This window comes from Paraburkholderia fungorum, assembly GCF_046026025.1.
Taxonomy (GTDB): domain Bacteria; phylum Pseudomonadota; class Gammaproteobacteria; order Burkholderiales; family Burkholderiaceae; genus Paraburkholderia; species Paraburkholderia fungorum_E.
The window spans coordinates 1-57,671 of sequence record NZ_JAQQFL010000006.1 but is presented as its reverse complement, the minus strand read 5'-3'; the positions used below and the strand labels follow the sequence as shown (position 1 = coordinate 57,671).

Genomic DNA, 57,671 nt, shown 5'->3' with positions numbered 1-57,671 from the left:
GGTCGCGTACTTCGACCAGATGCGCGCACAACTGGATCTGGAAAAGAGTCTCGCCGATACCATCAGCCCGGGCAGCGAGTGGGTCGAAGTCAACGGCCAGAAAAAGCACGTGATGAGCTATCTGGGCGACTTCCTGTTCGCGCCGGAACGCGCGCGTTCGCCGGTCAAGTCGCTGTCGGGCGGCGAGCGCAACCGCCTGCTGCTGGCGCGTCTGTTCGCGCGGCCGGCCAACGTGCTGGTGCTCGACGAACCGACCAACGACCTCGACATTCCAACGCTAGAACTGCTCGAAGAACTGCTGACCGAGTATGACGGCACCGTGCTGCTGGTCAGCCACGATCGCGCGTTCCTGGATAACGTCGCGACCTCGGTGATCGCTTCGGAAGGCGCAGGCAAGTGGCGCGAGTATGTCGGCGGCTTTACCGACTGGCAGATTCAGCGCGACCGCTCGCAGCAGATGGCGCAGGAAGCGCAGAAAGAAGCGGCCAAAGAAGTGGCGGCGAAAGACACCGGCGCGGCCCGCAATACGCAGCGCGCCGCCAAGCTGTCGTTCAAGGATCAGCGCGAACTCGAGGCCTTGCCGGCGAAAATTGCCGCGCTCGAAGCCGAGCAGAAGACCATCGGTGCTCAACTCGAAGACGGTTCGGTCTTCGCGAAAGACGCTCAGGAAGGCACGCGTCTGACCGAGCGTTACGCCGCGATCGACGAGGAACTGCTGATCGCGCTGGAGCGCTGGGACGAGCTGGAAAACAAGCGCAAGTGACGCGCGGGGGCGGCGCGCTTCACAGTTGCGAGGATCTCATGCAGAGATCGGGGCCGCGGCTGCGCAGTGGTGCCGCCGCAGTTTTTCACGGTCGCGGAGCGGTCTTATCGCGGTCGCATAATTGGCCGAAGCAGTGGGCTGCTCCTTATCCAGACGGCCAATCCCGCACGCCGTGAATTGCCGCCTGGTTCGAAATCAGTAAAATACCCCGCGAACAGGCTTCCCCCGGCGTTCGCACCGGCTGGCCGTTGCCGGGCTGTGGAGCCCGCATCGAGCCGCCGTCGAGCGCGCCCATGGGAAGCCAGGCGACAAAACAAGTTGCCCGCACTGCGGGCACCCCACCTAACCCCGTTGTTTCGTTTCGCTTTTTTTGAAAACTCAACGCATTGTCCACGGACCTGTCCACAGGACCTGTGGACAACGATGAACCGACGCACCCGAGTCAACCATGTCTACGAAAAAGCCAAACGCCGCGTATAGCGAAGCGTCGATCAAGGTGTTGAAGGGCCTGGAGCCGGTCAAGCAACGGCCCGGGATGTACACCCGCACCGAAAATCCGCTGCACATCATTCAGGAAGTTATCGACAACGCGTCGGACGAGGCCCTTGGCGGCTACGGCCGGCAAATCACGGTCACGCTGCACGCGGATCATTCGGTCTCGGTGGAGGACGACGGCCGTGGCATTCCATTCGGCATGCACCCGGAAGAAGGCGTGCCGGTCGTCGAAATCGTTTTCACCCGTCTGCACGCGGGCGGCAAATTCGATAAAGCTGCTGGCGGCGCCTACACATTCTCGGGCGGCCTGCATGGCGTCGGCGTGTCGGTTACCAACGCGCTGTCCACCCGTCTCGACGTTACCGTGTGGCGCGACGGCAAAATCGCCGACTTGAGCTTTGCCAACGGCGACGTCGCGAAGCCGCTTGAAGTACGGGCGGCCGCGCGCGGCGACAAGAAGTCCGGCACGCGTGTGACCGCGTGGGCCAATCCGAAGTACTTCGATTCGCCGAACCTGCCGCTCGGCGAATTGCAACGTCTGCTGCGCTCGAAAGCGGTGCTGTTGCCGGGCGTCGAAGTTACGCTGATCAACGAGAAAACCGGCGAAACACAAACCTGGAAATACGAAGACGGTTTGCGCGGCTATCTGCTCGAAGGCATGAACGGCAGCGACCTGCTGATTCCGCTGTTCGAAGGCGAGCGCTATGTCGAAAACTCACGCGCCAGCGAAGAGACGTTTGCCGAAGGCGAGGGCGCGACATGGGTCGTTGCATGGAGCGAAGAAGGGACGCTGATGCGCGAGTCGTACGTCAACCTGATTCCGACACCCGCGGGCGGTACGCACGAATCCGGTTTGCGTGACGGTCTGTTCCAGGCGGTGAAGAGCTTCGTCGAGTTACACAACCTGCAGCCGAAGGGCGTAAAGCTGCTGGCGGAAGACGTGTTCGCGCGCGTGTCGTTCGTGCTCTCGGCGAAGGTGCTCGATCCGCAATTCCAAGGGCAGATCAAGGAGCGCCTGAACAGCCGTGATGCGGTGAAGCTGGTGTCGTCGTTCTCGCGGCCGGCTTTGGAATTGTGGCTGAATCAGCACGTCGAGCACGGCAAGAAACTCGCCGACCTCGTCATCAAGCAGGCCCAGGCGCGCACGCGTGCCGGTCAGAAGGTCGAGAAGCGCAAGAGCTCGGGCGTGGCGGTTCTGCCGGGCAAGCTGACCGATTGCGAATCGACGGAAATCGGCCGTAACGAACTGTTCCTCGTCGAGGGCGATTCGGCGGGCGGCTCGGCGAAGATGGGCCGCGACAAGGAATACCAGGCGATCCTGCCGCTGCGCGGCAAGGTGCTGAACACGTGGGAAACCGAGCGCGACCGGCTGTTCGCCAACAACGAAGTGCACGACATTTCGGTGGCGATCGGCGTCGATCCGCATAGCCCGGACGACAAGGTCGATCTGTCGAATCTGCGCTACGGCAAGATCTGCATCTTGTCGGACGCTGACGTCGACGGATCGCACATTCAGGTGCTGCTGCTCACGCTGTTCTTCAAGCATTTCCCGCAGTTGATCGAGCGCGGGCATGTGTGCGTGGCGCGTCCGCCGTTGTTCCGGGTCGATGCGCCCGCGCGTGGCAAGAAGCCTGCGCAAAAACTCTACGCGCTCGACGCAGGCGAACTCGAGGCGATCCTCGACAAGCTGCGCAAGGACGGTGTGCGCGAGACGCAGTGGTCTATCAGCCGCTTTAAAGGCCTCGGCGAAATGAGCGCGGAGCAGTTGTGGGACACCACGATGAACCCCGATACACGACGGCTGACGCCGGTGGCGCTCGGCGAACTCGATTATGACGCCACGGTGGCGCGTATGACGATGCTGATGGGCAAGGGCGAAGCGGCGTCGCGGCGCAGCTGGCTGGAAGAAAAGGGCAACGAAGTGGAAGCGGATATCTGAGCGTCTCTAAAGCGCTCACGGTTCGCACGAATACTTCACGCCAAACACGGATACGGAATCTAGATGGACGACGATAACACTCTCGACCTTTTCACCGAGCCACCGCCCCCGGAAGGCGACTTCCTGACGCTCGGCAATTACGCGGAACGCCAGTACCTCGACTACGCGGTGAGCGTGGTCAAGGGGCGCGCGCTGCCTGACGTGTGCGACGGCCAGAAGCCGGTGCAGCGCCGCATCCTGTACGCGATGAACGACATGGGCCTCGGCGATAACGCCAAGCCCGTGAAGTCGGCGCGCGTGGTCGGCGACGTGCTGGGTAAATACCACCCGCACGGCGACCAGTCGGCGTACGACGCGCTGGTGCGCCTCGCGCAAGACTTTTCGATGCGTTATCCGCTGATCGACGGCCAGGGCAACTTCGGTTCGCGCGACGGCGACGGCGCAGCGGCCATGCGGTACACCGAAGCACGCCTGACGCCGATCGCCAAGCTGCTGCTCGATGAGATCGACCAGGGCACGGTCGACTTCATGAAGAACTACGACGGCGAGTTCGATGAACCGAGGCTGTTGCCCGGACGTTTGCCGTTCGTGTTGCTGAACGGCGCATCCGGCATTGCGGTGGGGTTGGCCACGGAAATTCCGTCGCATAACCTGCGCGAAGTGGCAACAGCGGCAGTCGCGATGATCCGCAATCCGAAGATCGAGCACGCCGAGCTGATGCAACACATCGCCGGGCCGGACTTCCCGGGCGGCGGTCAGATCATTTCGAGCGACGCCGAGATTTCCGCGGCCTACGAAAGCGGCCGTGGCAGCCTGAAGGTGCGTGCCCGCTGGAAGATCGAAGAGCTCGCGCGTGGGCAATGGCAACTCGTGATCACCGAATTGCCGCCGAACACGGCCGCGCAGAAGGTGCTCGAAGAAATCGAAGAGCAAACCAACCCGAAGATCAAGCTCGGCAAGAAGGCGCTCACGCCCGAACAGTTGCAGACCAAGCAGACCATGCTCGCACTGCTCGATGCCGTGCGCGACGAGTCGGGCAGGGACGCGCCAGTGCGTCTCGTGTTCGAGCCGAAGTCGAGCCGCATCGATCAAACCGATTTCGTCAACACGTTGCTCGCGCATACGAGCCTCGAATCGAACGCATCGCTCAATATGGTGATGGTGGGCGGCGATGGCCGGCCGCGTCAGAAGGGCTTGAGCGAAATCATCCACGAGTGGATCGCGTTCCGCTTCGCGACAGTCACGCGCCGCACGCGTCACCGTTTGCAAAAGGTCGACGACCGGATTCATATTCTCGAAGGCCGGATGATCGTCTTTTTGAATATCGACGAAGTCATCCGCATCATCCGCGAATCGGACGAACCGAAGGCCGCGCTGATGGCCGCGTTCGGCTTGTCGGATCGCCAGACCGAAGACATTCTCGAAATCCGCCTGCGTCAGTTGGCGCGGCTCGAGAAGATCAAGATCGAGAAGGAACTGTCCGAACTGCGCGACGAGAAGGCCAAACTCGAGGAGCTGCTCGGCAGCGAATCCGCGATGAAGCGCCTGCTCATCAAGGAAATCGAAGGCGACGCGAAGCAATACGGCGACGAGCGCCGCACGCTGATCCAGCAGGAAAAGCGCGCGACGTTCGAAGCACGCGTGGTCGACGAACCGGTCACGGTGGTCGTGTCGCAGAAGGGCTGGGTGCGCGCGCTGAAGGGTCACGGTCTGGATGTGGCCGGCTTCACGTTCAAGGCCGGCGACGGGCTCTATGCAGCATTCCAGTGCCGCACGCCGGATATGTTGATCGCGTGGGGCAGCAACGGCCGGGTCTATTCGGTGGCGGTTGCGATGCTGCCGGGCGGGCGGGGCGATGGCGTACCGGTCACATCGCTGATCGAACTCGAATCGGGTAGCCACCTGATGCATTACTACGCGGCTTCCGCGGATCAGGCGTTGCTGCTCGCATCGAGCAACGGGTTTGGCTTTGTCGCCAAGGTCGGCGATATGGTGAGCCGCGTGAAGGCCGGCAAATCGTTCATGACGATCGACGCGGGCGCCGCACCGCTCGCGCCGATGCCGATGCTGCCGGATGCGACGCACATTGCGTGTCTGTCCGCGGGCGGGCGCCTGCTGGTGTTCGGCCTCGATGAGATGAAGACGCTTTCGGGCGGCGGACGCGGTGTCACGCTGATGGCGCTCGACGACAACGAAACGCTGGTGCAGGCGCTGTCCATCAACAAGGCGGGTGTGGTGTTGATCGGCACGCGTCGCGGTGGCCGTGTCGACGAAGAGAAGCTGAGCGGCGCCACCCTCACGCCGCACGTCGGCAAGCGGGCGCGCAAGGGGCGTGCGCCTGAGAGCAAGATGAAGCTCGACGGGATGCGCCCGGTGCTCGCTGCTTGAAAAGAAATAGAAGTCGATGAGAGCAAGGTAGGGTGACGTATCAACGCGGCGTGCGCTTCGAAGTAAAAGCAGCAACATCGCGCGCTTTAAAGCGCACGCCGTGCAGTAAAAAATCCGGGGTGCAACGCCGTCGCGGTATCGGGCGCGTTGCAATAAAAACTACAAAGAATGTTAAGACGCTGCCGGCGCAAGGAACTGCACGCATAGCGCGCGGTCGAATGCGCTCAATAGCCGCTGCTAATATCATTCGTAATAAGCGGTGTGGCGTCGTCGGGAGAGGAAAACAACATGAACAAAGCTGTCGAACTCGCACTCTTTTTGCATCTGCTCGCGGTCGCCGTGTGGGTAGGTGGGATGGTGTTTGCGCATTTCTGCCTGCGCCCGGCCATTGCCGATCTTTCGCCGCAACTGCGCTTACCTTTGTGGGAATCGGTGTTCGGCCGCTTCTTCAACTGGGTCGCCGCAGCCGTGCTGGTAATTCTGCTCACCGGTGGCTTCCTGCTGATGCAATTCGGCGGCGGTCACGCCACGTGGCCCTTGCATGCCATGGCCGGCCTCGGCATTGTGATGATGCTGATCTTCGGTCACATTCGCTTCGCCGTCTTCCCTCGCATTCGCCGTGCTGTCCAGGCGCAGAAATGGCCGGACGGCGCGCAGGCGGTCGGCACGATCCGGCGTCTGGTGCTGATCAATATCGTGCTCGGCGTGGTGACGATCGGTGTCGCGGTGCTGTCGCGCGGGTTCTGATGCCCGGCTTCTGACGATGGATCGCGGTTTGCGCTGTGAAGTACGGCTTTGCAGCGTGCCCCCGAGTGCCTGCGCAGAAGTTTGTGAATGAAGTCCGACTATCTGGCGCGGAGAAACTGCCGCTTACTGCATCGCGCCGTAGGCAAGCCACAGCCCACACACGACCGCGACCGTTCCGTACACCACATACACCGGCACCTTGAGCTTCGCGAAGCACATGCCGGCGAACAGCGCCGTCACCAGATACATGGGTTTGAACGGCACATGCCCTGCAATGCGCAGCACGGCCACCGCCAGAAACGCGGTGGTGACCGCGCGCAAGATCCGCATGCCGTGCTCGAAACGCGGATTGGCCTTCAACTGATGCAGATGCCGCTGCGCGAGCACCACCAGGCAGCCCGACGGCACAAAAAGCGCGAGCGTGGCAATCAGCGCGCCCACCCAGCCATCCACCAGATAGCCGAAGAACGGCACCACATTCAGTAGCGGCCCGGGCGACAGCGGGGACAGCGAAAACGCCAGAGTGAAGTCGTTATCCGACACACCGATCGCCGGTGTGACGAACAGTGTCTTGAGTACCGGTAACGCCGAGAAGCCACCCCCGAATAACGTCATACCCGCACCGGCCAGCCGCGGCCATAGCAGCGCCAACTCATAGCGATGCGGCAGCGGCAGCGCGAATATCGCCAGCAGCACGCATAATGCGGCCAGTATTTGCCAGTCGCCTCGTCCTATCGACAGCTCGATACGGGTATTGCGAGCCGGGCTGACCAGCCAGCCGGCGCCGAAAGCTGCGCCGAGCATCACCACATAGGCCGCGGGACTGCGCGCATAGAAGAGCCCCACACACCCGAGCACCGCCGCGATCCATTCGAGCTTGCCGCGCACCAGCGCGCGGGTCTGTTTGTACCAGGTGATCGCGATCAGCGTGGCCAGCACCACGCTGAAATGATTGAGCAAAGTTTGAGAGGCTGCGGCGCGCACGATCGGCGTGCGATAGAAGATCGCGAACAGTGTCATCAGCATGAAAAAAGGCAGCACGCTGGCGACACCCGCCACCCAGGCGCCGGCGCGTCCGCGCAACGCATGTCCGAGTTGCACGGCGACGTTGCAGCCCACCGGCCCGGGTACCATCCAGGCAAGTGCGATCAGATCGGAAAAGGCCACGCGCGAGAGCCGCCCTTCGCGCTCCACGTAATGGTTTTCAAGTTGCGCCATCAGCGCGAGGCCGCCCCACGACAGCGCCGACAGGCCGCACACGACCCGGAACAGCGTCCATAGCGGTTCCCGTTCCCCTCGTCTGGCTGCATCCTGGTTCGTGATCGTCTGCATGGCGCCGCGGGCGCCGGCACTCGGGCGGCCCGCCCTCTGGGATCATCGTTGTGTGTGTGTGTTGGCGCGCTCGGCACCCGGCATCGCGCCGTCACGCGTTACAGCGTGAATGTAGCTGGTTTTGCGATGCTGCGGTTGGATCGCGCGGGGGCCGCCGTCAATCCGCTCATAGGCGGCTGCGCAACGCATATGGGCTGCAGGCACCGCTCTCGCCGGAGCGCGCTCAGCTATTGGCGCTTGTGCTGGACAAACTGTTGGTACTGTCCGCTTCGTGCGTGGGACGGTGGCCCTTCATGCCGCATACGCCGAAGCGTTCGAGCAGCGCCGGAATCGCGTCGACCGGGACCGGACGCGAGAACAGGAAACCCTGTGCCTCGATATGACCGAGCGCGGCGAGCCACGCAATCTGCTCTTCGGTCTCGGTACCTTCGACCACCACCGTGAGTCCAAGCGAACGCGCCAGATTGACGATCGCGGTGACCATCACGCACACACTGCGATCGCCGGGAATCGCCTGGACGAACGAACGGTCCACCTTCAGCGTGTCGACCGAGAAACGGTTCAGGTAGGAGAGCGACGAATAGCCGGTGCCGAAATCGTCGAGCGCGATGCGCACGCCGAGGCGCTTCAACGCGAAGATCTTCTCCGAGACGAGTTCGGGATATTCCATCATCGCCGTCTCGGTGATTTCGAGTTCGAGGTGGCGTGCGGAGATGCCGCTTTCCTCGATCGCGTGCGAGACGGTTTCGTATAGATCGCCGCGCCAGAATTGCACGGCGGAGATGTTCACCGCCAGCGACAGCGTGTCGTAGCCCTGTTGCTGCCATACCGCCAGTTGACGGCACGCGGTCTCGATCACGAAGTCGCCGATCGGTACGATCAGGCCGGTCGATTCGGCGACCGGAATAAATTCGTTGGCCGGAATCAGGCCGTGTTGCGGATGGTTCCAGCGCACCAGCGCTTCAAAACCGGTGATGCAGCGGCGCGTCAGATCGATCTTCGGCTGATAGGTGAGAAACAGCTGGCCTTCGGCGAGCGCGACGCGCAACTGCTGTTCCCATTTCATCAAGTGGTCAGCGCGGTGCGACAACTGCGGCGAATAGAACTGGTAGCAGTTCTTGCCCGCGTCTTTGGCGCTGTACATCGCGAGGTCGGCTTTTTTCAGCAGATCGATCTCGCTCTCGTTGGCGACGGAGTAGAGCGCGATGCCGATGCTCGCATGCAGTACGAATGAACTGCCGCGTACTTCGAAAGGCTTGGCGAAGGCTTCGGCGGCCGCTTCGGCGAGTGTGACCGCGTGCTTCTCAACGTCGTCGCCCTTGATCACCACGACGAATTCGTCGCCGCCGATGCGGCTCAGCGCGCCGCCGTCGCCAACGGCGGTGGCGAGGCGCGAGGCCGTCATTTGCAGCACGATGTCGCCAGCGTTGTGGCCCAGCGTGTCGTTGACGGTCTTGAAGTTGTCGAGGTCGATGAAGAGAATCGCCAGCCGCCCGAGATTGGACGGCTGCGCCACGTCGTGCCGCAGCGTTTGCAGCGTCGCATAGCGATTGCGCAAACCGGTCAGCAGATCGTACTCGACCAGATGCGTCATCTCGCGCTCACGCCCGAGCAGCTTGCCGATCAAGCCGGTGGCCACCGCGAAGAAGCTCAACATCGCGAGCGAGATGAAGCCCGCCATCAGCAGATAGACGTTGCGCGTGTGGTTGTAGTCGGCGAACTCTTCGGCTTGCGACAGCCCCACCAGCACGCCGAGCGGATAGCCGTCGATATGCCGGTACGAGACGATGCGCGTGACGTTATCGATCGAATCGACGTAAGTGCCCGACACATGCTCCGAGGTTGGATACGAGCCGCTTGCCGAGAATGAGCCGTTGGTACTGTCGGCGCTGCCCGTGCGGCGCGCCAATACCGTGCCGTTGTCCGAGATCACCGCGATTACGCCTTCACGGCCGATGGCGGCGTTGTTATAGAAGTCGCTGGTGAAATAGCTCGGGTCCTCGGAGACCACCACGACCCCTGCGAACGAGCCGTCGGGATGATTCAGGCGTCGCGTCATCTGCAAGGTCCAGTGGCCGGATACGCGGCCGAGCACCGGCTTGCTGATATACAACTGGTCGTCGTTTTCGTGTTCGTGGACCTTGAAGTGTTCGCGGTCCGACAGATCGATGTGCTTGGGATTGAGTTCGGCCGTGTTGGCGATCAGTGTGCCGTGCTCGTCGATTAGCGATACCTGCACCAGCGTCTCGCTTTGCACCACGCCTTTTTCGACCGTGCTGGCCAGATCGAAATGATTCGGCGTTTTCTCGAACTCGTATTTGACGAAGCGGGTGATCTGGTCGACCTGGTGAATCGCCTTGACCGTGTGCTGTTCCAGCGCCGCGGAGAGAATCGCGGCAGAGGCCATTGCTTCGCGATTCGTCGCTTCTTTCTCAACCGACAGACGCGCGAAGATGACGGTCCAAAGCAGGATCAGCACCAGCACGCCGAGCGCGGGAATGGCGAGCAAGGCACGCCGGCGCGACACGGCAGGATCGCGGCGGGGTTTGGCTTCGCGCGGGTCGGAGAAGCGGAACTGGCTCATCGGGTCGCCCGTTCCCTGGTGCCGGCCAGTTGCAACTGCGCGAGCGTCGACTGCGCTAATTTCATGGGTGGCTGCATGGTGACCAAGGTGCCGGAACTGCGGCGCAGGGGAAGGGAGCGTGGCGTCGTGCCTGACCATCCGGAGGTCATCGGATACGTCTCGATATTACTTAATGCCACTGGATTAAGGAAGCATCCGCGCATCGGGTATACGCGGGCGCAACAGGCCGTCCTGGCCGCCTGAATCCGCAGCCGGCGCGGCCAGCCTTGGGGCTGCAGCCTGGCCGTCGTTTTCGAATATCTCATCGGGATCCGGAATTCAGGTGTGCCAGGCCTCGTGTTATGCATGGCGCATTAACCGTGTAAACGGTGTGGCGTTTTGTGGTCAGGCGTGGCTGAAAACGGCGAGACCATGGGGGGTGTGCATCGTATGCACGATGTTGGCGAGCGCTGCGGCGTCGAATACGACCACCCGTGGATTGCCTTCGAACGGCATTGACGTGAGCACGCCGGCTTGCTTGAAACGAACGGTGTTGGCGGTCATCGGGCGCGATCCGGCGAATCCAGCAGATTGATAGGATTCGGGGATTCTACCTGGTGACAAAGGAACGATCTACCTTGCAGCAAATGCAAAACGCGCCGCAGGTGGCAGACACCTTGCGACGCGTTGAGCAGGTTCAGGACGGCTCGCTGGGCAAACCAGTGGCCGAACCTGTTGGCATGCGTTATTCGACTTCGGCGATCATCTCGATCTCGACGCATGCGCCGAGCGGAATCTGCGCCACGCCGAATGCCGAGCGTGCATGCTTGCCGCGCTCGCCGAACACGTCAGCGATCAGCTCGGACGCGCCGTTGGTCACCAGGTGCTGCTCGGTGAATTCGAGCGTGGAGTTGACGAGGCTCATCAGCTTCACGATGCGCGTGACGCGGTTCAGATCGCCCACATGTGTGTGCAGCGTGGCGAGCAGGTCGATCGCGATCGAGCGTGCAGCGGCCTTGCCTTCTTCGGTGGTGACCGTGGCGCCGAGCTTGCCGGTCCACACCTTGCCGTCCTTCTTGGCGATGTGGCCGGACAGGTACACCGTGTTACCGCTTTGCGCGCTCATCACATAGGCGGCTGCCGGAGCGCCCGCGCTCGGCAGTTCGATGCCCAGTTCCTTCAGCTTGTCGTACACATTCGTTTGAGCCATGGTGTGTCCTTGGTCGGGAGTGGAATTCGGTAACCCGGCACGGTGGCCGGGGGCGTTCAGACCTTCGCGCGGATCAGTGCCGCGAGACGCGACACGCCTTCGTCGATTTTGGCCGGCGGCACCGTGACGAACGACAGGCGCAACGTATTGTGCTGGGCTTCGCTCGCGAAGAACGGACCGCCCGGCACGAACGCCACATTCTGCGCGACGGCTTCTTCGAGCAGCTTCATGCTGTTGATCTGTGCGGGCAGATTGACCCACACGAACATGCCGCCTTCCGGACGGTTCCAGCTCACGCCTTCCGGCATGTAGCGTTCGAGCGCGGCGAGCATTGCCGCGCACTGATCGCGATACAGCTCGCGAATGGTCGGCACGTGCGTGTCGAGGAAGCCGTCCTTGACCACTTCGTACACGATGCGTTGCGTGAAGCTCGGCGTGTGCAGGTCGGTGGCCTGCTTGGCCTGCACGAGCTTGAAGATCAATTCTTCGGGCGCAATGATGTAGCCGACCCGTAGGCCCGGCGCCAGCACCTTCGAGAACGAACCGAGATGGACGATGTGATCCGGCGCCATCGAGAGCATGGTGGGCAGCGGTTCACCGGCGTAGTCGAGCGCGCCGTAGGGATCGTCTTCGATCACCGGGAACGGCGCGGTTTTCGCAAACGCGGCCAAGGCACGGCGGCGTTCGACCGGCAGGCGGCGGCCCGTCGGATTCTGGAAGTTCGGTTGCGCGTACAGGAGGCGGGCGCCGGCTGTCAGTTCGGGCGTGAGCGCCTTGGGAATCAGGCCTTGCTCGTCGGTCGGCACCTGCACGTAGCGCGGTTCGTACATCGAGAACGATTGCAGCGCGCCGAGGTAGGTCGGCGTTTCGACCAGCACGGGGCTGTCCGGGCACACCAGCACCTTGCCGAGCAGATCGAGCGCCTGTTGCGAGCCGGTCGTGATCAGGACCTGCGAAGGGCGAATCTGCGCGCCGTTCACCGAGTAGCGTTTTGCGATCCATTCGCGCAGCGGCAGGTAGCCTTCAGTCGCGCTGTATTGCAACGCCGCGGCGGGCGCGTCGCGCAGAATGCGGTCCGATGCTTCGCGCATGCGTTCGGCCGGGAAGGTCGCCGGCGAGGGCAGGCCGCCCGCGAACGAAATGACTTCGGGCCGTTCCGTGACCTTCAGGATCTCGCGGATCGCGGAGCTCGTGAGCTTGCGCGCGCGTTCGGACAGTTGCCACGTGGGGGCTTTCAAGTCGCTTTGGTCCATGGTCTCCTCTGCTGGTATGTCTGGAACCGGTCAAAACTTCAATTATCGCGCGAGTCGACGACCTGCGCGCGCTGCTTATTTAAGGGTCCGTAGACCCTCGGGTGTTTCAAACTCGGCGACAAGCGCCGCTGCGCCTTCCGCGGATTCGAGCGCGATCAGATGCGCCGCTGCGCCTTCCGCGGATTCGAGCGCGATCAGATGCGCCGCGCCCAGCCAGCGGAGTTGCGCGGCGATTGCATCGGCTTGCGGATGGGTTGCTTTCAAAGCTTTCAATGCAATGCCTGTTTCCGGCAACAGCGCCGACGGATGCCGCGGCGAGTCCCACTGGATCAGCGACGGCAGCACGCCGTCGCCGGCGTCTTGCCATGTGGGGAACGCGCCGTCGTCGGGCACCGACAGACCCCAACTGAAATCGCCGCGCGTCATCGGCACGATCGGCGCGATGCGCTGCGGATACTGGGCCTGCCAAACGGCGAGTTGTTTCGGGCGCTCGACTTGGGCAACCCAGTGCGACAGGTACGGCCCTTTTTCGAGCCGCGCATGCGTCGCCGGGTCGTCAAGCGCGAACAGGCGGGCCCAGGGCGTGGCGCCATCCGCAGGGTCGGCGGCCTGCGGGTCGACCGCGATCACCTCCAGATACACGCCGCCCCACAGGTTCAGCAGGCGATTGTGCGTGCGCATCAGCGGATGCGCGCCGCCGCCGGCCGGTGCGACGCCGAGCGTGTCGGCAACGTACTGCGTGCCCTCGTCGAGGGTACGGGCGGAAATCACGAGGTGATCGAGACGGAGCGGATGGGCGGTCATGGCGGATCGGGAAAGCGGTTTCTGCGGTAAGCCGGAACGCGCGCCGGATGCGGCGGCAGCGTGGCCGGGGTCGTAAGCATAACCGTTTGCCGGGTCGGCGGGCCAGACGGATGGCGTTTGGGCTGGTCTCGCCCTGGGCCGCTCGCGCGCAAGGCATGCCGCCCGGCGCCGCTTCATCATCCGTTGCTTATCTTAAATGTAGCCTTAAATGTAGCGGCGGCGACCGGCACAGTAACGGTACAATCGACTCGATACCGTTCGGTACAGTTGGAGTCCACTATGTCCGTCCCGCTTACCCAGATTCCTACCCCGCACGATACCGCGTCGTTGACGCTGGTCGAGCAACTCGTTCAGTGGGCGCGCCGCAGGATCGAGGAACGCGTGTTCCGTCCCGGCATGCGCATGCCGTCGATCCGCAAGCTGGCGCTGGACAAGGGCGTGTCGCGCTTCACCGTGGTCGAGGCGTACGAACGGCTGGTGGCGCAGGGCTATCTGGAGTCGCGGCGCGGTTCGGGTTTCTATGTGCGCGAACGATTGGGCGGTGCGCCGACGGCCGAGATCCGCACCATCGCCGCGGCGGCCCCCGCGCCGGCCACGATCGACGTCGTCTGGTTGCTGCGCAATATGCTGCATACGGGCGCACGCCCTGAGCGCAGCCCGGGTCTGGGCTACCTGCCGGCGCGCTGGCTCGACGGCGATCTGATCACTAACGCGCTGCGCACGCTCGGCCGGCAAAGCGGTGCGCAGATGCTCGGCATCGGCACGCCGCAGGGTTTTTTGCCGCTGCGTCAGCAATTGCAGACGCGGCTGGAGGAACTGGAAATCGGCGCCTCGCCGGACCAGATCGTGATGGTTTCCGGCATTACCCAGGCCATCGATCTGATTTCGCGGATTTACGTCAAGCCGGGCGATGCGGTGATCGTCGGCGATCCGGCCTGGTTTCAGATGTTCGGGCGCTTCGCGTCGCAGGGCGCACGGCTGGTCGGCATGCCTTATACGCCGGATGGGCCGGACCTCGATGCGCTCGAGTCGCTGGTCGAGACGTGGCGGCCGAAAATGCTGGTGATCAATTCGGTGTTGCAGAACCCCACGGGCACGTCGCTCACGGCCGCGCAGGCGTTCCGCATCTTGCGGCTTGCCGAAGCGTACGACTTCATCGTGGTCGAAGACGATATTTACGGCGATCTGTGCCCGCCGAGCCATCCCGGCACGCGTCTGGCGAGCCTCGATCAGTTGAAGCGCGTGATTTACCTAAGCAGTTTTTCGAAGACCCTCGCGCCCAATCTGCGCGTGGGTTTTATCGCCAGCGCACCGGAGGTGGCGAGAGCCGTCAGCGATCAGAAAATGCTGGTCGGCATGACGAGCCCGGAACTGAACGAGCGCGTGCTCTACAAGATTCTTACCGAAGGCCATTACCGGCGGCACGTCGAACGCTTGCGCGCGCGCCTCGACGGGGTGCGCGAAAAATCCGTGCGGATGCTCGAGAAGACCGGCATGAAACTGTTCCTGACGCCCTCGGCAGGGATGTTTCTGTGGGCCGACACCGGCGTCGACGCGGGCGCGCTCGCGGCCGCCGGCCACGAAGACGGCTTTCTGCTGACGCCGGGGAGTCTGTTTTCTCCGCTGCAATCGCCAACTACGTGGATGCGCTTCAATATCGCCAACTGCGGCGATCCTGAGCTGTCGACATTCCTTTGCCGGTATCTGGACGGCGTCGCGCGGCGCGCCTCTTGAAACCGCGCCGGCGTGCCCCCAATTACGCGGGCAACGTTTTACCCCAAATTTTCGTATTCGTAACAGAGAGGAAGTCCGACCATGGCACAAGAAACCATGAGCTTTCAGGCAGAAGTTAAACAACTTCTGCACCTGATGATCCATTCGCTGTACAGCAACAAGGAAATTTTTCTGCGCGAGCTGATTTCGAATGCGTCCGACGCGGCCGACAAGCTGCGCTTCGAAGCGATCGAAAACAGCGCGCTGTACGAAAACGATCCGAATCTGCGGATTCGCGTGTCGTACGACAAGGCCACGCGGACCATCACGCTCGACGACAACGGCATCGGCATGAGTCGCGACGAAGCGATCGCCAACCTCGGCACGATCGCGCGCTCGGGCACCAAGGAATTCTTCGGCAAGCTCTCCGGCGACCAGCAGAAAGATGCCGCGCTGATCGGTCAATTCGGCGTGGGCTTTTACTCGGGCTTTATCGTCGCGGACAAGATCACGGTCGAAACGCGCCGCGCCGGCTTGCCGGCCTCGGAAGGCGTGCGCTGGGAAAGCGCTGGCGAGGGCGATTTCGCGGTGGAGCAAATCGAACGCGCCGCGCGCGGCACGACCATCACGCTGCATCTGCGTGCCGATGAAGACGAACTGCTGTCGTCGCATCGTCTGAAATCGATCATCCAGAAGTACTCGGACCACGTCGCGCTGCCGATCCTGATGGCGAAGGAAGAGTGGGACGCCGAGAAGAGCGAAATGGTCACGAAGGACGAGGACGAGACTGTCAATCAGGCGAGTGCGCTGTGGACCCGTTCGAAGAACGACATCACCGAAGAACAGTACAAGCAGTTCTACCAGCACCTCTCGCACGATCATCAGGATCCGTTGACGTGGACGCATAACCGCGTTGAAGGCCGCAGCGAATACACGCAACTGCTGTACGTGCCGACGCATGCGCCGTTCGACATGTTCAACCGCGATCATCGCGGCGGCCTGAAGTTGTACGTGAAACGCGTATTCATCATGGACGACGCTGAGCAACTGCTGCCGGCGTATCTTCGTTTCGTGAAGGGCGTGGTCGATTCGGCCGATCTGCCGTTGAACGTGTCGCGTGAAATCCTCCAGGAAAGCCGCGACGTGAGGGCGATTCGCGAAGGCGTGACCAAGCGTTCGCTGTCGATGCTCGAAGAATTGGCCAATTCGGAGAACGAAGCCGACAAGGAAAAGTACGCCGGTTTCTGGAAGGAATTCGGTCAGGTGCTGAAGGAAGGCGTCGGCGAAGACCATGCCAATCGCGAGCGTATCGCGAAGCTGGTGCGCTTTGCGTCGACGCATACGGAATCGCCGGAGCAGACCGTGTCGCTCGCCGACTACGTCGCGCGGATGAAGCCCGAGCAAACCAAGATCTACTACGTGACCGCCGACACCTGGCAGGCCGCGACCCACAGCCCGCATCTCGAAGTGTTCCGCAAGAAGGGCGTGGAAGTGCTGCTGCTGACCGATCGCGTCGACGAATGGATGCTGTCGTTTCTGAACGAATTCGACGGCAAGCCGTTGCAAAGCGTCGCGCGCGGCGATCTCGATCTGGGCGCGCTGAATGACGAAGAAAAGCAGGCGCAGGAGAAGGTCGGAGAGGAGTTCAAGCCGCTCGTCGACAAGATGAAAGAAGCGCTGAAGGACAAGGCGAAGGACGTGCGCCTGACGTTCCGGCTGACCGACTCGCCGTCCTGCCTCGTGGCTGACGACGGCGAAATGAGCGGCTATCTGCAACGTATGCTGAAAGCGGCGGGTCAGGACGCGCCGTCGTTCCATCCGATTCTCGAAGTGAATCCGGAGCATGCGCTGGTGAAGGGCTTGCATGCGGACAGCGTGAATTTCGACGACTGGTGCCATCTGTTGTTCGATCAGGCATTGCTGGCTGAAGGTGGCGCTCTGGAAGATCCTGCCAGCTTCGTGAAGCGAACCAACGCGTTGTTGCTGGCGCGTGCGGGTTGAGTTTTCGAGTTCTCATTTGAGCTTGGAGCGGCGTCGCCTCGACGCTTGTGATTGAAAAATGCGCTGCTTCGGCAGCGCATTTTTTTTGCCTCGTCACGTGGAAACCCGGCAAACGTGACGTGCAGTTATTTGGATGAGTAACGTCAAGATCCTAGTGCGCCGGCGTCTGTCCATGCAAATGACGCACTTGCGATAGCACTGAGCCCGCCAGTTCCTTGGCCTCGATGCAGGAATGAGGATCTGCCAGGACTTTCGCTGCGAGACTTCCGATCGCCGTGCTGGTCTGTTTAGACGTGTGGTGCTGCGCGAGCGCGGAACCGGCAAGTTCCTTTTCCTGATACAAGGCGCCCGGGCGCCGCAAAACGACCGCGGCCAGATGGGCGATGCGGTCGGACGTTTCTTTTGAGTTCGTAGTATTCAACCGTTACTCCTATTCGTTTGTTGTTGATCCGGACGACGCTTGTGGTTTGCGAAATTTCGACCGGAAAATAATTATGGTTAACTAATCAAATCTATTCAACAACAGTAAATTGAGATTGATTTGTGAGATGTAAAAGGGCGCTTTTGTCTTATGCTCGCGCGTTCAGAATTCAGATGCATAAAGGATTGTTTTCAATCGTTAAGCCGTTTATGCACTGAATCTGATTTCTGCGATTGCGCGTTCACGTGTTGCGATAACTCTCTGCATTCCCATGTCCGATTCCACCTTGATGAAACCTGCCGATTCATTGCATCTCTTATGGTCGATTTTGCGAGAGCAAGGTTTCGATGCTGCTGAGCGCCGCGCTGTCCAATTCGCAGCTGAAGGCGTGTCACCCCAACTGCACGCTGACCTGTGTGCGAGCGCGGGACGTTTCGAAGCTGCGTATCACAGCGCATCGCAAGCGCAGGCTGCAGCGAACGGAGCACGTCATGCCCGGCTGGCGTTGTTTGCCGACGCGCTCGGCCACGTCGAGGCCGCGCAGCGCAACAGCGAACTGGCGGTGGCCGCGCAGCCGGCTGGTGCGTCGATCGAATGGATTGTGTGGTTGATCGATCAATGCGGCGCACATTCGGCGGCAGTGCACATGTTGCGCGCCTATGAAGCGCACGCGCCGCAAGACGTCCGGGCGCCGTGGTGGTTGGCGATTTCGCTTGGCGCCCTGCCCGATGCGGGCGTGCCAGCAGAGCGCCGCGCGGCATTGTTGCGAGCGTACGTTCTCGATCCTGCGATTCATCCCGCGTTGCCGTTGCAGCTCGTGCTGGCGTTCCGGGAGATACGCGATTGGCAGACGGTCGAACGTGTTTGTCGCGAGATGCTCGCGCGCAATCCGGCTGATGCCGAGATGGCCTGGCAATTAAGCCACGCGCAATGGCAGTGCAACGACGCGGCTGCAGCAGAGGCGACCATGCGCGCTGTCGATGCCGCCGCGCCAGGCAACGCTGATGTGTTGGCGGCGATTGGCATGTACCTCGCCGAGCAGGCGCGCTTCGACGAAAGCGAAGCGGCGCTGCATGCGGTGCTCGTGCGCGCGCCCTCCACGCCGCAGGCGGCGGTCGATCTGGCCGATCTGATGCTGCGGCGCGGTGACTGGTCGAGCGCGTGGCCGCATTTCGCCGCGCGTCTGACACGCGACGACCGCGAGCCGAACAATGTCGTGACGGTGATGCAGCAGCTATGTCCGCGTTGGCAGGGTGAACCGCTCGCCGGCAAGACCTTGATCGTGCACAGCGAACAGGGCAACGACGACGATATCCAGATGGTGCGTTTTGTGCCCGAGTTGGCGGCGCGCGTACGCGACGAGGGCGGGCGATTGGTGCTTGCGGTGCGCCGGGCGTTGCAGCCGTTGCTTGCGCGCTTTTACGCAGATTGCGTGTCCATCGAGGATGGCCCGCTCGGCAAGCCGCACTTTGGCCTGCCGATCATGAGCGTGCCGTCGGTGCTTGGCTTGCAGCCTGAGCAGGTGCGTGGCGCGGTCTATCTGTACGCAGATGCAAACCGCGTGGCCGTGTGGCGCGAGCGGGTGAGCGCATGGGGCGAGGAGGCAGCGCGATTGCATGTCGGCCTCGTTTGGTCGGGCAGCCCGACGCATCGCCGTGACGCGAAACGGTCGATATCGCTGGCGGCGCTGACTCCAATGCTGACGTTGCCCGATGTCGTGTTCCATCCGCTGACACCGGGTCGCAGCGCCGATGTGATGGCGATGACTGCACAGGGCTATCGTATTTGCGATCTGACCGGGTATTACGAAGCTGGTTTCGATGACGTGGCCGCACACGTGAGCGCGCTCGATGCCGTGGTGACCATCGACAGCGCACCTTTGCATCTTGGCGGCGCGCTGGGGCGGCCCGTGCTGGCGATGCTCGATCACGTGTCGCATTGGTGTTGGGGTAATCAGGAGGCCCAGCCCTGGTATGACTCGGTCGAGCTGTTCAGGCAGCCGCGGCCGGGTGCGTGGGAACCGGTGGTCGAGCGGGTGGTGGCCCGTCTGCGGACGATGCCAGGCGCGTGATAGTAACGGGCGCGAATCGCGCTAAAGCCGGGAACACATAAGGTCATGCACGAAAAAACGCCCGCGTCATGCGGGCATTTTTTGAATCAGGCGTCAGGCACGAAAACCTACTTCTTGCCCATCAGCGCATCCATCGTCTCGCCGCGCACGACGATCTCCGTGCGCCGGTTCAGCGCGCGTCCTTCAGCGGTATCGTTACTGGCGACGGGGTTGTTAAATGCGTAGCCCTTCGTTCGGATCCGCTCCAGCACCACGCCACGCGCCACCAGCGCATACCCTACGGCGGTGGCGCGTGCTTCGGAAAGCTGCTGGTTGTAGTCGAGCGTGCCGACATTGTCGGTGTAACCCTCGACCAACACCGGCTTCTTGCTGCGCTTGAGTAGAACGGCTGAACGATTGATGACGGCCGCTGCATCGCCGCGCACTTCGGATTTGCCGAACTCGAACAGCGCCGCTTCAGGCAGTTTGACGGAGACACCGTTTGCGACCGGCGCCACCTCGATGCCGACAGCCTTGTTCAACGATGTTTCGGTATCGCGGTTCAGCGGGGCTGCGCAACCCGCCATCAGCACGACAGACATTGCGCACACGCTAGCGCCCAGGAACGTTCTCATGTTTCTTTTTCTCCTTCAATATCCGATCACATGGCACGCCCTTCGATCGCGGGCGGGCCGCCGACTTGTTAAAGCACGAAGGTTGTATCGCGCGTTGCTGAGGCAGGAGAATCGGAACTGTCTGAAATCGATATGCGAATTGACGCGATTCCGCCAGATGTGGTCGTTGACCGACATGCCCGACGGGATGACAGGTGAGGCACTCGCAATCCTCTGACGGCGCCGCCGTTATAATCCGACACCATGCCTATCCGTTTCGATGCCGCTGACGCCCACTGGCGCGTCGTGCCCTTATCCGGCTTCAGCGCCGCCCAGAAAGACTGGTTGACCCGCGGCGGATCGCTGACCGCGCATCTGCGCACGCTCGGTGCGGTTGCCGTGCGTGTGACGCGTGAAGCCGTCGCGCTGCCGTGGGCCGACGAATACTCCGCGCTCGGCCTCGTGCCGCGCGCACCGGCGTGGGTTCGGGAGGTGGTTTTGTCGGTGGACGGCGTACCGTTTGTCGCGGCGCATAGCGTCGCGCCGCTGGCCGCGAGCGTCGGCGTATGGCAGGCCACGCGCCAGTTGCGCACGCGGCCGCTCGCCGAGTTGCTGTACAGCGATAGCAGCGTCGCACGATCGTCACTGGTGAGCCGCAGGTTGACTGCACGTCATCCGCTGTACCGGCTGGCGGCGCGTGAAATCGATGACATGCCGCCACATGGGCTGGTCGCACGCCGCTCGGTGTTCGAGCGCCACGGTGCGCCTTTGATGGTGACCGAATGCATGTTGCCCGCACTGTGGGCGCATCTGGCGTCTTCGGCGTGCGTACCGTCCGCGCACCCGACGGCCGCGCATGCGCCGCAACGGACTCACGTACGGGAACATGGCCGGCCGCTCGAGCATACGGCGTCGCGCGCTCATGGTGCGCCGCGCGCGGAGCAAGAACACCTTTCCGAACGCGAGCGGGGCACAGATGAATCCGGGCAAGCGCCGGCATCGGACAGTCAGGTGAAACGCTGATGCTGCACGGCTTTCCTCCCGTCGTCGCGACGCATACGCATACGCTGATTCTCGGCAGCTTCCCCGGCGAGGCGTCGCTCGTGGCGACGCAGTATTACGCGCATCCGCGCAACCAGTTCTGGCGGCTTTTGGGGGGAGTCCTCGGTGAGCCTTTGCTTCACGAATTGACTTATGATGCGCGGCTCGAATGCGTACTTTCGTATGGATTCGGCATCTGGGACGTGCTGGCTGCGTGCCATCGCGAGGGGAGTCTCGACGCAGCGATCCGTCATGCTCAGCCCAATGACTTTGCGTCGCTGCGCGAGCACGCACCGGATCTGCGTAAGGTCTGCTTCAACGGCAAGACGGCCGGCCGCTTCGCGCCGGTGATCGGTGCGGCCGGTTACGACACCCTCGTATTGCCTTCGTCGAGTCCCGCGAACGCCATGCTCTCGTTCGATCAAAAACTGCTCCGTTGGCGAGACATACTTGCGTGATGCGATCGATTCTGCCAAGGAATGGTGATACGCCTTTCGACCTGTCAATATCCTGACAGCGCCGTTGCGCAGCGGGAATTGGTTGACCGGGCAGGGAATAAAGATTTCTCCATGCGTGTCGATATACTGCCTGGGGCGTCGCCCGAAAGCATGACAGGATCCTCGTTCACCTGTATTGACATGACGCTCGGCTTCCCGCTAATACATGCAGTGTCGGGTACACCGGTTCAACGCGTCGTTCGGTCGAATGGGTGAGTACCTGCCAGCGACGCCCTGTTTGCCTTCACAGATTCGCCAGGCTGTCCCGAGCATTCCAGAAGACTATGAATCGAATCGCGTGCTCCTTTCTCACGAAGCCGGCCCTGTTTATTTTCGCTGGAATAGCCATTACGCTCGCCACCACGGGCGTCACCGCAGTTTCGTTGTACCAAATGAGACTGGATGCGATGGCGCAGGCGCGCGATGCCGCACAAAACCTCGTGACTTCCCTGCAGGACGAGACTGAGCGTAATCTCGACATCTATCAACTTGCCATGCGCGATGTCGTGACAAGTATCGAGACGCCCGCCATCTTTCAGCTCTCGCCAGAAATCCGGCAGCGCGTGGCCTTCAGCACGGCGAGCAATGCAAAGGAACTGGGCATATTGTTCGCGACAGATGCGACAGGGAATTTTGTTCTCGACTCCAAAGCGGTTCCGCCACGCAAGCTCAATGTAAGTGATCGCGATTATTTTCAGATTCAGCAACAGACAAGCGATGCTGGCTTGTATCTGAGCAAACCCTTTCTGCCGCACGCCGGCGATCTGGAACAGCCGCAGATCGCGTTGAGTCGGCGACTTGAGGACAAAGACGGTCGATTTGCAGGCATTGTTGCCGGTACGCTTCGGCTAAGCTATTTCCGTCAGCTGTTCGAAGACTCGATACTCGGCCAGCACGGGACCATTACGCTGTTGCGCACCGACGGGACGGTTCTGATGCGGCAACCGTATCGCAAGGACGATATCGGCAGTTCGCTCGCTGGCGGCCAGTCGTTTCCACCACTCGTGCAATCGGATCACGGAACCTATGTCGGCATTGCGGTGCTCGATCACATTGAGCGGTTGTACAGCTTCAGGCGGATCGGCAGCTACCCATTGGTCATTGTCGTTGGCTTCGCGACTGAGGATATTTACGCGGGTTGGCACAAGCGAGCGATTGCCATTGGCATTGTCACTGTCATTCTCGATGCGCTCTTCATCATGTTGTCCCTGATGTTCAGCGGGCAATTACGCACGAGACTGGCAATGGAGCAGCAATTGCAAAGGCTGGCGTGGTTCGACTCTCTAACGGGCTTGCCTAACCGGGTGCAACTCCAAAGAGAGGCGCTCCGCGTCCTGACGGACGCCCGCCGGAATGCGTCGAGTTTTGCGACACTGTTTATCGATCTGGATCGTTTCAAGCGCGTCAATGACACACAAGGCCATGTCGCCGGCGACGTTGTGTTGAGCGAAATCGCAAAACGCCTCCGGGATCATGTTCGGGGTGAGGACCTGATCGGCCGCCTCGGCGGAGACGAGTTTCTCGCCATATTGCAAAACTGTGACGTGCTAAGGGCCACCCACGTCGCCGGACGCATTCTGCAAGCGGTGTATCAGCCCATCGTCATCGACTTGAAACATGGCACCAGCATCACGATCAGTGCCAGCATCGGCATCTCACTCTATCCGCACGACGGACAGGATGCCGATACCCTGCTGCGTAATGCGGACATGGCGATGTACCAGGCGAAGAACGCGGGACGTAACCAGGTGCACTTCTATGCGCCTGAGTATGAGCGTCAAGCCAGAGAGCATCTAGAGTTGGAAATCGCGCTGCAACGAGCCTTGAAAGCGAATGCGCTGAGTGTTGTCTACCAGCCCAAGATCGATGTGACGGGAGCGCTGCGCGGTGCCGAGGCATTGGTGCGGTGGTACAACGATAAGCAAGGGTTTATCCAGCCGGATCGTTTCATCGCCATCGCGGAAGAAAGCGGCCTGATTGCAGAGATGGATGCATGGGTGCTCGACGAGGCTTGCCGCCAACTTGCCGAGTGGCGGGCCGCGGGCATCGATGTGCCAGGCGTATCAGTGAATGTCTGTGCTGCGGACTTCAAGCGTCCAGATTACCCCGGCTTTATCGCGCGCACCCTGCAGGCTCATGGTCTCGATCCTGAAGACCTGATTCTGGAAATGACCGAGCGAGTCATGTTTGACGAGTCGGCCGATGATATTCGAACGTCGCTCGATGCGATTCATGCCCTTGGCATCGCGCTGTCGATAGATGACTTCGGTACGGGTTACTCTTCCCTGAGCTACCTCCACCGATTCCCCGTCAGGGAACTGAAGATTGACAAGAGCTTCGTGCAGGGAATCGGCGGCGACACAATGGCAGAATCCTTGACACAGACCGTATTGAATATTGGCAGCGTCCTGAAGTTGACCGTCACCGCTGAAGGCGTGGAAACGCAAGCGCAGCGTGATTTTCTAGGCAAGCATGGCTGCCATTTGTATCAAGGATATCTTTTCTCGCCGCCCTTACGACCGGCAGACTTTGCGCTCTGGGTAGAAGCCCATCGGGAGCAAACACCAATACGCGAATCAGACTCCGTTCACATTTCCACGAACAGCCAGAACGCGCGGGCAGGCGAATTCAACACGATGCGTGTGCGTCATCAATGACTGAGGCCGGTCCATGGCCGGTGCGAACACGACGCAAGGTGCAGCTCCCTCGTTTTGCCTTCGTCGAGTCCGGCGAATGCTATGCTCTCGTTCGACCAAAAATTGCGTCTCTGGCGCGACATCCTTACATGACGAAACTGATCAAGCGCGCCTCGGCTGAAGCCCGTGCTTTCCGCAACAAAGACGCTGACGCCGGCGACCACACGCTAAATAAACAGAAAGCAGTGCGCAATAAAAAGCGCGCGCTGCACGACGACGACCTGCACGACGCGCCGCAAATCGAAGCGCCGCGCAAGCCGCGTTTCGCACCGGTCACGTTCTCGGAAGAGGGCGGCGTGCGCTTCCTGCACTTCGGCACGGAATGGGTGCAAGGCGCGATGCGTCTGCGCAAGCCGGATCACATCGAACTCGAATACGCGCAGCAGATGATGGCCTGGCTGCTGTTCATCGAAACACCTAAGCGGATCGTCCAGCTCGGTCTTGGCGCCGCAGCACTGACCAAGTTCGCCTACCGCTTCCTGAAGCGCGCCAAGGTCGAAGCGGTCGAAGTGAACCCGGCGGTGGTTGTGGCCGCGCGCACGATGTTCGAACTGCCGCACGACGACGCACGTCTCACCGTGCACGAAATGGACGCATGGGACTTCGTCAACGACCGCGCCAACCATGGCACGATCGGCGCGCTGCAAATCGACGTCTACGATGCGACCGCGCGTGGCCCGGTACTCGACAGCGTCGGCTTTTATCGTGCGGTGCGCGCCTGTCTGACCGACGCGGGCATGGTGACGATCAATCTGTTCGGCGATCATCCGAGCTTCGTGCGCAACATGAAGCGTCTGAACGAAGCGTTCGATGGCCGCGTGGTCGCGCTGCCGGAAGTACATGACGGCAACCGCATCGCGCTTGCTTTCTCGGGCCCGGCGCTCGACGTGCCGTTCACGGCGCTGCAAGCGCGCGCGAAGCTGATCGAAGCGGAACTCGGCTTGCCGGCGCGCAAGTGGATCAAGGGTCTGCAGGAATCGACCGGACAGAACGGCAGCGCGTTCTCGATCTGAGGTGAGAATGGGTCGGGCCGGTTGAGGCCGGTTCGACCGCTCACCTCTGCTAAACCGGCGCCCCGCGCGCCCCAGCAGCCTGTTCCCGCCTCGGGTCCTCCCTGCTTGACCGGACGTTCCCGGCTCCTATACTCTTTCGAAGCTTTCGGGGTACCCGTGGCCTACCTGCGACGGGAAATCACCACCCGTCCACACACGGGCCAACATTTCAATAATAGGGAAGAGGAGACGTCATGGCTCACGACGCCGACGCGAACAAGGCCAGCAAGCACTGGCTCTGGTTGCTGCTGTTGCCCTGGATCGCAATGATCTGGGTGCCGTCATATAACAAGGTCGAACCTCAACTGTTCGATTTTCCGTTCTTCTACTGGTATCAGCTCCTCTGGGTGCTGATCAGCGCGATCATCACGGCGCTCGTGTACTTCAAGACCAAGACCCGCTCGGCGGGCAACTCGGGCAGCTCGCAAGGGGGCGCACAATAATGAACGCCACCGCAACTTTCGTCTTTGTCCTGTTTTTCATCGGCGTCACCATTCTCGGTTTTATCGCGGCCCACTGGCGCAAGGGCGACCTGGCCCATCTGGAAGAGTGGGGCCTCGGCGGCCGGCGCTTCGGCACCATCGTCACCTGGTTCCTGCTGGGCGGCGACCTGTACACCGCCTACACCTTCATCGCCGTGCCGGCGCTGGTGTTCGGTGCGGGCGCAACGGGTTTCTTCGCGCTGCCGTACACGATCCTGATCTATCCGTTCGCGTTCGTCGTGTTCCCGAAACTGTGGAGCATCGCCAAGCGTCAGGGCTATGTGACCTCGGCCGACTTCGTCTCGGCGCGCTATGGCAGCCGTATGCTGGCGCTGGCGATCGCCGTGACCGGTATTGTCGCGACGATGCCGTACATCGCGCTGCAACTGGTCGGTATCGAAGTGGTGATCGGCGCGCTGGGTTTCGACACCAAGGGCTTCGTCGGCGATCTGCCGCTGATCATCGCGTTCGCGATCCTGGCGGCGTACACGTACACCTCGGGCCTGCGCGCGCCGGCCATGATCGCGGTCGTCAAGGACGTGCTGATCTATATCGTGATCTTTGCCGCGATCATCGTGATTCCGCCGCAACTGGGCGGCTTCGGCCATATCTTCAGCGTGGTGCCGCCTGCCAAGCTGCTGCTGAAGGCTCCGGACGTGTCGAGCCTGAACGGCTACAGCGCGTACGCGACGCTGGCGGTGGGTTCGGCGCTCGCGCTGTTCCTGTACCCGCACTCGATCACCGCGGTGCTGTCGTCGAAGTCGGGTAACACGATCCGCCGCAACATGGCGATGCTGCCGGCTTACTCGCTGGTGCTCGGCCTGCTCGCGTTGCTGGGCTTCATGGCCTTGGCTTCGGGCGTGAAGGACATGCCGGAATTCGCACCGTACTTCAAGGCCTTCGGCCCGAACTTCGCGGTGCCGGCGCTGTTCCTGCACTTCTTCCCGTCGTGGTTCGTCGGCGTGGCGTTCGCGGCGATCGGCATCGGCGCGCTGGTGCCGGCGGCGATCATGTCGATTGCGGCAGCGAACCTGTACACGCGCAACATCCACAAGGAGTTCGTGAACCGCAACATGTCGCATGAGCAGGAGACTAACGTCGCCAAGCTGGTGTCGCTGATCGTCAAGGTCGGCGCGGTCGCGTTCATTCTCGGCCTGCCGTTGACGTATGCGATCCAGCTGCAACTACTGGGCGGCATCTGGATCATCCAGACGCTGCCGGCTATTGTGCTGGGTCTCTACACGCGCGTGCTCGACTACCGCGGCCTCCTGATCGGCTGGGCGGTCGGCATCGCAACCGGCACATGGATGGCGATTTCGCTGAAGCTGGCGGGCTCGATCTTCACGATCCATCTGTTCGGCATGGCGATTCCGGGCTACGCGGCGGTGTGGTCGCTGATCGTCAACCTGGTGGTGTCGGTGGTGGTGAGCCTGCTGGTGCGGATGTTCGGCATGCAGCGCGCCGAAGACCGCACTCGCCCGGAAGACTATCTGGACGTGGTCGAAGGCTAACCGAGCCGTTCTACCCCGCCTGAAAACCAACGCCCGCAGACAAAAGTTTGCGGGCGTTTGTCTTTCCGGGGCACTCCAGGGCAGGATAGCGGAACTGCCCTTCAAAGCGTTCGTCGCGCGAGCCATGGCCTCTGCCGATTCCCCCCACGTAATCGCCCGCCGCTCGGCCATTAGCCGCATGGTGCGCGCGATCACATCGCCGTACTACCGCTATCGTCACGCAAAGATGCTGCATAGCTTGCGTGTCGGCGTCGCCATGCTGGTGTCGATTCTCGCGACCACCGGGATCGACATTCCCCACGGCATCTGGTCGTCGGTCACCCTTCTGGTGGTGATCGGCGGCTTGCAGCATCACGGCAATATCCGCAAGAAGGCCGCGGACCGGGCGGCCGGGACGTTGCTCGGGGCGGTGATCGGGCTTGCGCTGATCCTCGTGCAGAATCTGACCGGCTCGCTGCCGCTCACCTACGTTTTGATGTCGATCGTCGCGGCGATCTGCGCCTGGTTCGCAATCGGTTCGTCGGGATATATCGGCCTGCTGACGGCGATCACGATGTGTATCGTCGCGGGGCATGGCGACAATCTGATCGACGTCGGTCTATGGCGCACGCTGAATGTGTTGATCGGCATTGTGATCGCGCTGGCGTTTTCGTTCGCGTTGCCGCTGCACGCGACTTATTCGTGGCGCTATGGGATTGCCGCCAATCTGCGCGACTGCGCGCGGATCTACACCCGTTTGCTGGAAGGCGAAACGATCAGCGAGGACGAGCAGGTCAAACGCTTCCTCGGAATCAACAAACGGCTGGTTCAGTTGCGCTCGCTGATGCCTTCGGTGGCGAAGGAGATCGATGTGCCGCAGGCCAGGCTCGACGAGATCCAGCGGCTGCATCGCTCGGTGCTCAGTTCGCTGGAATTGCTGGCGACCGGCCCGCTGATGCGCGCGGATGCCGTGGCGCGCGCCGCCTATGCGCGGCAGTGCGGCGTCGAGGTGCGCGCCGTGCGCGGCATGCTGCTGGCGATGGCGCGCGGCCTACGCTTTGGCCGCGCGACGCACTTCGGCATTCCAGCCGCGTCGCCGCTCACGGAGGTGTGCAGCGGCGTGGCGCTTGACTTGCCGCCCGACTTGCAAGGGCCTTATTGGCTCGGGCAGCGGCTTGCGGAACAGGTGGACCGGTTGCGCGTTTTGCTGCTGGAGACCGAGCCGAACTGGAACATCGAGCGGCACTCGCGCAGTTTGCTGAAGGCCTAGGGCGCAACGCTCGTGGCCGGGCGTCCCTGGTCGACCGCCCGCCCGCCGCGGTTACGGGAGCCAGACCGGTCGCGCACCGTGAGTTCTTACGCTTCCGGCACCGTCACCATCCAGCCGAGACCGAAGCGGTCCACCACCATCCCGAACCCTTTGCTCCAGAAGGTGGCCTGAAAGGGCAGGTTGACCTGTCCGCCGTCGGCAAGCGCATTGAAGTATTTTTCGGCCGAGGCGGCGTCGTCGGCCGTCAGCGACAGATTGAACCCGTTCATCGAGCCTGCGTCGGGGTCGCAGTGGCCGTCGGATGCCATCCAGACCGTCGAGCCGAGCTTGACGGCCGCGTGCATGATCTTCTCCTCGAGGCCGGGGCGTATCTGCGCTTGCGAATCGGGCGGCGCGTCCTTGTAGCGCATCTGGAATGTGACTTCGGCGCCGAGCTTCTCGCTGTAATACTTCAGCGCTTCTTCACAGCGGCCGTTGAAAAATATGTAAGGCTGAACGTACATGATCGTCTCCTGGAATAGGGGGCAGCGGCGCCGCATTCCTTTGGCAAACGGCAAAGACGGTGCGGGCGTGCAGACGATTGTAGTCGTCCGTTGCGGCGGCAATTGTGACTTTATTGCGTAGGGGAGACGCGTAAGAGGGGGCATGGAGGGCTGCGGCGCAGGGCATGCTTCGGACAACGCGGGTGCTGTAAACGGCGCGCGGCCCTGAACCGCAAGGCTCAGGGCCGCGTACTTGACCTCACGCGCGCTCAAGTGCGCGAGCGCGCACGTAAGTGACGCAGACGCCGACGAAGACGAAGCCTAGCGCAGCGCTTCGATCAGCTTTTCCAGCTTGACGGCGTCCGCCGCGAACGCGCGGATACCTTCAGCGAGCTTTTCGGTCGCCATGGCTTCGTCGTTGACGAGGAAGCGGAACGACGACTCGTCGACCGGCACGCGTTCGATGTCCGCATCCTTGCCCAACTCAGGCGACAGCTTGCGCTCGACCTTCTCCGTGCTCTCCTGCAGCTTTTGCAGCAGATCCGGGCTGATGGTCAGCAGATCGCAGCCGGCCAGTTCCAGAACCTGGCCCGGGGTGCGGAAGCTCGCGCCCATCACCTCGGTCTTGTAGCCGAATTTCTTGTAGTACGCGTAAATGCGGCGCACCGATTTGACGCCCGGATCGTTGGCGCCGCCGTCTTTGGCTTCGTCCCACGCGCTGCCGGCGTTCTTCTTGTACCAGTCGTAGATGCGGCCGACGAACGGCGAGATCAGTTGCGCGCCCGCTTCGGCACAAGCGGCGGCCTGCGCGAGCGAGAACAGCAGCGTCATGTTGCAGTGGATGCCTTCCTTTTGCAGCACTTCGGCCGCGCGGACGCCTTCCCACGTGGACGCCAGCTTGATCAGCACGCGTTCGCGGCCGATACCGTGGTCTTTGTACAGGGCGATCAGCTCGCGGCCCTTGGCGATCGACGCTTCGGTGTCGAACGACAGGCGCGCATCCACTTCGGTCGACACCCGACCCGGGATGATCTTGAGGATTTCGGTGCCGAACGCGATCAGCAACTGATCGATGATCGCGCCGACCGGCTTCGACGCGTGGGCTTTCACGGTCTTTTCGAGCAGCGGCTTGTAGTCGTCTTTCTGGACGGCCTTCAGAATCAGCGACGGATTGGTGGTCGCGTCCTGCGGCTTGTATTGCGCAAGCTGCTGGAAGTCGCCGGTATCGGCCACGACGGTGGTGTATTGCTTGAGTTGATCGAGTGCGGTTGTCATGTTCGAGCCTTCATGGCGCGTGCGCGCCGTGGTTCAGGAAAAATGAGGTCGCTACCGGACGGAAAGGACAAACCGTTCCGGCGGCCGCGGGTCACGCTGCAGCGTTTGCCCGCCATGTTGCCGGGGAATTTTGACGGAAAGCGCTGCCGGATGCTTCTATTCTATGGCGGATCGCCTGATGCAGTATTGACACATGGTGGCGCTGATCCGTTCACAGGGATTTTGCGGGCCACGGACTTGCCGTGCATAAATTTCCCGCTGCGACTGACTGCACTGCCTTTGGCGCTGTTTCCGCCATTGGAATCTGGCGCTGCTTTCCGCCACCAGTTTGCCGCAACGGACTTTCGCCTGCGATCTTCGCCGACGATTCAGGCACGCCGGGCGTTCAGCACCAGTTGCGTCAGCACGCCGGCCACCAGCCCCCAGAACGCCGAGCCGATCGACAGCAGCGTGAGGCCTGAAGCCGTCACCATGAACGTCACCAGCGCTGCCTCGCGCTGTTTCGTGTCCTGCATCGCGTTGGTGAGGCCGCTCATAATCGAGCCGAATAGCGCCAGCGCCGCAACGGAAACCACCAGCGCTTTGGGCAACGCAGCGAACAGCGCGGCGATGGTCGCGCCGAAAATCCCGGCGATCAGATAGAAAATGCCGCCCCAGACGGCCGCGGTGTAGCGCTTGTCGCGGTTTTCGTGCGCTTCGGGGCCGGTACAGATCGCCGCCGTAATAGCCGCAAGATTGATGCCGTGCGAGCCGAACGGCGCGAGCAGCAGCGAGGCGATACCGGTTGTCGAAATCAGCGGGGCGGAAGGCGTGGTGTAGCCGTCCGCGCGCAGCACGGCGATGCCCGGCACGTTCTGTGAGGCCATCGCGACGACGAAGAGCGGAATACCGATGCTGATGCTCGCCGCGACCGAAAATACCGGCATCGTGAACACGGGGTGCGCGAGCGCGACGTGAAAGCGGCTGAAGTCGAGCAGCCCGAGCGCACCGGCGGCGATGGTGCCGACAATCAGCGTCGTCACGATCGCATAGCGCGGCGCGAGGCGTTTGAGGATCAGGTAGGTGAAGAACATCGTCAGCACCAGCGCGGTCTGGAACTGCGCCGCGCGGAAAATCTCGATGCCGATTTCGAACAGAATGCCCGCCAGCAAAGCCGAGGCGATGCCGGACGGGATTTTCTTCATCAGCGTATCGAACCAGCCGGTCAGGCCGACCACCGTCAGCAACACCGCGCAGACGATGAACGCGCCGATCGCCTCAGGGTAGGCCACATGCGGCAGCGACGACACCAGCAGCGCCGCACCGGGTGTCGACCATGCAATGACGATCGGGGCGCGAAAACGCAGCGAGAGGCCGATCGTGCAGACGGCCATGCCGATCGAGAGCGCCCAGATCCACGATGAAATCTGCGCGTCGGTGAGATGTGCGGCCTGGCCCGCCTGGAACATCAGCACGAGCGAACTGGTGTAGCCCGTCATCATCGCGACGAAGCCGGCGACAACGGTGGACAACGACGTATCGGCAAATGGCTTGAGCGGCCCGGCGTGGGCGTCGGCAGGGGACAAGTCGGGTGATGAAGACGGATTCATGCTGAAGCTTTCTTATAGTTGGGACAAAAACGCGATCTGATTATTTGCTCAATATCCGCATCGCCGTTTCGAGTCCGGCGAGGGTGAGCGGGTACATGCGGTGGCCGAGCACTTCGCGGATCGCACTAACGGATTGCCGGTATGCCCACAAACCTTCCGGTTCCGGATTGAGCCACGCGTAGTGCGGGAAATGATCGGCGAGGCGGCGCAGCCACACGGCGCCGGCTTCGGCGTTGTTGTATTCGACCGAGCCGCCCGGTTGCAGCACTTCATAGGGGCTCATGGTCGCGTCGCCGACGAAGATCAGCTTGTAGTCGGGCGTGAACTTGTGCAGCAGATCCCACGTCGGCATGCGCTCGGCATGGCGGCGGCGATTGTTCTTCCACAGGAAGTCGTACACGCAGTTGTGGAAGTAATAGAACTCGAGATGCTTGAACTCGGCCTTGGCCGCGGAAAAGAGCTCTTCGGTGCGCTTGATGTGGTCGTCCATCGAGCCGCCCACGTCGAGCAGCATCAACACTTTGACCTTGTTGTGCCGCTCCGGCACCATCTTCAGGTCGAGCCAGCCGGCGTTCGCGGCGGTGCTGCGGATCGTGTCGGGCAGATCGAGCTCTTCAGCCGCGCCTTCGCGGGCGAAACGGCGCAGGCGGCGCAGCGCGACCTTGATGTTGCGCGTGCCGATTTCGACCTGGTCGTCGTAGTCGCGATAGGCGCGCGCCTCCCACACCTTCACCGCCGTGCGGTTGCCGGCCGCGTCGCCGCCGATGCGCACGCCCTCAGGGTTATAGCCGCCGTTTCCGAATGGCGAGGTGCCGCCGGTGCCGATCCATTTGTTGCCGCCTTCGTGGCGCTCTTTCTGTTCGTCGAACAGTTCCTTCAGGCGCTCCATCAGCTTGTCGAGACCGCCCATTGCTTCGATCTGCGCTTTTTCCTCGGGCGACAGATCGCGTTGCAGTTTCTTCTTGAGCCAGTCGAGCGGAATGTCGAAGGCGAGTTCCGAGGCCTTTGCGACACCGTTGAAATAGGCGCCGAACGCCTGGTCGAACTTGTCGAAATACTGCTCGTCCTTGACCAGCGTGATGCGCGCGAGATAGTAGAAATCGTCGAGCGACGGCGCGATGACGTTGGCTTTCAGCGCTTCGAGCAGCGTCAGGTATTCCTTGACCGACACCGGCAGTTTGGCGGCGCGCAGCGAGTAGAAGAAGTCGATCAGCATGCTGTGTCCTCGGCGGCGGGTGTGCGGCGCGGCGCCTTCATCAACGGGTATTCACGGTCAACCAGCGGTCAATCAACGGTTGTTGCGATTCATGAAGATCAGCCGCTCGAACAGGCTCACGTCCTGTTCGTTCTTCAGGAGCGCGCCGTGCAGCGGCGGGATGATCTGCTTCTGATCGGACGAGCGCAGCGCTTCGGGTGGAATGTCTTCGGCGAGCAGCAGCTTCAGCCAGTCGAGCAGCTCCGAGGTGGATGGCTTCTTCTTCAGACCGGCGACATTGCGCAACTCGAAGAAGCTCTGCATGGCCGCGGCGAGCAGTTCCTTCTTGATGCCGGGGTAGTGCACCTCGACGATCTGCTGCATGGTGACGGGGTCGGGAAATTTGATGTAGTGAAAAAAGCAGCGGCGCAGGAACGCGTCGGGCAGTTCTTTCTCGTTGTTCGATGTGATGATCACGAGCGGGCGCTTTTTGGCGCGAATCAACTCGTGGGTCTCGTACACGTAGAACTCCATGCGGTCCAGTTCGCGCAGCAGGTCGTTCGGAAACTCGATGTCGGCCTTGTCGATCTCGTCGATCAGGAGCACCGTTTGCTCGTCCGACTCGAACGCCTGCCACAGCACGCCCTTGACGATGTAGTTGCGAATGTCCTTGACGCGCTCGTCGCCGAGTTGCGAATCGCGCAGGCGCGAGACCGCGTCGTACTCGTACAGGCCTTGCTGGGCCTTGGTGGTGGACTTGATATGCCATTGCAAGAGCGGCATGCCGAGCGCGGCGGCGACCTCTTCGGCGAGCATGGTTTTGCCGGTGCCGGGTTCGCCTTTGATCAGCAGCGGGCGCTTCAGCGTCATCGCGGCGTTGACCGCGAGCTTGAGGTCGTCGGTGGCGACGTACTGCGATGAGCCTTCAAAACGCATGGCGAGATGCTCTTTTTTGGGAAAAAACCCAGTATAAGTCAGAAGGCCTGTTGCGCTGAAACGGGCTCGCGTATGGTTTCACCCGCGGTGTCGGACGCCGAAGCGAGTGCCCCTATGGGCTCGCGAGCGGCTCGCGTTTACCCGGTGTGTCCGGTGGCCGCGCGCGGGGTGTCGTGGGCACGCTGGGCAGCACCGGCCGGATCACTGCAGTCGGCGCCAGGCCACGCTGATGAGGCGCGGCGCAGCAAAAAAGGCGCTAGTCGTGGCTTTGCGGCGCCCGGATGCGCCGCTGCCCCTGCCCGGTGGACGTTCGGCGCGACGTCGCGGTACAATTAGCCCGATTTTTTTGGCCTGCGTGGCTACCCATAAGAATAACGGCGCGGGCCGTTGCCTTTTCGGGCGCCCGTTTCCCCTCAAGCCAGGTTACATGCTATGAATAAATTCGTTGGCAAACACGTCGTGATCGCAGCGCTGTCGGTGCTCGCGGGCTATGCGGCCAGTGCGCAGGCAGCGGATGTCGTCGGCAACGCGAAGGCGGGCCAAGGCAAGGTCGCGATGTGTATTGGTTGCCACGGCATTCCTGAGTACCGCACGGCTTACCCCGAGGTCTACCGCGTGCCCAAGCTCGGTGGCCAGAATCAGGCGTACCTCGAGAACGCCATGCACGGCTACAAGAAGGGCGACCGCCACTTCGAAACGATGCACGCGATCACCGCGTCGCTTTCGGATCAGGACATCGCCGACATCGCTGCCTACTACGCAGCGCAAAATGCGTCTTCGAAAAACAATCCCGACAAGTGATCGGCTGCGGTCATCCATCTGGTCACTCGGCTATTTATATTCGCGGGATAGGAGAATTCATGAATAAGCCCCAACAGGCACTCCACACGGTGTTCAAGGCTGCATGCGCGTCGGCGGCAGTTATCGGTCTGGTTGCAGCGAACGTCGCGTACGCCGCTGACGCCGGCAACGGCAAGGTGCTGGCGGACAGCCACAACTGCGCGGCCTGCCACGGCGTCAATCTGAACAAGCCGGTGAGCCCGGAATATCCGAAGCTCGCCGGTCAGCACTCCGATTACGTCTACTGGGCGCTGCGCCAGTATCAGATGGGCAACGGCAATCCGCACCTCGGTCGTAACAATCCGATCATGCAGGCGCAAGTGCAAAGCCTGTCGCAAAGCGACATGAAAGACATCGCGGCCTACGTCGAATCGCTGAACGGCGATCTCGTGCAGAAGAAGTAACAGCGTTGCGGTGTTTTTGCGCTGCTTTGCCTGGCTTGCAGATTGAACGACACCCCGCTTCGGCGGGGTGTCGTGCTTTTGAGGCCAGGTTTCAGTGACCCGTCAATCCCGCGTGGCGCGTCGCTCGATGCGCTGCAGATAGGCGTCTGTGTCCGGCGGGGTGCCGGTGCGCTGTGCTTCCCAGATGGTTTCGCCGAGGCAGTCCATGATCGCGTGCTGCGCCTCGTGGGTCGAGCCGAGACGGGCGGCGAGCCGTTCGTGCGCCGCACGGATGCCCGGCGGCTGGTCGATCGACAATTGTTCGGTGATCGCCAGATGCATCGACAGATGCAGGAACGGGTTGGTCTGGCCGCGTTCAGGCGAGTAGTCCTGCGCCTGGGCGGCTTCCGTGTGGGTCAGATCGGCGTGAAATTCCGGATGCTCGACGATCCAGTCGGCAGCGATTGCTTCGAGCGGCGTCAGAATTTCGCCTTGACGCTGTTTGCGCCAGGTGTCGGTAAAAAATTGGCGGACTTCGTCGCGGCTGGGATTGAACATCGTGGGAGCGGTGCGGTTAGTGTGGGGCTTGGCGTGGGCACGCTTGCAGCGTACTCGCAGGCCGCCATTTTACGCCGGGGCCACGTAGCGTGCTGGCGGTGCTGCACCTTCAAAGATCCGGCGGCGGCGTCTTGGGCCGGAATTCGCACAGCGGTTCGATCACGCAGTGCCAGCATTCCGGCCGACGCGCTTTGCATACGTAGCGGCCGTGCAGAATCAGCCAGTGGTGGGCGTCCTGCCTGAACTCGGCGGGGGTGAATTTTTCCAGCGCCGCTTCGACAGTGCGCACGTCTTTGCCCGGCGCGAGTCCGGTTCGATTCGCAACCCGAAAAATGTGAGTATCCACGGCGATGGTGGGATGACCGAACGCCGTATTCAGGATCACGTTCGCCGTCTTACGGCCGACCCCCGGCAAGCTTTCGAGCGCCTCACGATCTTCCGGCACTTCGCCGCCGTACTGATCGAGCAGGATGCGGCAGGTTGCGATCACATTCTTCGCCTTGGTCCGGTACAGGCCAATCGTCCTGATGTAGCCGACGACCCCTTCTTCACCGAGATCGAACACCTTCTGCGGCGTGTTCGCGACCGGGAACATCTTGCGCATCGCCTTGTTCACCGAGACGTCGGTAGCCTGCGCCGACAGCAGAACGGCAATCAGCAGTTCGAACGGTGTGGTGTACTCAAGCTCGGTCGTGGGATGCGGGTTGAGACTCTGAAGCGTTTCGTAGATGGCGCGGCGTTTGTTCGCGTTCATGCGCGGCGTGAAGGTAAGGGTTGGCGAAGGGTTAGCGCTTGGTTGGCGGCGTATCGGTGTTAGTCGCGGTGTTACCCGTAGTGTTGCCCGCAGCGAGCCCGAGACGGCGGCGGCGTGCTTCAGCGGCGTCGATCTGCGCTTGCACGTCGGCGCTGACGCGCTCTGTATTTTGCGGGCCCAGGCCCTTCGCGGCCAACTCTTCTTTTTTCTGACGCGCACGTTCGAGCGCGGCCTGGATGATCGCGCGTTTTTTCGCTTCGGCGCCGTCTGCGGCGGGTACTACGGGTGTTGCTTCGGCACCGGCTTCCGGCGTTTGAGCGGGCGTGCTGCTGGCGGCTCGCCGCGCTGCAGCACGCGCCTCGGCCGCTTCGCGTTCGCGGGCGAGACGGGCTTCGCGCCAGGTGTGACGCTCGCGTGCGGCGTCGGCCTGGCTTTGGCTCCACGCGTCCCAGCCGCTTGCCTCACCCGTAACCGGGGGCATGGCAATGCAATCGACCGGGCAGGGCGGCACGCACAGGTCGCAACCGGTACAGAGCGCGGCGATGACCGTATGCATCTGTTTCGGTGCGCCAACTATCGCGTCGACCGGACAGGCCTGCATGCACAGCGTGCAGCCGATGCAAACCTGTTCGTCGATAACCGCCAGCGGACGAGGCCGTTCGACCCCGTTGGCGGAATTGAGCGGAAGCACCGGTTTGCCGAGCAGTGCCGCGAGGCGCGCAATGCCCTCGGCGCCGCCCGGCGGGCACTGATTGTAGTTGGCTTCGCCATTGGCGACGGCCTCGGCATACGGACGGCATGCCGGATAGCCGCACTTGGTGCATTGCGTTTGGGGGAGCAGATCCTCGATACGGTCTGCGAGTGTTTTGGAGTCGATCACGGTCACAACGTGGGGGCTTGCCTTGCGGCCGCGGGGCTTGAACTAAATAGCACATTATCGCCGATTTCCCCAATTGCCATCCGCAATCCATGTGCCATAATCGAAGCGCTTTTTCGAAAGACCGCATAAGGGTGTTCCCCCAACCAGCCCGTTCAGTGCTGTCGGTGCAAGGCCCGAGGAGAGGCCGGCGGCGCGATCCGGATAACGCGGCTCACGAAGACGATGCCACCATGAATCAGCCGAAAATCAAAAGAGATCCTGAAGGCACGCGGCGCCGCATTCTGCTTGCGGCGGCCGAAGAGTTTGCAAATGGAGGGTTGTTCGGTGCACGTGTCGATCAGATCGCACGTCGCGCGGAGACGAATGAACGCATGCTTTATTACTACTTCGGTAGTAAGGAGCAGCTTTTCACTGCGGTACTCGAGCACGCATTCAGCGCGCTCAATGAAGCGGAACGAACGCTCGAACTGAACGGTGTCGCACCGGTCGAGGCGGTGACACGTCTCGCGCATTTTGTTTGGGATTACTACCGCGATCATCCCGAGTTGCTGCGTCTCGTCAACAACGAGAATCTGCATGAGGCACGCTACATGCAGAAGTCGACACGCATCCGTGAAATGATCTCTCCGATCGTTGCCACGCTCGGCAGCATTCTCGAGCGGGGTCAGCGCGCGGGGTTGTTTCGCACGAACGTCGATCCGCTGCGCTTTTACGTGACGCTGTCCGGCATGGGCTACTACATCGTGTCGAACCGCTTTACGCTCGAAGCAACACTCGGTCGTGATTTCAGTAGTGCGAGCGAACGCAGCGAAGTGATTCAGATGAACACGGAGTTGCTGCTGGCGTATCTGCTGCGCAAGTAAGCCGCTACACGGTTGCGCATAAACGGCATAAGACGCGTCATCAGAAGCACCCTGAGAAACGCCAGAAACGACAACGGCCTCTGAATAAGAGGCCGTTGTTTGTCGCTGCGCGCGGTGTTCAGGCTTCGACTTTTTCCTTCGTTACCTTGGGCGCTTTGTTGTGCTCAAGGATGAAGTCGCGCAGTTGCGGATAGATGATGGTGCGCCAGCGGCGGCCCGAGAAAATGCCATAGTGGCCGCATTTTTCCGCGGTGAAGTGACGCTTGTTCTCTTCGGGAATGCCGGTGCACAGATCATGTGCCGCGAACGTCTGACCGTCGCCGGAGATATCGTCCAGCTCGCCTTCGATCGTGAAAAGCGCGGTCTTCTTGATGTCCTGCGGGCGCACCCGAACGCCCGCGACGTCCCACGTGCCTTCGGCGAGACTGAATTCCTGGAACACCACGCGGATCGTGTCGAGGTAGTAGTCCGCATCCATGTCGAGTACGGCGTTGTACTCGTCGTAGAAGCGGCGATGTGCTTCCGCGTCGTCTTCGTCGCCACGCAGGAGGCTCTGGTAGAAGTCCCAATGCGAAGCTGCGTGCCGTTCCGGGTTCATCGCGACGAAGCCGGTGTGCTGCAGAAAGCCCGGGTAAACCTTGCGGCCCACGCCCGGATAGTTCGGCGGCACCGTGAAGATCACGTTGTTTTCGAACCATCCATATGAGTGCTGCGTGGCGAGCGAGTTGACCGAGGTCGGGCTCTTACGCGCGTCGATCGGGCCACCCATCATGGTCATGGTGCGCGGCGTTTCTTCGCCGCGGCTCGCCATCAGCGAAATGGCGGCGAGTACCGGCACGGTGGGCTGGCACACCGAGATCACGTGCAGATTCTTCGCGCCGATGTGGCGGATGAATTCCTGAATGTAGGCGACGTAATCGTCGAGATGAAACTCGCCTTCCTCGAGCGGCACCATGCGTGCGTCGATCCAGTCGGTCAGGTAGACCTTGTGGTCTTGCAGCAACGTGCGCACGGTGTCGCGCAGCAGTGTGGCGTGGTGGCCCGACAACGGCGCACACACGAGCACGATCGGCTCATCTTTCAATTGGTTGACAGCGTCGCTGTCGTCGGCGAAACGCTTGAAACGCATCAGGCGGCAAAACGGCTTTTCGATAATCGTTTGTTCGATGATCGGAATGTTGTGACCGTCTTTGACAATCTGATGAAGGTTGAACTCAGGCTTTTCGTAATCTTTGCCGAGCCGGTAGAGCAGTTCGTAACCGGCTGAAAGGCGTGTGGCACCGGGCACATAGGCCAATGGGCTGGCGGGATTCGCGAACGATTTCGACGCGGCCTGGGCCCAGGCGGTGAGGGGGCTCAACATCGCCCGCTGGAATTCGTGCAGTTGGTAGAGCATGGGTGCTCCGTTTAGGCGGTTCGCATGGGGCTTGGCAAACACGCGTATGGCGTTGCGGCAGGCCGTATTGGTTGTAGGCACATTGATTTTCGGCCAACAGTCTGCTCGATCATACTGAACAAAGCGTACTTGTGCAATGCAGCAATTTGCGCGCGGGCTGCGCACAAACTGTCATTAATTCATGGTACTGGCGATGTTGCCGCGCCGCTATCGGGGGTTGCCGCAGCCTCAAGTTCTTCTGCCATGGTGCCGTTATGGGGCGGCTGCCCGGTCGCCTGCGCCATCGCCTGTTCGTGCTTCATCAGGTTCAGGCCGGTATGCACCAGCGCCACGTGCGAAAACGCCTGCGGAAAGTTGCCGACCAGGCGCTTCGCGGCCGGATCGTATTCTTCGGCGAGCAGACCGACGTCATTGCAGAGACCGAGCAGCCGTTCGTACATCGCAATGGCTTCATCGATGCGGCCTTGCAAGGCCAGGTTGTCCACCATCCAGAACGAGCACGCAAGGAAAGTGCCTTCGCCGGGTGGCAGGCCGTCGTCGAATTCGGTGGTGCGGTAGCGCATGACGAAGCCGTCGTGCATCAAATCCTTTTCGATCGCGGCCACCGTGCCTTTGATGCGCGGGTCCTGCGGCGGCAGGAAGCTCACCAGCGGCATTAGCAGCACGCTCGCATCGAGCTGGTCGCTGCCGTAGGACTGCGAGAACGCGTTGAGCGCCGGATTCCATGCCTTTGCACAGACTTCCGCGTGGATGGTCGCGCGGGTTGCCCGCCATGCGTCGAGCGGGCCTTCCAGCTTGAACATTTCGGCTGAGCGGATGGCGCGGTCGTAGGCGACCCACGCCATCACCTTCGAGAACGTGAAGTGCTGGCGGCCGCCGCGCGTTTCCCAGATGCCTTCGTCCGGCTCTTCCCAGATCGTGTCGAGATGGCCGAGCAACGCGCGTTGCACGTTCCACGCGGTGTCGTCCGCCTGCAGGCCGCCTACACGCGCGAGATGCAGCGCGTTCATCACTTCGCCATAAACGTCGAGCTGGCGCTGGCCGACCGCGTTGTTGCCGATCCGCACGGGTTTGGCATCCTGATAGCCCGGCAACCAGTCGATTTCGAACTCGGGCAGGCGCCGCTCACCGGCGATGCCATACATGATCTGCAATTGATCGGGCGCGCCGGCCATCACCCGGCCGAGCCAGGTGCGCCAGGCGCGGGCTTCGTCGTAGTAGCCGCCGCGCATCATCGCGAGCAGGGTGATGGTGGCGTCGCGCAGCCAGCAGTAGCGGTAATCCCAGTTGCGCGTGCCGCCCAACTGTTCCGGCAGCGACGTGGTGGGCGCGGCGACGATGCCGCCGGTCGGTTCGTACGCGAGCGCCTTCAGCGTAATCAGCGAACGGCGGATTGGCTCGGCCCATTTACCTTCGACGGTGCTGCGCGCCGACCATTCGAGCCAATGGTTCTCGGTGCGCGCAAGCGACGTGTGCGGATCGCGGCCCGGCGGAATGCGCAGATGCGAGGCCGCATAGGCCAGCGAAAACGGCACGCGCTCACCTTCGCTCACCGTGAACTCCGCGACGGTCTTCATGTTCTCGCCGCGCAGCTCGACCGGCGTGCGCAGCACTGCGGTGTCAGGCCCGACGATCGCCTTGATGCCGCTATCGTGTTTCAGGCGATCGACCCACGGAACCGAAAAGCCGTAGTCGAAGCGCAGCACCAGTTCCATCTGCATGCGCACCGTGCCGCGTTTGCCGACCACGATCCGCACCATCTCCGACCAGCCGTTGCCCGGCGGCATGAAATCGATCAGCGTGACCGCGCCTTCGGGCGTTTCGAAATCGGTTTCGAGGATGAGCGTTTCGCCGCGATAACGGCGCGTGATCGTGGGCGGCGTATCCGAGACTGGCGCAATCAGCCAGCGGCCGTTGTCGGGCGTGCCGAGCAGGGCGGCGAAGCAGGCGCCGGAGTCGAAGCGCGGCCAGCACAGCCAGTCGACGGACCCTTCCCGGGAGACGAGCGCGGCCGTGTGGCCGTCGCCGATGAGCGCGTAGTCTTCGATGAGTGCGGGCATAAGGCAACGTGTCAGTTGTACGCGAGGCGGGGCCGCCGCGTTGAGGATCGGGTCAGGCTCGTTGTTTTTACCGGACTCGCGCGATGCATTCTGGTTCAGCACGCAATGCGGCTAAATGCGAGTTGGTAATTGTCAAATCACTGCCTACAATCATTTTTCATGCCGATGCGCGGAGCTCTCCGGATCATGCCTCGGCCTTGTCCATGACGTATGCCGATACTGTCTTCGAGGACCCAAGCGATGCCGAACCCGTCGAAATCCGATTGCATCACGATTCTCTCAGCCGCCAGTGAATTGGGCGACGATTCGATGCTGCCGCTCGAACATGGCCGGCTGGGCCTGAGCCGCAACGGAATGCTGGCCGCGGCGGCTTTTCTGATCGAACGGGCCTGCTTCCGGCGTCATCAGGAAGGTGACGGACATTATGCCGTCGGTGGGTTGTCGTTGCAGGGGCGTTTGCGGCTCGACCAGCTTTCGAACGGCTGATTGTCCGCCGCACGGGCTTGCGCCGCACGGCAGGTGTGCATCTGGCACGCGGCGGTTCGCTCGAATCCGTAGCCCACTCACCGGTTCGCGGTGTCAATTGTTGCGCTGCCGCAGCCGGCAATGCATGTACCCCGCATGCCGTTCGTACCGTTGCCCATCCCGGCACCCGGTGCGTGCGAGACGTCGCCGGGCCGGCACTGCGCCCGGTGGTGCGTCCTTTTCCGTTCAGCTTGCCGGCCATCTGGCTGACTGCGCTCGCCTAGAAGTGCGACGCCCCCACGCCGAAAATCCCAATGATGCCGATGATGATCAGATAGAGCGCGACGATGAAGTTCAACAGGCGCGGCATGACGAGGATCAGAATGCCGGCGATCAACGAAACCAGCGGGCCCAGGCTTAGTGTGACGTTCATGAAAGCTCCGTAGTGTGATGGGGGTGAGATTCACTGCATGATCCGACGCAACGCTTTTATACTTGCCTCGATAAAACAATTCGACCGATTGCGCGGCAGACCAGAGACACCGTTACAACCGAATCCACCCGATAACCGATGTCCAGGAGGTCCCATGCTTCGTCGTCACCGGGCCGCAGTGCGCGCCGCTTCAAGCCCTTCTTTGCCTTCTGCTCAATCCACCTCATGGCGCGGCGCCCGGCCAGTTCCATTGCGCTCCGCCCGCTCGATAATAAAAGGTTTCGTGCTCATGGTCTCGATTGTTGCTTCGCATGCGTTTGCGCAAGATTCCGGCCCGGCCCCCGCCGACGGCGTCTATGACATGCTGGTCGGTACTTACACCGGCGGCAAGAGCGAGGGCCTCTACGTCTATCGCTTCGACACGAAGACGGGCGAAGCAACGCGTGTGTCGGTCGCGCAGACGGTCAACCCGTCATATCTGGTGGTGAGCGCTGACCGGCGCTTCGTCTATGCGGTCAACGAATTGCCGGGCGACAACGGTCCGGCCACGCAACGCGGTGGCATCAGCGCGTTTCGCTTCGATGCCGCGAGCGGCCAGTTGACCTTTCTCAACAAGGTTTCGTCCGACGGCAATGACCCGTGCTATCTGAAGCTGTCGCCGGACGGCAAATATCTGCTGACCGCGAACTACTCGGTGGCGGCCGATCCGGGCGGCAGCTTCGCGGTGTTTCCGTTGCAGGCGGACGGCCAGGTGGGCGCGTCGGTGCTCACGGTGCACCATGAAGGCGGCGGTCCGGTGAAGGGGCGGCAGGACAACTCGCACGTTCATTCCACCGTGTTCTCGCCGGACGGGCACTACCTGTTCGCACAGGACCTGGGCGCCGACAAGCTGTATTCGTACCGCTACACGCCGGACGGCAGCCGCGGCCTGTTCGGTCCGACCGACTGGCGTTACACCCAGGAGAAAGCCGGCACGGGCCCGCGTCACCTGGTGTTCGGCGCGGACGGCAAGCATGCGTACCTGACGAGCGAGCTGGCCGGCACGGTCAGCACCTTCAACTACAACGACGGCAAGCTCGCGCAGGTGCAAACGATCACGCTGGCCGAGCCGGGCTTCAAGGGCGCGGTCGGCGCCGCCGCCATTCACCTGTCGCCGGACGGGCGCTTCCTGTACGCCACCAATCGCGGCGACGCGAACGATATCGTGATCTTCTCCGTCGATCCGGCCAACGGTCATCTGAAGAAGATCGGGCATCAGCCGAGCCTCGGCAAGTCGCCGCGCGAGTTCGCGATCGACCCGACCGGCAATTGGCTGATCGTCGGCAATCAGAACAGCGATACGGTGGTGGTGTTCAGGCGCGACCAGCAAAGCGGTTTGCTCGAAGCGAATCCGAAGCAGTTCGAACTGGGTTCGCCGGTGGACTTCAAGCTGGTGTCGCCGTCGTGAGTGCTGGTCAGGCGCGCGCCATGAATGTCCGCCGGCATTCGCGATGCCGTGTGATCTGAATCTGTCTGCCGTGTAAGAAAATGGGCCGCCCGGTGAACTGAGCGGCCCATTTTTTCGGCTGGTGCGGCTTGGAGGGTGCCGGTTGCACGCGTGTATTTGCGTGTTATTCCTGTTATTCCGCGGGTCCCGGTGCGAGCACCTCACGGCTGCCGTTGATGCCCATTGCCGACACCAGGCCTGCTGTCTCCATCTGCTCGACGAGGCGTGCCGCGCGGTTATAGCCGATGCGCAATTGGCGCTGCACCGACGAGATCGACGCGCGCCGCGTGCGCACCACGAAGGCGACGGCTTCGTCGTAAAGCGGATCGGCTTCGGCATCCGGCGTATCGCCGAACAGATCGGGCGATGCGCCTTCAGTGGCCGGGCCGTCGAGAATGCCTTCTTCGTACTGTGGTTCGCCGAACTGCTTCAGATACTCGACGATCCGATGCACTTCCTCGTCGGCGACGAATGCGCCGTGTACGCGCTGCGGGTAGCCCGTGCCCGGCGGCAGGAACAGCATGTCGCCCTGGCCGAGCAGCGATTCGGCGCCCATCTGATCAAGAATCGTGCGCGAGTCGATTTTCGACGACACCTGGAACGCCACGCGCGTCGGAATGTTCGCCTTGATGAGGCCGGTGATCACGTCCACCGACGGACGCTGCGTCGCCAGAATCAGGTGAATGCCGGCCGCGCGCGCCTTCTGCGCGAGACGCGCAATCAGCTCTTCGATCTTTTTGCCCGCGACCATCATCAGGTCGGCCAGCTCGTCGATCACCACCACGATCAGCGGCAGCGGTGCGAGCGGTTCGGGGGCTTCCGGCGTCAGCGAGAACGGGTTGCCGAGCTTCTTACCCTTGGCCTCCGTATCGCGGATCTTCTGGTTGAACCCGGGCAGGTTGCGCACGCCGACCGCGGACATCAGTCGATAGCGTTTTTCCATTTCGCCGACACACCAGTTCAGCGCGTTGGCCGCCAGCTTCATATCGGTGACGACCGGCGCGAGCAGATGTGGAATGCCTTCGTAGACCGACAGTTCCAGCATCTTCGGGTCGATCATGATGAGCCGCACTTCTTCCGGCGTCGCCTTGTACAGCAGCGAGCAGATCATGGCGTTGATCGCCACGGACTTGCCCGAACCCGTTGTGCCGGCAACCAGCATGTGCGGCGCTTTCGCCAGATCGGCGACCACCGGATGGCCGGTGATGTCTTTGCCCATCGCCAGCGTCAACTGTGAATGCGAGTGCTGGTAGACGTTGGCTTCGAGGATTTCGGACAGGCGGATCGTCTGCCGCTTTGCATTCGGTAACTCCAGCCCCATGCAGGTCTTGCCCGGAATCGTCTCGACCACGCGGATCGACGTGAGACCTAGGCCGCGCGACAAGTCCTTCATCAGGCCGACGATCTGACTGCCGCGCACGCCAAGCGCCGGCTCGATCTCAAAGCGCGTAATGACGGGGCCGGCCGAGTGGCCGACCACGGTCACCGGCACCTTGAATTCCTGCAGACGCTGCTCGATCAGCAGGCCGGTTTCGATGAGCTTTTCTTCTGAAACAGGTTCGACGTCGGTATCGGCGCGTGCGAGCAGATCGAGCGTTGGCAACTCGACCATCGACGCTGCCGGCGCGCGGAATTCGAAGCCGTTGGCCGGGGTGTTGCCGCGCGGCGGGGTGCGTTGGGCTGCCGGTTCGGTGGATTCGGTGAGCTCGGCGGGTTCGGCGGGTTCGGTCGCGGGCTCGTTTGCGAAGTGGGTTGCTAGAGGTGTGGTTGGGGCGGTTGGTGCCGCTGGGAAGCTCGTTGGTGCTGCTGATGCTGGGGCGTTCGGCGCGCTTTGCGCGTTCTGTGCGCTCTGTGCGTAGGCCAGTCCGTTGGCGGTGGCGGTGGCCGCGGCGTCAACGAGGGCGGCGGGGCTCGCAGGCGTGGCCTGAACCGCGAAGCCGGGGAAGCGAACCACGTTCGACGCATGCGATGCGGCGCTTTGAGCCGGGACTGCCACGGCGGTGGTCGAGACGTTCGAGACGTTCGAGACGCGTGATGCGTCCGATGCGTCCGATGCGTCCGATGCGTCCGATGCGTCCGATGCGTCCGATGCGTCCGATGCGTCCGATGCGTCCGATGCGGATGACGAGCTCAAATTGTCGGATAAGTTCGCGTCATCCGGTAGGGCAGGGGTGTTGGTTGTTTCTGCTTGGACTGGCGCGAACGCTTCGCTCGCGCTCGCGACGTGCCACGGCGGGCTGGCCTGATGCATCGGCATGGACTCGCCAGGCGCGCTGGTGCCGCGCTCATGCGGCACGTCCGCCGTCACCGCGATTCGCGGCGACACGACAGCATCGATCCTTGTTTCCCAAGGCGCCAGTGTTTTGTCGAACACGACTTCTGCAATTGGAGCTGGCGTCGTGGTGGGCGGTGGCGTCTGCTCTTCTTCGACGAACTGCGACACGTCCGCTTGCGCGCCGCTCGCGTGCAATTGGGCCGCGAAGATTTGAAATGGCGTTGGAGTGGCTGCCGGCGCAGCATGCTGCGTGGCTGGGGCTGGCGACTCTGGTCGCACTTGTGCCAATGCCTGCGCGGATGCTTCTGTTTGAGCGTGTGCCGATGTCTGCGCCGATGGCGATGCTTCTGTTGGTGCTTGCGTCGATACCTGTACCGGCATGGCATGTTGCGTGACCGGGGCCAGTGCTTCTGTGTGTTCGTATGCCGATGCCGATGCCAACACCCCCGCCGGTACCGAAGCCTGGGCCAATGCCGGTGCGAGTGCCGGTACGGATGCCGCAACCAGCGGTGCCTGGATGATCGGTGGCTCAATCGGCCATTGCACGACGGGCTCGGTGTATTCCTCGACCGGCGCCTCGAATGCGGTTTCAACGCGTGTCGTTTCTGCCCGTGACTGTGCTGACGTCGGGTCCAACCCAGCTTTGGCGACATCCTGCAAAGGTGCGTCCACACCCTGTGCCGCAGTCATCTCAACGTCGCTCGCACGCGACGAAGCCACGCCCGATTGCCCAGCTTCGAGCGATGACGCGGTGCTCAGCGGAGCCGTTGTGACCATCGTGTTGTCCGTGCCGCTGCTCCGTGCGAGGCTGACGCCGGCAATGTCGGTCCAGCGCGCGGCGTTTTCAGCGATGCTGCGAAGCGTTTCCTGGACGCTGGCAGGCGGCGTGATTTTCTGCGCGGCGGGCATCGGCCGGGTATAGCTGGGCGCCGGCGCACCGAAAGAAGCCGGACGCCGCGCGGATTGCGCCGGCGCGCTGTTGACGTTCGTGCGAGGAGCGGGTGAGAACGGCGGCTGAGCCGCCGCGGGGCGACTTCCTTGAGATATTTCGGCCGCTGTAGCTTGAGTCCTGGACGGACGGGCCGCGCCGGCCGAGGCACTCGGCGTCGGACTGGGCGACGAACCGGCTGACGAAGCTGCCGCCATCCTCGCGGCCGCCATGGTATGGGATGCTTGAGCCGCCGAAGCCGCCGAAGCCGCCGAAGCCGCCGAAGCCGCCGAAGCCGCCGAAGCCGCAACGTGCGCGCGCGGCGTGGTGGCCGACTCGCGCAACCACCCGGCCGGCGCAACGGGCTCGGCCGGCATCCATGCAGCCTTGTTCGTTTTTAGCGAATCTGTTGGTACGGGCGTCTGGGTTTGCAACGGCACTGGCCGCGGCGCCTGGCGCGGCGGTGTCCCGGCGGACGTCCGCAGCACCGGTTCTGCCTGCGCGGCCTGGCTGCGCGTCTTCACCGCGCCGGCGCGCCAGCTTGCCCCTGCACCGCTCGCCGTTGCGTCCTTGGCCGCCGCCGCACCCGCCACACCGCCGGCCGCCGCCGCGCCGCGGCCACTCGCCGGCGGCCGCCAGACGGTCGGGCGCGCATAACGTCCGTTGCTTTTGGGCGCCATCGTATTGGTGGCCGGCGACACGTGCGACGGTAAACCGTCGTCGATGCTGCGATGGCGGCGCGCTTCCTCGTCGCGTTTGGCGAGGCCGCGCGACAGCCCGAGGCCGAATGCACCGTCGGCCCACACGGCAACGTCGCGCCAGCGGAAGTCGATCAGCCAGGGCAGGCTGATCGCGAGCAGGACAAGCGCCGCGAGCGGCGTGCCGATATGCCCGAGCAAATGGCTGAAGCCCGCTGCCAGCGCGTGGCCCAAACCATTTACGCCGACCGCGTCGATCAGCGACGCCTCTAGCGTGCAGCTCGCCACCATCACGCAGACGAAGCCGAGCCAAAGGCGGATCGTGCCGGGGCCGCGCAAACCTGCGCCGCCTGGCAGCGCCGACTTCACGAGACGCCACAAAAGAGGAATGAACCAGACGGCTGACCCGCCGAACCAGCCGAAAACTACCGTGTGCATACTAGACATCAGCGAATGACGGACGCGTAAAAAGGCAATCCGTCGAGTTTAACCGGCGAAGCCCGATGCTTCGCAGGCAAACGCAAGTATGCTTGCGTCGAATGGGATGGCAGGCCGACCCGCGACCTGCCGTCGGTGAAAAACAACGACTGCTACCGGGGCCTGCGTGCGCCATGCGGACAGGTTCGGTTACGAGGGCGCATCCGAACCATCCGTTTATCGGCCCGTGTAGCCGTCATTTGGCGCTGCTGTCGAACGTGAGCGTGTCGCCGTTATCGAGCATGAGCTGCATCTGCTGCGGCGCGCGCATCTGTACGCCGGTGCGTTCGATATGCTCCAGTGCGTTGAGATAGGGGCCTTCGATCTGCCCACCCGGCGTCGCGCAGGCCATGCGCGTGCTGCCCAGGGCGCCGAAGCTCAGCTTGCCGTCTTTCAGCGCATACGAAGCCATGTAGCGATTGCAGCCGGAAAAGCCGCTGGCGTGGCGCAGACCCGTGGCGGTGGAAAGTACCAGCGTGATCGGCGCGCCCTGATCGGCGGACGGAATCGCGCGTGCCGTGCCGTCGGCCTGTTTCCAGCCGGTGAGTACCCAACTCGTGTTGTCGAGCAACTGGGTGGCGGCCGGATTGAACGGATCGGGCGGAGCCGCTTCCGAATCGGGATGCTTCGGGATGGCGCACGCGCTGCATAGCGCGGCGACGCTCAACGCGACGATGGCCGTGCGCGCGTACGGGATAAAGCGCGCAACACGTCGCGGGGAGGCGCTTTGGAGCATGGCGTCGTTCCTCTTCAAACTGGCGAAGGCGTAAGGGTAACGCACTAAGCGCGCCGCACGCGAGCGCAACGGCGTGAGCGGGCTTAAACACGTGCGTCGCAGTGAGCGCCGTAGCGCCTTCTGCGCGCCTTACGCACAAATGGCAATGCAGACCCGGCGAGCAAGGCGCGGCGCGGATGCGCAACGGGGTGTGCATCGGGGTGCGCATCGGGGTGCGCATGTTAACATCGTGCTCTACCCAATCCCACCCTCATCCGACTTTTATCTGGAGACCTCATGCAGATCGGCCAACGGATCGGCACGCCCCTTTCTGAATCCGCCACGCGCGTCATGCTGCTCGGCGCCGGCGAGCTCGGCAAGGAAGTGATCATCGCGCTGCAACGGCTGGGCGTCGAAGTGATCGCCGTCGACCGTTATCCGAATGCGCCGGGTCATCAGGTCGCGCATCGCTCGCACGTGATCGACATGACCGATCGCGCCGCCTTGCGCGCGCTCGTCGAACAGGAACGCCCGCACCTGATCGTCCCCGAGATCGAGGCGATCGCAACCGACGCGCTCGCCGCCATCGAAACCGACGGTCTCGCCGAAGTGATCCCGACCGCGCGCGCCACGCAACTCACCATGAACCGGGAAGGCATCCGCCGTCTGGCCGCTGAAGAGCTCGGCCTGCCGACCTCGCCGTACGCGTTCGCCGATTCGCTCGAGGAACTGCGCGCCGGCATCGCCAAGGTCGGCTATCCGTGCGTGGTGAAGCCGGTGATGTCGTCGTCGGGCAAGGGGCAGTCGGTGCTGAAAAGCGACGCGGACGTCGAACCCGCCTGGCAATACGCGATGGCGGGTGGCCGCGTGAATCACGGCCGGGTGATTGTCGAAGGCTTTATTGACTTCGAATACGAAATCACGCAACTGACCGTGCGCGCGATCGATCCGGCGAGCGGCGCGGTCAGTACGTATTTCTGCGACCCGATCGGCCACGTGCAGGTGGCGGGCGACTACGTCGAATCGTGGCAGCCACAGCCGATGAGCCCGCTCGCGCTGGAACGTTCGCGCGAAGTGGCGCACAAGGTGACTGCGGCATTGGGCGGCAGAGGCCTGTTCGGTGTGGAACTTTTCGTGCGCGGCGATGACGTATGGTTTTCGGAAGTCAGCCCCCGTCCGCACGATACGGGTCTGGTCACGCTGTGCTCGCAACGCTTCTCGGAGTTTGAACTGCATGCGCGCGCGATCCTCGGCTTGCCGGTGGATACGTCGCTGCGGGCCCCGGGCGCGTCGGCGGTGATTTATGGCGGTCTGGACGAGGCGGCTATCGCTTTCGAAGGCGTTGCCGCGGCTCTCGCCGTGCCGAATGCGGATTTGCGTCTGTTCGGCAAGCCCGAGAGCTTTGTGAAGCGCCGCATGGGTGTGGCGCTGGCCACCGGCGAGACGATCGCCGAAGCCCGCTCGCGTGCGAAGCAGGCCGCGGCGGCAGTGCGGCCGGTTTCCACGAAGTAACGCGCGCCGGAGTACGCGGCAAGGCTGCGTTGCAATGTGTTGATGTGAAATGAAGTGCAGTGAAGTAATGCGCGCGCCGAGCGAAACGTGTCGCGCGCGCCACCCGATTCATTGAAGTTCGCTGAAGTAGAGGTACGTATGGTCCTGGAGTCCCGCAAGAACATGCGGTCTGGAAGGTTCGGCCGTCTCGGCGCACTGGGTGTGGTGCTCGCGCTCTGTGCCGGGATGGCGGGGTGCGGCCTTGCCGCCGCGCCGTGCCGGGTGGCGTCGGCCGGTTTGAAGATTGTGCCGCTGGTCGGACACGTCGCCGCCGCGCCGACCGACGCCTGCGCCAGCGTGATCGATCCATAAGCGGTTCACCACTGATTCACGATAGCGCCACGAGCCATCATCCGGTGGCGCAGCCCAGCCGCAACGGCGGGCGCAAACCAGGGCACGCCGCTCGTGCTCGATGTGCAACAACGATCGAGGCATCTCATGAAGAAATGGCTTGTTGCAGTCGCCACGGCAGCGGGTCTCGCGGCGTTGTACGGGAATGCATGGGCCGCGCCATTGCCGCTCTCCGAGATTCAGGCCAAGACTCGCCAGACGCACAAATACACCTGCGCGACCGGCAAGATTCTGCAAGTGACCTACTGGAATACGGCAAACGGCCAAAGCTTCGCGCTGGTGCCGGTGAAGGGCCAGCAACTGCTGTTCGTCAATACACTCTCGGCCTCCGGCGCGAAGTATCAGGCCGGTAGCTATACCTGGTGGACCAAGGGCCCGCGTGCCGACCTGTACGACGCGACGGACGGCGAAAATGCCCCGCCGATGCTGTCCGACTGCATCACCACCAATCTCAATCGCTGAGCGCGATGCGGCGGCTCTCTTCAACCCTGCCGCCTGCCTTGTCTTACGTTCGTTTCAGCCTTGCGGCGCTGCCCGCCTGCGCGCATCCTTTCCGTTCGAGTAGTAAGCTGTCCGGCGTGGCATCCGCTGTACCGGCATGCCATGCCGTGCGCCGCACGCATTGCGCCGGTTGTCGTCGTCTTCGATTGTCCGATACCGGACCCCAACGGGCGGGCTCAAAGCCCGCGCCCGTTTCATCAAGCGAGACCCTCCATGAAAGCATCGGACCTGTTCGTCAAATCGCTGGAAGCCGAAGGTGTCGAGTACGTGTTCGGCATCCCCGGTGAAGAAAATCTCGATCTGCTCGAATCGCTGCGCCGCTCGAAAATTCGTCTGATTCTGACGCGCCACGAACAGGCAGCCGGTTTCATGGCCGCCACGTATGGACGCCTGACCGGACGCACGGGCGTGTGCCTGGCCACCTTGGGACCGGGCGCGACCAATTTCGTGACCGCGGCCGCGTACGCGCAGTTAGGCGGCATGCCGATGTTGATGGTGACCGGCCAAAAACCGATCAAGTCGAGCAAGCAGGGACATTTTCAGATCGTCGACGTGGTGCGGATGATGGAACCGCTCACCAAGTACACGCGGCAGATCGTGTCGATCGGCAATATTCCGGCGGCGGTGCGCGAGGCGGTCCGTCAGGCGGAAGAAGAGCGGCCCGGCGCCACACACCTCGAATTGCCGGAAGACGTTGCGCACGAAGAGGGCGACGGCCATCCGATCCCGAAGAGCTTCAGCCGCCGCCCCGTTGCCGAGGAAAAGGCCGTGGCGCGCGCGGTCGAGGCGATCACGAAAGCCAAGCACCCCTTGCTGATGATCGGCGCCGGCGGCAATCGCAAGACCACCACCAAGATGTTGCGCGAATTCGTCGACCAGATCGGCATTCCGTTCTTTACGACGCAGATGGGCAAGGGCGTGATCGACGAGTCACACCCGATGTGGCTCGGCAACGCGACCTTGTCCGACGGCGACTTCGTGCACCGCGCGATCGACCACGCGGATTGCATCATCAATGTCGGCCACGACGTGATCGAGAAGCCGCCGTTCTTCATGCGCAGCGGCGACGCCGGTGAGAAGACGGTGATTCACGTCAACTTTCTCGGCGCGGAAGTCGATACGGTGTATTTCCCGCAGATCGAAGTGGTGGGTGACATCGCCAATGCGGTGTGGCAGCTCAAGGAAAGTCTCAAGGAGCGGCAGGAGCATTGGGACTTCACGCGTTTCAAGGAGATCAAGCAGCACTTCGAGGCGCATCTGGTCAAAGGCCAGCACGACGACCGTTTCCCAATGTACCCGGTGCGGATCGTCAACGACGTCTACGAAACCACACCGGTCGACGGCATCGTGTGTCTGGACAACGGCATGTACAAGATCTGGTTCGCGCGCTACTACCGGGCGCATGAACCGAATTCGCTGCTGCTCGATAACGCGTTGGCGTCGATGGGCGCCGGCTTGCCGTCGGCGATCGCGACCAAGATCGTGCATCCGGACCGCAAGGTCATGGCGGTGTGCGGCGACGGCGGCTTCCTGATGAATTCGCAGGAGCTGGAAACGGCCGTGCGTCTGAAGCTTGATCTGGTGGTTCTGATTTTGCGCGACGACGCGTTCGGCATGATCCGCTGGAAGCAGGAAAACATGAACTTCCCGGACTACGGCATGACGCTGAGCAACCCCGATTTCGTCGCGTATGCAGAGAGTTACGGCGCGAAGGGGCATCGCATCGAGTCGGCCGCGGAATTCGCGCCGCTGCTGCGCGAGTGTTTCGCGACACCGGGTGTGCATGTGATCGATTTGCCGATCGACTACTCGGACAACGAGCGCGTGCTGAATCGCGAGATCAAGCGGCTGAGTGCGCAACTATGAGCGATGAACGGGGCGCCGACGTGCGGTAGCGGGGCATCGTCCTTGCTGGCTGCATGGCTGACGTCAGACTTTGGATCAAGGAGAACGCGTCATGTTGAACAAGACTTACCCGTACTACCTCGCCAACGTTGCGGTGGCCGCCAACACCGATCTCGAAGTCACGGATAAATTCAGCGGCGAAGTGGCGACCCGTGTGGCGATGGCGGACGCGGCGGCGATCGACAAAGCGATCGGCTATGCCGTCGAGGCGATGCCGGCGTTGCGCGCGTTTCCACCGTTCAAGCGCCAGGCCGTGCTCGAACATTGCGTGAAGCGGTTCCGCGAGCGTTACGACGAGCTGGCGCTCGCGCTGTGCATCGAAGCGGGCAAGCCGATCAACGACTCGAAAGGCGAGGTCACGCGTCTGATCGATACGTTCAAGGTGGCGGCTGAAGAGTCGGTGCGCATCGACGGCGAGATCATCAATCTGGAGATTTCGCCGCGGGCGAAGGGTTATCACGGCTATGTGAAACGTGTGCCGATCGGGCCGTGCTCGTTTATCTCACCGTTCAATTTCCCGTTGAACCTGACCGCGCACAAGGTCGCGCCGGCGATCGCGGCGGGTGTGCCGTTTGTGTTGAAACCGGCGAGCCGCACGCCGGTCGGCGCGCTCATCATGGGCGAGATTCTGGCCGAAACCGACTTGCCGAAAGGCGCGTTCTCTATTCTCCCGGCGCATCGCGACGGCGCCGATCTGTTCACCACCGACGAGCGTTTCAAGCTGCTGTCCTTCACCGGTTCGCCCGCGGTAGGCTGGGATCTGAAGAAAAAAGCCGGCAAGAAGAAGGTGATTCTGGAGCTGGGCGGCAACGCGGCGGCGATCGTCGACGGCGATCAGGGCGGCAAGCTCGACTACGTGGTTGACCGGCTGGCGTTCGGCGCCTTCTATCAGTCGGGGCAGAGCTGCATCGGTGTGCAGCGGATTCTGGTGCATGCGAACGTCTACGACGCGCTGCGCGAGAAGCTGATCGCCAAGACGAAGTCGCTGATCATGGGCGATCCGAAGGACGAAAAGACCTTTGTCGGGCCAATGATCTCCGAATCGGAGTCCAAACGTCTCGCCGGCTGGATGGACAGCGCGGTGCAGGCAGGCGCGAAGATTGTCGCCGGCGGCAAGGTGGAGGGGGCGATGTTCGAGGCTACGCTGCTCGAAGGCGTGAAGCGCGACACCGATCTCTATCGCAAGGAAGCCTTCGGCCCGGTGGCGATTCTGGAGCGTTTCGATGATTTTGACACCGCGCTGGCCACCGTCAACGACAGCGACTTCGGCCTGCAAGCCGGCGTATTCACCGATTCGCTCGCGCATGCGCACCGCGCGTGGGATTTACTCGACGTGGGTGGTGTGGTGATCGGCGACGTGCCGTCGTTCCGGGTCGACAACATGCCGTATGGCGGCGTGAAGGATTCCGGGCTGGGGCGCGAGGGTGTGCGCTACGCGATCGAGGATATGACCGAGATGCGCCTGATGGTGATGCGCGAGACGTGGTGACGGCGTGCGCGCTGTCACGCAACTGTCGCGTAGGCGAACTACGCTGCCAGCGAGGCGCGCGGGCGTGTGGCGGCGCTTTGGGGCGCTTACGTGGCGCTTCGGGGCGTGTTTAGGGTCATTTAGGGCCGTTTCGGGCCGTAGTGCTAGCGCCCGGGTTTAACCGCAGGCGGCCGGCTTTCGCCGACGTAAGCAGAAAGCCGGCAGATGCGCCATGAGTGTTTTTGCTGAAGTGCTACAATACCGGCCTTTCCGGCGGGTGTTTCCGCCGGCCGGAGCCGGCCGCATTTTTCCCGTAACACTGACGGGTCCCGTGCGGAACGCCGTGGCTCCGCCTTCATCCTGATGCCCTCTGCGGTTCCGACCGCTGCCGCGCGCACCGCGCCAAGCGCATTTTTAGCGAAAGCCACCATGTCCGACACAGCCGTCACGCCCAGCACTGCGACTTTTGATCAATTCGGTCTCGCGCCCGACATCCTGAAAGCCGTCAAAGAATCGGGCTACACCATCCCTACGCCGATCCAGGAGCAGGCGATTCCTGTCGTGCTGGCCGGCCGTGACATGATGGGCGCCGCGCAAACCGGCACCGGCAAGACGGCGAGCTTTTCGCTGCCGATCATCCAGCGTCTGCTGCCGCAGGCCAGCACGAGCGCATCGCCCGCCCGCCATCCGGTGCGCGCGCTGATCCTCACGCCGACCCGCGAACTGGCCGACCAGGTGGCGGCGAACGTGCAGTCGTATGCGAAGCACACGGCGCTGCGCAGCGCGGTGGTGTTCGGCGGTGTCGACATGAATCCGCAATCTGAACAACTGCGCCGCGGCGTCGAAATTCTGATCGCCACGCCGGGCCGTCTGCTCGATCACGTACAACAGAAAACCGCCAATCTCGGCCAGGTGCAGATCCTCGTGCTCGACGAAGCCGACCGGATGCTCGATATGGGCTTCCTGCCGGATTTGCAGCGCATCCTGAACTTGCTGCCGAAGGAGCGTCAGACACTGCTGTTTTCGGCCACGTTCTCGGGCGAAATCAAGAAGCTTGCCGCCACGTATCTGCGCGACCCGCAGACGATCGAAGTCGCGCGCAGCAATTCGACCGCGACGAATGTGACGCAGATCGTTTATGAGGTTGCCGAGGGTGACAAGACCGGCGCCGTCGTTAAACTGATTCGCGACCGCGGCCTCAAACAGGTGATCGTGTTCTGTAACAGCAAGATCGGCGCGAGCCGGCTGGCGCGGAGTCTGGAGCGCGACGGTGTGATCGCTACGGCGATTCACGGTGACCGCACGCAGAATGAGCGGATGCAGGCTCTGGATGCATTCAAGCGCGGTGAGATCGAGGCGCTGGTGGCGACTGATGTCGCTGCGCGAGGTCTGGATATTGCCGAGTTGCCCGCCGTGATCAATTTCGATCTGCCGTTCAATGCGGAAGATTATGTGCACCGGATTGGGCGCACGGGGCGTGCCGGGGCTTCCGGTGATGCTTTGTCGCTTTGTAGCCCGAATGAGCGCAAGCAGCTTGCTGATATCGAGAAGCTGATCAAGCGGCCTTTGGATGTGCAACATCTGACCGTGGATGCGCCGGTGCGGCATCACCATGAAGAGCGTCCGCCGCGGCGTGAGCGCGTGGATGGCCGTGGTGAAGGCCGCGACGAGCGCGGCGGTCGTCGGCGTTCGGGGGCGTCGGGTTCGGGGTCGTTCGATCGGCCGCATCATCATCGTGCGCAGCCTGTGGATGATTTCTTTCTTAAGCCTTATGAGCCGTCGGCGGCTTCTGTTCGCAAGGTTGAAGAGGCGGCTGCTGCTTCTTCTGGTGCTCCGCAGAAGGCTGCTTCCAAGCAGCCGCTGGCTGCACTGTTGGGTGGGTTTGGGATGCCGAGGAAGTCGACTTCGTCTTCTTGAGGTTTTTTGTTTTTCTGTTTTTTGTTTTGCCTGTGTGGCGGTTTTTTGCGCTGTGGTTTTATGGGGTTGGCCTTTCCTTGCTCTGGGTTCTTTGGCCTTTCCTTGTTTTCTTGGTGGTCTATTAGCGTTGCCCCTGTGCGGGGCGGCACTTACTTTCTTTGCCGCCGCAAAGAAAGATAAGCAAAGAAAGCGGCTTCACACCGTAAGCTCATAAGCGGGTCCCCCGCGCAGCCACGGTAGTGGTGCATCTGGAATCCGTGCTCTCGCACATTCCGCTCTGGTGACAAGGCAGTCATTCTTCCGGCGGCGCCCCGCGCGCCGTAGCGGCAGTTCCTCAACTCCCCCCTGACTCTCCGCCCGCTTGATCGAGCAATCGCCTCGAACGCTGTCGCGCTGCTATCGTTGAACGGCAACGGCAACGGCAACGGCAACGGCAACGGCAACGGCAACGGCAACGGCAACGGCAACG

The 57,671-nt window shown here is 62.4% G+C and carries 46 protein-coding genes and 1 pseudogene (1 of these 47 running past the window's edge); 26 read left to right on the top strand and 21 right to left on the bottom strand.

The features are described 5' to 3' along the window. From PQR67_RS09130 to PQR67_RS09115, 4 genes are all read left to right on the top strand, one after another. Nucleotides 1-763, top strand: partial view of an ATP-binding cassette domain-containing protein gene (locus PQR67_RS09130; RefSeq protein ID WP_408457326.1) — the end only. The gene continues 1,160 nt to the left of window position 1, outside the view; only the last 763 of its 1,923 coding nucleotides appear in the window; the start codon falls outside the window, past its left edge; the stop codon is at nucleotides 761-763. 448 nt (nucleotides 764-1,211) lie between these two features. Further along, nucleotides 1,212-3,197, top strand: a complete 1,986-nt coding sequence (locus PQR67_RS09125) for a DNA topoisomerase IV subunit B (RefSeq protein WP_408457323.1) — start codon at nucleotides 1,212-1,214, stop codon at nucleotides 3,195-3,197. 63 nt (nucleotides 3,198-3,260) lie between these two features. Beyond that, nucleotides 3,261-5,585, top strand: a complete 2,325-nt coding sequence (parC, locus tag PQR67_RS09120; RefSeq protein WP_408457320.1) for a DNA topoisomerase IV subunit A — start codon at nucleotides 3,261-3,263, stop codon at nucleotides 5,583-5,585. A gap of 288 nt (nucleotides 5,586-5,873) precedes the next feature. Next, nucleotides 5,874-6,332 (top strand): CopD family protein, encoded by a 459-nt coding sequence (locus PQR67_RS09115; RefSeq protein WP_408457316.1) that lies wholly within the window; start codon nucleotides 5,874-5,876, stop codon nucleotides 6,330-6,332. Nucleotides 6,333-6,455: 123 nt separating this feature from the next. Here PQR67_RS09115 and PQR67_RS09110 read toward each other — a convergent pair whose 3' ends face one another. From PQR67_RS09110 to PQR67_RS09085, 6 genes are all read right to left on the bottom strand, one after another. Continuing rightward, nucleotides 6,456-7,664: a chromate transporter gene (locus PQR67_RS09110; protein WP_408457313.1), complete on the bottom strand. Its 1,209-nt coding sequence runs from the start codon at nucleotides 7,662-7,664 to the stop codon at nucleotides 6,456-6,458. A 223-nt stretch (nucleotides 7,665-7,887) separates the two neighbouring features. Continuing rightward, complete coding sequence (locus PQR67_RS09105; RefSeq protein WP_408457310.1) at nucleotides 7,888-10,248, bottom strand: bifunctional diguanylate cyclase/phosphodiesterase; 2,361 nt, start codon at nucleotides 10,246-10,248, stop codon at nucleotides 7,888-7,890. Between the two features lie 384 nt (nucleotides 10,249-10,632). Next, nucleotides 10,633-10,791 (bottom strand): hypothetical protein, encoded by a 159-nt coding sequence (locus PQR67_RS09100; RefSeq protein WP_408457307.1) that lies wholly within the window; start codon nucleotides 10,789-10,791, stop codon nucleotides 10,633-10,635. A gap of 181 nt (nucleotides 10,792-10,972) precedes the next feature. Next, nucleotides 10,973-11,437, bottom strand: coding sequence for a RidA family protein (locus tag PQR67_RS09095; protein WP_408457304.1), 465 nt, complete (start codon nucleotides 11,435-11,437; stop codon nucleotides 10,973-10,975). A gap of 56 nt (nucleotides 11,438-11,493) precedes the next feature. Further along, nucleotides 11,494-12,690 (bottom strand): aminotransferase-like domain-containing protein, encoded by a 1,197-nt coding sequence (locus tag PQR67_RS09090; protein ID WP_408457301.1) that lies wholly within the window; start codon nucleotides 12,688-12,690, stop codon nucleotides 11,494-11,496. A gap of 75 nt (nucleotides 12,691-12,765) precedes the next feature. Next, the gene (locus PQR67_RS09085; protein ID WP_408457299.1) at nucleotides 12,766-13,494 is read right to left on the bottom strand and encodes a VOC family protein; all 729 of its coding nucleotides are present in this window, start codon (nucleotides 13,492-13,494) and stop codon (nucleotides 12,766-12,768) included. A gap of 279 nt (nucleotides 13,495-13,773) precedes the next feature. Between PQR67_RS09085 and PQR67_RS09080 the strand changes: the two genes are divergently transcribed. Together PQR67_RS09080 and htpG are read left to right on the top strand one after the other, a co-directional pair. Then, nucleotides 13,774-15,228, top strand: a complete 1,455-nt coding sequence (locus tag PQR67_RS09080) for an aminotransferase-like domain-containing protein (protein WP_408457296.1) — start codon at nucleotides 13,774-13,776, stop codon at nucleotides 15,226-15,228. 81 nt (nucleotides 15,229-15,309) lie between these two features. Further along, entirely contained in the window at nucleotides 15,310-17,208 is a 1,899-nt protein-coding gene (gene htpG, locus PQR67_RS09075) for a molecular chaperone HtpG (protein ID WP_408457293.1), read from the top strand. 151 nt (nucleotides 17,209-17,359) lie between these two features. Here the strand turns inward: htpG and PQR67_RS09070 are convergent, their stop codons facing one another. Beyond that, on the bottom strand, nucleotides 17,360-17,629 hold the full coding sequence (locus tag PQR67_RS09070; protein WP_408457291.1) for an FHA domain-containing protein: 270 nt from the start codon (nucleotides 17,627-17,629) through the stop codon (nucleotides 17,360-17,362). Nucleotides 17,630-17,900: 271 nt separating this feature from the next. Here PQR67_RS09070 and PQR67_RS09065 point away from each other — a divergent pair, with 271 nt between their 5' ends. Then, nucleotides 17,901-19,700 carry a glycosyltransferase family 9 protein gene (locus PQR67_RS09065; protein ID WP_408457288.1) on the top strand — a complete coding sequence of 600 codons (1,800 nt, stop codon included), beginning with the start codon at nucleotides 17,901-17,903 and terminating at the stop codon, nucleotides 19,698-19,700. 107 nt (nucleotides 19,701-19,807) lie between these two features. Here the strand turns inward: PQR67_RS09065 and PQR67_RS09060 are convergent, their stop codons facing one another. Continuing rightward, nucleotides 19,808-20,314 (bottom strand): OmpA family protein, encoded by a 507-nt coding sequence (locus tag PQR67_RS09060; RefSeq protein ID WP_408457285.1) that lies wholly within the window; start codon nucleotides 20,312-20,314, stop codon nucleotides 19,808-19,810. 243 nt (nucleotides 20,315-20,557) lie between these two features. Here PQR67_RS09060 and PQR67_RS09055 point away from each other — a divergent pair, with 243 nt between their 5' ends. The 8 genes and pseudogenes from PQR67_RS09055 to PQR67_RS09020 all read left to right on the top strand — a co-directional run bounded on the left by PQR67_RS09055 (nucleotide 20,558) and on the right by PQR67_RS09020 (nucleotide 28,821). Beyond that, entirely contained in the window at nucleotides 20,558-21,316 is a 759-nt protein-coding gene (locus tag PQR67_RS09055) for a chorismate--pyruvate lyase family protein (RefSeq protein ID WP_408457282.1), read from the top strand. Continuing rightward, a complete protein-coding gene (locus tag PQR67_RS09050; protein WP_408457279.1) occupies nucleotides 21,316-21,792 on the top strand; it encodes a DNA-deoxyinosine glycosylase in 477 nt (158 codons plus the stop codon). Before PQR67_RS09055 ends, PQR67_RS09050 begins: the two co-directional genes overlap by 1 nt. 323 nt (nucleotides 21,793-22,115) lie before the next feature. Continuing rightward, nucleotides 22,116-24,488 carry a bifunctional diguanylate cyclase/phosphodiesterase gene (locus PQR67_RS09045; protein ID WP_408457276.1) on the top strand — a complete coding sequence of 791 codons (2,373 nt, stop codon included), beginning with the start codon at nucleotides 22,116-22,118 and terminating at the stop codon, nucleotides 24,486-24,488. 42 nt (nucleotides 24,489-24,530) lie between these two features. Continuing rightward, a pseudogene (locus PQR67_RS09040) lies at nucleotides 24,531-24,620 on the top strand (DNA-deoxyinosine glycosylase); the annotation flags it as partial. Next, nucleotides 24,617-25,540 carry a class I SAM-dependent methyltransferase gene (locus tag PQR67_RS09035; RefSeq protein WP_408457273.1) on the top strand — a complete coding sequence of 308 codons (924 nt, stop codon included), beginning with the start codon at nucleotides 24,617-24,619 and terminating at the stop codon, nucleotides 25,538-25,540. The pseudogene PQR67_RS09040 and the gene PQR67_RS09035, both read left to right, overlap by 4 nt. Nucleotides 25,541-25,773: 233 nt before the next feature. Further along, the gene (locus tag PQR67_RS09030; protein ID WP_408457270.1) at nucleotides 25,774-26,022 is read left to right on the top strand and encodes a DUF3311 domain-containing protein; all 249 of its coding nucleotides are present in this window, start codon (nucleotides 25,774-25,776) and stop codon (nucleotides 26,020-26,022) included. Then, nucleotides 26,022-27,572: a monocarboxylate uptake permease MctP gene (gene mctP, locus PQR67_RS09025; RefSeq protein WP_408457267.1), complete on the top strand. Its 1,551-nt coding sequence runs from the start codon at nucleotides 26,022-26,024 to the stop codon at nucleotides 27,570-27,572. The genes PQR67_RS09030 and mctP overlap by 1 nt, the downstream gene beginning before the upstream one ends. A gap of 124 nt (nucleotides 27,573-27,696) precedes the next feature. Further along, the gene (locus tag PQR67_RS09020) at nucleotides 27,697-28,821 is read left to right on the top strand and encodes an FUSC family protein (RefSeq protein WP_408457264.1); all 1,125 of its coding nucleotides are present in this window, start codon (nucleotides 27,697-27,699) and stop codon (nucleotides 28,819-28,821) included. Nucleotides 28,822-28,907: 86 nt separating this feature from the next. Here the strand turns inward: PQR67_RS09020 and PQR67_RS09015 are convergent, their stop codons facing one another. The 5 genes from PQR67_RS09015 to PQR67_RS08995 all read right to left on the bottom strand — a co-directional run bounded on the left by PQR67_RS09015 (nucleotide 28,908) and on the right by PQR67_RS08995 (nucleotide 34,298). After that, a complete protein-coding gene (locus PQR67_RS09015) occupies nucleotides 28,908-29,324 on the bottom strand; it encodes a VOC family protein (protein ID WP_408457261.1) in 417 nt (138 codons plus the stop codon). 300 nt (nucleotides 29,325-29,624) lie between these two features. Continuing rightward, entirely contained in the window at nucleotides 29,625-30,578 is a 954-nt protein-coding gene (gene tal / locus PQR67_RS09010; protein WP_408239985.1) for a transaldolase, read from the bottom strand. Nucleotides 30,579-30,946: 368 nt separating this feature from the next. Then, complete coding sequence (locus PQR67_RS09005) at nucleotides 30,947-32,167, bottom strand: benzoate/H(+) symporter BenE family transporter (protein ID WP_408457259.1); 1,221 nt, start codon at nucleotides 32,165-32,167, stop codon at nucleotides 30,947-30,949. 40 nt (nucleotides 32,168-32,207) lie between these two features. After that, entirely contained in the window at nucleotides 32,208-33,383 is a 1,176-nt protein-coding gene (locus tag PQR67_RS09000; protein WP_408457256.1) for a vWA domain-containing protein, read from the bottom strand. 72 nt (nucleotides 33,384-33,455) lie between these two features. Then, nucleotides 33,456-34,298, bottom strand: a complete 843-nt coding sequence (locus PQR67_RS08995; protein ID WP_063495172.1) for an AAA family ATPase — start codon at nucleotides 34,296-34,298, stop codon at nucleotides 33,456-33,458. A 432-nt stretch (nucleotides 34,299-34,730) separates the two neighbouring features. Here PQR67_RS08995 and PQR67_RS08990 point away from each other — a divergent pair, with 432 nt between their 5' ends. Then, nucleotides 34,731-35,099: a c-type cytochrome gene (locus PQR67_RS08990; RefSeq protein WP_120347741.1), complete on the top strand. Its 369-nt coding sequence runs from the start codon at nucleotides 34,731-34,733 to the stop codon at nucleotides 35,097-35,099. Nucleotides 35,100-35,158: 59 nt separating this feature from the next. Beyond that, nucleotides 35,159-35,542 (top strand): c-type cytochrome, encoded by a 384-nt coding sequence (locus PQR67_RS08985; RefSeq protein WP_408457253.1) that lies wholly within the window; start codon nucleotides 35,159-35,161, stop codon nucleotides 35,540-35,542. A 102-nt stretch (nucleotides 35,543-35,644) separates the two neighbouring features. Here PQR67_RS08985 and PQR67_RS08980 read toward each other — a convergent pair whose 3' ends face one another. The 3 genes from PQR67_RS08980 to rsxB form a co-directional block, all read right to left on the bottom strand. Next, nucleotides 35,645-36,079, bottom strand: coding sequence for a DUF1841 family protein (locus PQR67_RS08980; protein ID WP_408457251.1), 435 nt, complete (start codon nucleotides 36,077-36,079; stop codon nucleotides 35,645-35,647). A gap of 109 nt (nucleotides 36,080-36,188) precedes the next feature. Beyond that, nucleotides 36,189-36,833, bottom strand: coding sequence for an endonuclease III (gene nth, locus PQR67_RS08975; protein ID WP_408457248.1), 645 nt, complete (start codon nucleotides 36,831-36,833; stop codon nucleotides 36,189-36,191). 31 nt (nucleotides 36,834-36,864) lie between these two features. Next, nucleotides 36,865-37,713, bottom strand: a complete 849-nt coding sequence (gene rsxB / locus PQR67_RS08970) for an electron transport complex subunit RsxB (protein ID WP_408457246.1) — start codon at nucleotides 37,711-37,713, stop codon at nucleotides 36,865-36,867. A 230-nt stretch (nucleotides 37,714-37,943) separates the two neighbouring features. Between rsxB and PQR67_RS08965 the strand changes: the two genes are divergently transcribed. Then, nucleotides 37,944-38,576 carry a TetR/AcrR family transcriptional regulator gene (locus tag PQR67_RS08965; protein WP_028196866.1) on the top strand — a complete coding sequence of 211 codons (633 nt, stop codon included), beginning with the start codon at nucleotides 37,944-37,946 and terminating at the stop codon, nucleotides 38,574-38,576. 118 nt (nucleotides 38,577-38,694) lie between these two features. On the opposite strand, the gene PQR67_RS08960 is transcribed toward PQR67_RS08965, so the two are convergent. Next, the gene (locus PQR67_RS08960; protein ID WP_408457242.1) at nucleotides 38,695-39,972 is read right to left on the bottom strand and encodes a polyhydroxyalkanoate depolymerase; all 1,278 of its coding nucleotides are present in this window, start codon (nucleotides 39,970-39,972) and stop codon (nucleotides 38,695-38,697) included. Nucleotides 39,973-40,151: 179 nt separating this feature from the next. Then, nucleotides 40,152-42,032, bottom strand: coding sequence for a glycoside hydrolase family 15 protein (locus tag PQR67_RS08955; protein ID WP_408457239.1), 1,881 nt, complete (start codon nucleotides 42,030-42,032; stop codon nucleotides 40,152-40,154). 240 nt (nucleotides 42,033-42,272) lie between these two features. On the opposite strand from PQR67_RS08955, the gene PQR67_RS08950 reads away from it, so the two are divergent. Beyond that, the gene (locus PQR67_RS08950; RefSeq protein WP_408457237.1) at nucleotides 42,273-42,518 is read left to right on the top strand and encodes a hypothetical protein; all 246 of its coding nucleotides are present in this window, start codon (nucleotides 42,273-42,275) and stop codon (nucleotides 42,516-42,518) included. A 259-nt stretch (nucleotides 42,519-42,777) separates the two neighbouring features. Here PQR67_RS08950 and PQR67_RS08945 read toward each other — a convergent pair whose 3' ends face one another. Further along, the gene (locus tag PQR67_RS08945; protein WP_120347747.1) at nucleotides 42,778-42,930 is read right to left on the bottom strand and encodes a DUF3096 domain-containing protein; all 153 of its coding nucleotides are present in this window, start codon (nucleotides 42,928-42,930) and stop codon (nucleotides 42,778-42,780) included. Nucleotides 42,931-43,084: 154 nt separating this feature from the next. Here PQR67_RS08945 and PQR67_RS08940 point away from each other — a divergent pair, with 154 nt between their 5' ends. Beyond that, nucleotides 43,085-44,377, top strand: coding sequence for a lactonase family protein (locus PQR67_RS08940; RefSeq protein ID WP_459251979.1), 1,293 nt, complete (start codon nucleotides 43,085-43,087; stop codon nucleotides 44,375-44,377). A gap of 172 nt (nucleotides 44,378-44,549) precedes the next feature. On the opposite strand, the gene PQR67_RS38255 is transcribed toward PQR67_RS08940, so the two are convergent. Both PQR67_RS38255 and PQR67_RS08930 read right to left on the bottom strand, forming a co-directional pair. Beyond that, nucleotides 44,550-48,755 (bottom strand): FtsK/SpoIIIE family DNA translocase, encoded by a 4,206-nt coding sequence (locus tag PQR67_RS38255; RefSeq protein WP_459251978.1) that lies wholly within the window; start codon nucleotides 48,753-48,755, stop codon nucleotides 44,550-44,552. A gap of 235 nt (nucleotides 48,756-48,990) precedes the next feature. Next, entirely contained in the window at nucleotides 48,991-49,530 is a 540-nt protein-coding gene (locus PQR67_RS08930) for an META domain-containing protein (protein ID WP_408457232.1), read from the bottom strand. A gap of 276 nt (nucleotides 49,531-49,806) precedes the next feature. On the opposite strand from PQR67_RS08930, the gene purT reads away from it, so the two are divergent. The 6 genes from purT (at nucleotide 49,807) to PQR67_RS08900 (ending at nucleotide 57,202) form a co-directional block, all read left to right on the top strand. Then, a complete protein-coding gene (gene purT, locus PQR67_RS08925) occupies nucleotides 49,807-51,021 on the top strand; it encodes a formate-dependent phosphoribosylglycinamide formyltransferase (RefSeq protein ID WP_408457229.1) in 1,215 nt (404 codons plus the stop codon). A 138-nt stretch (nucleotides 51,022-51,159) separates the two neighbouring features. Next, nucleotides 51,160-51,372 (top strand): DUF6726 family protein, encoded by a 213-nt coding sequence (locus PQR67_RS08920; RefSeq protein WP_408457226.1) that lies wholly within the window; start codon nucleotides 51,160-51,162, stop codon nucleotides 51,370-51,372. A 126-nt stretch (nucleotides 51,373-51,498) separates the two neighbouring features. Continuing rightward, the gene (locus tag PQR67_RS08915) at nucleotides 51,499-51,873 is read left to right on the top strand and encodes an MliC family protein (protein ID WP_408457223.1); all 375 of its coding nucleotides are present in this window, start codon (nucleotides 51,499-51,501) and stop codon (nucleotides 51,871-51,873) included. A 252-nt stretch (nucleotides 51,874-52,125) separates the two neighbouring features. After that, the gene (locus tag PQR67_RS08910) at nucleotides 52,126-53,778 is read left to right on the top strand and encodes an acetolactate synthase large subunit (RefSeq protein WP_408457220.1); all 1,653 of its coding nucleotides are present in this window, start codon (nucleotides 52,126-52,128) and stop codon (nucleotides 53,776-53,778) included. 91 nt (nucleotides 53,779-53,869) lie between these two features. Continuing rightward, nucleotides 53,870-55,306 (top strand): aldehyde dehydrogenase family protein, encoded by a 1,437-nt coding sequence (locus tag PQR67_RS08905; RefSeq protein WP_408457217.1) that lies wholly within the window; start codon nucleotides 53,870-53,872, stop codon nucleotides 55,304-55,306. A gap of 408 nt (nucleotides 55,307-55,714) precedes the next feature. After that, nucleotides 55,715-57,202, top strand: a complete 1,488-nt coding sequence (locus tag PQR67_RS08900; RefSeq protein ID WP_408457214.1) for a DEAD/DEAH box helicase — start codon at nucleotides 55,715-55,717, stop codon at nucleotides 57,200-57,202. The last annotated feature ends 469 nt before the right edge of the window (nucleotides 57,203-57,671 follow it).

Coding starts and splice junctions, on each gene's coding strand:
- PQR67_RS09035 (WP_408457273.1), top strand. CDS start 24,617: ATGACGAAACTGATCAAGCGCGCCTCGGCTGAAGCCCGTGCTTTCCGC.
- parC (WP_408457320.1), top strand. CDS start 3,261: ATGGACGACGATAACACTCTCGACCTTTTCACCGAGCCACCGCCCCCG.
- PQR67_RS08940 (WP_459251979.1), top strand. CDS start 43,085: ATGCTTCGTCGTCACCGGGCCGCAGTGCGCGCCGCTTCAAGCCCTTCT.
- PQR67_RS09110 (WP_408457313.1), bottom strand. CDS start 7,664: ATGCAGACGATCACGAACCAGGATGCAGCCAGACGAGGGGAACGGGAA.
- PQR67_RS08960 (WP_408457242.1), bottom strand. CDS start 39,972: ATGCTCTACCAACTGCACGAATTCCAGCGGGCGATGTTGAGCCCCCTC.
- PQR67_RS09000 (WP_408457256.1), bottom strand. CDS start 33,383: ATGCTGATCGACTTCTTCTACTCGCTGCGCGCCGCCAAACTGCCGGTG.
- PQR67_RS09015 (WP_408457261.1), bottom strand. CDS start 29,324: ATGTACGTTCAGCCTTACATATTTTTCAACGGCCGCTGTGAAGAAGCG.
- PQR67_RS09080 (WP_408457296.1), top strand. CDS start 13,774: ATGTCCGTCCCGCTTACCCAGATTCCTACCCCGCACGATACCGCGTCG.
- PQR67_RS09020 (WP_408457264.1), top strand. CDS start 27,697: ATGGCCTCTGCCGATTCCCCCCACGTAATCGCCCGCCGCTCGGCCATT.
- PQR67_RS08910 (WP_408457220.1), top strand. CDS start 52,126: ATGAAAGCATCGGACCTGTTCGTCAAATCGCTGGAAGCCGAAGGTGTC.
- PQR67_RS08965 (WP_028196866.1), top strand. CDS start 37,944: ATGAATCAGCCGAAAATCAAAAGAGATCCTGAAGGCACGCGGCGCCGC.
- PQR67_RS09090 (WP_408457301.1), bottom strand. CDS start 12,690: ATGGACCAAAGCGACTTGAAAGCCCCCACGTGGCAACTGTCCGAACGC.
- PQR67_RS09105 (WP_408457310.1), bottom strand. CDS start 10,248: ATGAGCCAGTTCCGCTTCTCCGACCCGCGCGAAGCCAAACCCCGCCGC.
- PQR67_RS09030 (WP_408457270.1), top strand. CDS start 25,774: ATGGCTCACGACGCCGACGCGAACAAGGCCAGCAAGCACTGGCTCTGG.
- PQR67_RS09085 (WP_408457299.1), bottom strand. CDS start 13,494: ATGACCGCCCATCCGCTCCGTCTCGATCACCTCGTGATTTCCGCCCGT.
- PQR67_RS08980 (WP_408457251.1), bottom strand. CDS start 36,079: ATGTTCAATCCCAGCCGCGACGAAGTCCGCCAATTTTTTACCGACACC.
- tal (WP_408239985.1), bottom strand. CDS start 30,578: ATGACAACCGCACTCGATCAACTCAAGCAATACACCACCGTCGTGGCC.
- nth (WP_408457248.1), bottom strand. CDS start 36,833: ATGAACGCGAACAAACGCCGCGCCATCTACGAAACGCTTCAGAGTCTC.
- PQR67_RS08915 (WP_408457223.1), top strand. CDS start 51,499: ATGAAGAAATGGCTTGTTGCAGTCGCCACGGCAGCGGGTCTCGCGGCG.
- PQR67_RS08900 (WP_408457214.1), top strand. CDS start 55,715: ATGTCCGACACAGCCGTCACGCCCAGCACTGCGACTTTTGATCAATTC.
- PQR67_RS08930 (WP_408457232.1), bottom strand. CDS start 49,530: ATGCTCCAAAGCGCCTCCCCGCGACGTGTTGCGCGCTTTATCCCGTAC.
- PQR67_RS09115 (WP_408457316.1), top strand. CDS start 5,874: ATGAACAAAGCTGTCGAACTCGCACTCTTTTTGCATCTGCTCGCGGTC.
- PQR67_RS09100 (WP_408457307.1), bottom strand. CDS start 10,791: ATGACCGCCAACACCGTTCGTTTCAAGCAAGCCGGCGTGCTCACGTCA.
- mctP (WP_408457267.1), top strand. CDS start 26,022: ATGAACGCCACCGCAACTTTCGTCTTTGTCCTGTTTTTCATCGGCGTC.
- htpG (WP_408457293.1), top strand. CDS start 15,310: ATGGCACAAGAAACCATGAGCTTTCAGGCAGAAGTTAAACAACTTCTG.
- PQR67_RS08920 (WP_408457226.1), top strand. CDS start 51,160: ATGGTCCTGGAGTCCCGCAAGAACATGCGGTCTGGAAGGTTCGGCCGT.
- PQR67_RS09065 (WP_408457288.1), top strand. CDS start 17,901: ATGTCCGATTCCACCTTGATGAAACCTGCCGATTCATTGCATCTCTTA.
- PQR67_RS08945 (WP_120347747.1), bottom strand. CDS start 42,930: ATGAACGTCACACTAAGCCTGGGCCCGCTGGTTTCGTTGATCGCCGGC.
- PQR67_RS09045 (WP_408457276.1), top strand. CDS start 22,116: ATGAATCGAATCGCGTGCTCCTTTCTCACGAAGCCGGCCCTGTTTATT.
- PQR67_RS08990 (WP_120347741.1), top strand. CDS start 34,731: ATGAATAAATTCGTTGGCAAACACGTCGTGATCGCAGCGCTGTCGGTG.
- PQR67_RS08995 (WP_063495172.1), bottom strand. CDS start 34,298: ATGCGTTTTGAAGGCTCATCGCAGTACGTCGCCACCGACGACCTCAAG.
- PQR67_RS09055 (WP_408457282.1), top strand. CDS start 20,558: ATGCCTATCCGTTTCGATGCCGCTGACGCCCACTGGCGCGTCGTGCCC.
- PQR67_RS08955 (WP_408457239.1), bottom strand. CDS start 42,032: ATGCCCGCACTCATCGAAGACTACGCGCTCATCGGCGACGGCCACACG.
- PQR67_RS08985 (WP_408457253.1), top strand. CDS start 35,159: ATGAATAAGCCCCAACAGGCACTCCACACGGTGTTCAAGGCTGCATGC.
- PQR67_RS09005 (WP_408457259.1), bottom strand. CDS start 32,167: ATGAATCCGTCTTCATCACCCGACTTGTCCCCTGCCGACGCCCACGCC.
- PQR67_RS38255 (WP_459251978.1), bottom strand. CDS start 48,755: ATGCACACGGTAGTTTTCGGCTGGTTCGGCGGGTCAGCCGTCTGGTTC.
- PQR67_RS09050 (WP_408457279.1), top strand. CDS start 21,316: ATGCTGCACGGCTTTCCTCCCGTCGTCGCGACGCATACGCATACGCTG.
- PQR67_RS09125 (WP_408457323.1), top strand. CDS start 1,212: ATGTCTACGAAAAAGCCAAACGCCGCGTATAGCGAAGCGTCGATCAAG.
- PQR67_RS09060 (WP_408457285.1), bottom strand. CDS start 20,314: ATGAGAACGTTCCTGGGCGCTAGCGTGTGCGCAATGTCTGTCGTGCTG.
- PQR67_RS08905 (WP_408457217.1), top strand. CDS start 53,870: ATGTTGAACAAGACTTACCCGTACTACCTCGCCAACGTTGCGGTGGCC.
- PQR67_RS08950 (WP_408457237.1), top strand. CDS start 42,273: ATGCCGAACCCGTCGAAATCCGATTGCATCACGATTCTCTCAGCCGCC.
- purT (WP_408457229.1), top strand. CDS start 49,807: ATGCAGATCGGCCAACGGATCGGCACGCCCCTTTCTGAATCCGCCACG.
- PQR67_RS09095 (WP_408457304.1), bottom strand. CDS start 11,437: ATGGCTCAAACGAATGTGTACGACAAGCTGAAGGAACTGGGCATCGAA.